The organism is Pseudanabaena sp. CCNP1317 (genome assembly GCF_034931345.1).
Lineage (GTDB): Bacteria > Cyanobacteriota > Cyanobacteriia > Pseudanabaenales > Pseudanabaenaceae > Pseudanabaena > Pseudanabaena galeata.
Genome location: NZ_JAYGIF010000014.1, coordinates 1 through 57,671 on the forward strand (window position 1 = coordinate 1; position 57,671 = coordinate 57,671).

Sequence of the window (57,671 nt, forward strand, 5' to 3'; positions counted from 1 at the left end):
CGTAGCGTTGTATCGGTCACAGGGGAACTACCCAGCCGCCGAACCACTTTATAAACGTTCCCTCGCAATTCTAGAAAAAGCATTAGGAGCCAATCACCCCTCTGTCGCCACTAGCCTCAATAACCTTGCAGCGTTGTATCAGTCACAGGGGAACTACCCAGCCGCCGAACCACTTTATAAACGTTCCCTCGCAATTCTAGAAAAAGCATTAGGAGCCAATCACCCCTCTGTCGCCACTAGCCTCAATAATCTCGCAGCGTTGTATCGGTCACAGGGGAACTACCCAGCCGCCGAACCACTTTATAAACGTTCCCTCGCAATTAGAGAAAAAGCATTAGGAGCCGACCATCCCGATGTTGCCACTAGCCTCAATAATCTTGCAGTGTTGTATCAGTCACAAGGAAATATCGATCGCGCAATTACATTTCAACAAAAAGGACTTGAAGTTCAAGAACATAACTTAAAACTTAATCTAGCATCTGGCACTGAAACCCAAAAACAGGCTTATATGCAAACAGTTTTGAGCGGAACCTTTGGAACTGTCTCCCTCCACGTGCAATCCGCCCCCACCAACCCCGCCGCCACACGCCTAGCCCTAACCGCCATCTTGCAACGCAAAGGTCGTCTCCTCGATATCCTATCGACTAACATGCAAACCCTGCGCCAATACCTCACCTCCGACATCCAACCACAATTTGACCAATGGCTCACCCTCAAAAGCCAACTCGCCAACCTTGACCTCAAAAATACTCCTATCGACAAATATCGCACCATCCAACAACAAGCCGAAGAACTAGAATCAAACCTCAACCGTCGCAGTGCTGAACTGCAAGCAATCAACGAAACCGTCACGATCGCAGCCGTCCAAAAACAAATCCCCACCGATGCAGTCCTAATTGAATTCTTTCGCTACAGCCCATTCAATCCCAAAGCTGCACTAGATAAAGACAAATGGGGCAAACCTCGCTACGTTGCCTATATCCTCCAGAACCAAGGCGAACCCAAATGGGTAGACCTCGGCGAAGCCGCAACCTTAGAGCCATCAATTCAAACCTTTCGCCAAGCCATCAGCCGCCCACCCACAAACCCCGATCGCGAAGTCGATCCGCAATTAACCGTAGCCGAAGTCAAACAAACTGCCCGTGAACTTGACCAAAAGCTGATGCAACCGATCCGCCCATTGCTAGGCAACGCCCGTCATTTGCTGATTTCACCCGATAGCGATCTCAACCTCATCCCCTTCGCCGCCCTCGTGGATCAGCAAAATCGCTTCCTCCTCGAAACCTACGACATCACCTATCTCTCCTCAGGACGTGACTTGCTTCGCTCAAACCGCAAGGGCATCAATCTCACAAATCCCGTTCTTTTCTCCGATCCTGACTATGGCAAACCCTCAGACAATTTAATCGCCAGCAACGGTCGCAATCCTTGCTCAATCCAAATAGCTTCTAGAGGTGAAGAAATAACCTCTCTCGCCAACCAAATATTCTGTCAACTTCCTAACGTCGCCGCCGAAACTAGTGCCATTCAGAACCTCTTACCACAGGCGCAATTATTGAGCCAAGCCCAAGCCACCAAAGCTGCCGCCAAAAAACTCCGCAACCCTAGCATTCTCCACTTTGCCACCCACGGATTCTTCCTACCCGATCCACCCAACACCAATCCCGATACCCCGATCCGCCAAAATCCCCTCTCGCAATCTGCTCTAGTCCTCGCCAACTTCAACCAGCGCCAATCCTGCGGCGATGATCCCAACTGCAACGGCGTACTCACCGCCCAAGATGTAACTACTATTGACCTCAGAGGAACCAAACTCGTATTTCTCTCCGCCTGTGAGACAGGGCTAGGCAAAGTCACCAACGGCGAAGGAGTCTATGGATTGCGTCGCGCCTTTACCCTCGCAGGAGCCGAGAGCCAAGTGATGAGCCTCTGGAAAGTCAACGACCAAGTAACAAGGGAGTTAGTCGAGAGCTATTACCAAAATCTCAAGGCAAATCAAGGGCGCAGTCAGTCCCTCAAAACCATTCAGCTAGATTTGCTTAAGAAATATGGATATCCCTACTATTGGGCTGCCTTTATTCCCTCTGGCAATTGGTCAGCCATGCCTGAAGTTTTTTGAAATCATAAGAATTACGGTAGTTTCCCAATGTAATCGCGGATTACGGGCGTAAAGATTTTAACTACCTGTTGATAAACTTCTCTTTTAAATCTCACAATCGAATCAAGGGTTTTGTCGATCGCCATAAATTGCACCACCCGAAACTCGCGATCGTGGATATCTAATTGGCAATCAGAGGCAGGATGATCCCAATAAAAAGCAAACCAGCGCTGTCTTTGACCACAATAGTTAGCCCATTTGCCTGATAGCTTTAGGGTCGGAGGGAAATCATAATAGAGCCACTCAGGATGCACATAGGCTAAAACAGCATCATTAATGCCAACTTCTTCATACAGTTCTCGCAAAGCTGCTGCTTGAGGATCTTCACCATCATCGATGCCACCCTGTGGAAATTGCCATGAATCAGGCACTCCGATACGTTCACCGACCAGCACCTCACCTTTGCGATTAAAAACAATAATCCCCACATTTGGGCGATAGGATTTTTCTGGTGTCATAGATTTTCACGTAAACAAAGCAAAAGCATAGCACCGTCACTAATTATCATCAAAAAGAGAAAATCCTCGCACTGAGCGCGAGGATTTTCTCTTACAGCGCTTTGCGCTCAAACCCAAGTGTTGCTTTGCAATACTTGCAAAGCAACACTTGGATCATCTGTGAGGCTTAGCCCTAAACTAAGACTCTTTCCAACTGAGGTAAAGGTTCTGATATTTCTGCGCTTAGCGGCGATCGCTTAGGAGTTTGTAAACCGACCATTTCCGCATTACTTGCACCTGGGGGAACCATTGGATAGCAGTTTTCATCACGCTTGACACGGAAATCTGCAAATACAGGTCCATCATAGGCAAGAATCTCCGCAACCGCTGATTGCAAATCACTTGGCTCAATTACCTTAATCCCCTTAATCCCAAAGGCTTCAGCAAGCTTCACAAAGTCAGGCATACCTACTTCCATATTAGAAGAAGAGTAGCGCTCATCATAAAAGCTTTCTTGCCACTGGCGCACCATGCCTTGCCAACCATTGTTCACAATGATTACCTTGACCTTAATACCATACTGGGCAAGTGTACCAAGCTCTTGAATATTCATCTGAATACTGGCATCACCACTAATACAGATCACTTGGTCGTCAGGTAAAGCCACCTTTGCACCCATCGCCGCAGGCATTCCATAGCCCATTGTGCCAAGTCCTGCGCTGGAAATCCACTTACGGGGTCCCGTTTTGATTAACTGAGCCGCCCACATTTGATGTTGTCCGACATCAGTGGTGAAATAAGCATTAGGCGCTTGCTTACCAAATTCATAGATTACTTGCTGGGGTGACAAAATATTGTCATAGGCAGGCACTTCCAGAGGGTAATCCTCTTTCCACTCATCAAGTTGAGCAAACCAATCTTTGGTTTGGATATTTTCTTCGTAGCTAGTTGCTTCAAGTAGAGCCTGTAGGACTTCCTTCACATCGCCAACGATTGGCACATCGGGTTTACGATTTTTACCAACTTCCGCAGGATCGATATCAATATGAATAACTTTGGCTTCAGGTGCAAATTTATCTAGACGACCTGTAACGCGATCGTCAAATCTTGCCCCAACCGCAATCAATAGGTCACAACCCTGTACCGCAAAGTTGGCATAAGCAGTGCCATGCATCCCCAACATACCAAGGGAAAGATAACTGTTTTCGTCGTAAGCACCTTTACCCATTAGGGTTGTGGTCACAGGCAACTGAAAGCGTTTGGCAAACTCGGCAAGCTCAGCATGAGCCTCAGCAAGTACCGTACCACCACCTGCATAGAGCAAAGGTCTTTTGGCTTCACGAATTAAGGCGATCGCCGCCGCAATTTGATGTAGATGTCCTTTGACTCTGGGCTGATAACCAGGCAAATCAATCTGTACATCGGGATTATATTCAAAAGCTTTCTGAGCAATGTCCTTAGGAATATCTACTAATACTGGGCCTGGACGACCAGTGCCAGCAATATGAAAAGCTTCGGCAACTATACGTGCAATATCTTCAGGTCTGCGAATTACATAGGAATGCTTGACAATCGGGAGCGTAATGCCCCAAATGTCAGTTTCTTGAAAGGCATCTGTCCCGATCGCATAGGAAGGAACTTGCCCCGTAATCACCACCATCGGGATCGAGTCCATTTGCGCCGTCGCAATACCAGTCACCAAATTGGTTGCCCCAGGGCCTGAAGTCGCCACACATACCCCCACTTGTCCAGTGGCGCGGGCATATCCATCAGCAGCATGGACGGCTCCCTGCTCATGACGCACGAGATAATGCTTAAGCTCTCCTCTTGCCTCAGACTGATAGATTTCATCGTACACTGGCAGGATTGCTCCACCAGGGTAACCAAAGATATGTTTTACACCCTGCCGTCTCACGCTATCGATGAGAGCAAATGCACCCGTTGTTCGCAAAGTAGCCTCCTCTAGACTCATACTGATCTTGTTCGTGATTTACAGCGCTATGCGTTCAAACTCAAACCAAGTAATTTAGTAAAAGTTTTGTTTCGCAACACTTTTACTAAATTACTTGTGGTTCGCTTGATCGGTCATTGCTGTAAGCAATACTTAGTTTTTGAAACATTTTCAGATACTTTTTTGCTTTTTAGGGCTGTGCCATAAAATTAAGAAACCGATTTTTGATGGTGCGACTTCGACGTGCGATCAAAAATCCGATTCTTTATTAAATTGCATAACCCTTACTACGAACAAGTAGTTTGTAGCAAGTACCTTAAGTTGATAATTTGTAGCAATTGTATCGATAATAACATAGACAAGCTGCCCCAAAGCTGCTAGGAATGATGTCTTGATTTTCCAAAATTTTTGAAAAAAAGTCGATTATTTAACGTCAGTTCGACAAAAGCGAAAAATGGTAAGAATCGCTAAGCGATTCTTACCATTTTTCGCCATTTGCGGCGTGCGAATCACGCCGCAAATGGCTATATCGAACTCACGTCACGTTATTTAGCCAGAGACAAACCCAAAATAGGGGGCGACGCTTTGCGTCGCCCCCTATTTTGGGTTTTGGTTCTAACAAAATGTGCAAAATATTAACAAACATGTAATGTTTGCCCCACGAAAGAGATCTTTAAGCTACAAAATACCGACAAGTCCCATTTGAAAATATAATGACTTCGTGTTCTTCTGTCATATAGCGTCCATATAACTTCTCATGAGTGCAAATTCAGACAAAGATATTCCCGTTAATATCTACCGCCCTGCCAATCCCTTTACAGCAAAATGCATCTCCAACGATGTACTGGTTAGACCAGGCGCGGTTGGGGATACTCGTCACGTAAAAATTGATATTTCTGGAGGCGATCTTCGTTACTTAGAAGGTCAAAGTATCGGTGTCGTCCCCCCCGGTGAAGACAAAAATGGTAAGCCTAATAAACTTCGCCTCTACTCGATCGCCTCAACCCGCCTCGGTGATGATCTTGATGGTAAAACTCTATCTTTGAGCGTCAAGCGTCTAGAGTATCAAAACGAAGCAGGTGAAACTGTTAAGGGTGTATGTTCTAACTTCTTGACCGATCTTAAAGCTGGTGATGAAGTCAAGCTGACTGGCCCAGTTGGTAAAGAAATGTTGTTGCCCGATGATCCTAATGCCACAGTCATCATGATTGCCACAGGCACAGGTATCGCCCCTTTCCGCGCCTTTTTATGGCGGATGTTCAAAGAAAAGCATGAAGACTACAAATTTAATGGTTTAGCTTGGCTATTCTTTGGTGTGCCAACTGACACAACAGTTTTGTATAAGCCAGACCTAGAATGGCTAGCTTACAAACACAAGCGGAACTTCCGCTACGATGTGGCGATTAGCCGTGAGCAGAAAAATGCTAAGGGTGAAAAGATGTACATCCAAAATCGCATGGCTGAATATGCTGATGAGTTGTGGGAAGTCATGCAAAAGCCAACTACTCATACCTATATGTGCGGCTTGCGTGGCATGGAAGACGGGATCTCTGAGTTTATGACTAAGACGGCTGAGAAAAATGGTGCTGTTTGGAAGGATTTTGAAAAGCAAATGAAGCGTGACGGTCGTTGGCACGTTGAAACTTACTAAAAACTAACTCAAAAAATAGAGGCTCGCTGTGCGAGCCTCTATTTTTTGAGCTTTTAAAACACACTTGGTTTCATAATTAAACGTTAGTTCGACAAAAGCGAAAAATGGTAAGAATCGCTAAGCGATTCTTACCATTTTTCGCCATTTGCGGCGTGCGAAGCAAGCCGCAAATGGCTATATCGAACTCACGTTAATTAAAGCTGCTATTGCTTACCCGTAAAAATGGAAATTTTTTAATGGAAATTTTTTGGTTGCTTGTCGGAATTGCCATTGGCGCGATCGCCACTAGTGCTTGCTGGTTTAGTTGGAACTATGCCAAGCAAAGACGCGATCGCCGATTTCGTAAGCGATCGCGTCATGTGTTTAAAGCAAAATCAATCCACAGTCTCAAATCTTGGGCGCAGAAAGTTCAACAAAATATACGCCAAGAAGTTACAGAATCCATAGACGACAGTGGAGAGCGTTTACTGTGGGGAAAAATAGTTGAGCTGTCTCCCATTGGTTATATCCAAGTTGATCAAGATAATCGTTTAGCCGTATGTAATCTAAAAGCCGCAACCATGATGGGGATCGCTAACCATCAACAGGGATTAATCCGCAAGCCATTTTTACTGCAACTAATTCGTTCCTACGAGCTTGATTATTTAGTCGAACAAACGCGATCGCGTAAGCAAGGCTCACAAGTGGATTGGGTTTTTCATCCCGCAATTCCTGATCCTGTCGATCCTGTGCCACAGATCGGTAGACCGATTAGAGCCTATAGTATTTACCTAGGGCGGGGGCGGATTGGCATTTTTTTAGTAGATCGCCAAGAGGCGGTAACGATCACCCAGCAACGCGATCGCTGGACATCAGACATTGCCCATGAGTTGAAAACGCCACTAACCTCGATCCGTCTGGTTGCGGAAACGCTCGAACCCCGCGTTGATCCTGCGGCAAGAATATGGGTAGAACGCCTACTCGGTGAAATAGAACGGATTACCAAACTTGTCCAAGACTTGCTGGAGTTAGGTCAGATGGATGTGGGCATAGAGTCTGTGCTGCACCTAAGTGAAGTAAATGTTGCGTCAATAGTGCGATCGGTTGAGGCAACCCTTGAGCCATTAGCCAATCGTAAACAGGTCAAGCTTAAATATAACGGTGATGAACAATTAATTTGGCTACTCGATGAGTCACGCATTTATCGGCTTTTGCTTAACTTGTTAGACAATAGTATTAAGCACAGTCCATCACTTCAGTCGATTACAATCAAAACCAGCGTGGTAGACTCAAATTTACAAATAGAAACAATTGATGCTGGAGAAGGGTTTCCCGAAGAATCTTTACCGCATATTTTTGATCGCTTTTATCAAATCGATCCGTCTCGGACAAGATCGGGACTTGATCGTGGTGGTAGCGGATTAGGATTAGCGATCGCCCGTCAGATCGTCACACTTCATAAAGGAGCGATCGCAGCCAGAAATCATCCTGAAACTGGCGGAGCATGGATTACGATTACGTTACCATATCCAAATCCTGCAACCGAAAAATTGCAAGGCTCTGAGCAACTTCTTAACTAAATCATGAGCGCAGAAAAACTCCTGAAAGACTATGCTGCTGGTCGGCGTGACTTTGCTAGCTTAAATCTAGCTAATGCCAATTTGTTTAATAGCGATTTGATCGGCGTGAACTTGACCAAAGCTGACCTGCGGCGGACTAACTTTGTCTTTGCTTATCTCAACAAAGTCACCTTTAATCATGCCAATTTATCAGGTGCAAAACTTGGTGGAGCAACCCTGAACCAAGCGATCATGATGAGCGCAAACCTGAGTGAGGCGGACTTGCATGGAGCCATGTTGCAGAGGGTAAATCTGTTTGGCTCAAATCTTTCTCTAGCCAATTTAATGGATGCCAACCTGACGGAGGCAGATTTACGCAGTGTCAATCTCCGTGGCGCAAATTTACGTTGTGCGATTTTGAGTGCTACGCTCATGCGAGAGGAGCGCGGCTATCCACCCACAACCATGAGTGGGGCAAATTTACGTAAAGCTGATTTGCGCGGCTCAAATTTGAGTGGTGCTGATCTTACAGGAGTCGATCTTTCTGGCGCAAATCTAAGTGACGCGACCCTCTCAAGGGTGAACTTACAGGGAGCCAATCTGAGCGGTGCGATCGCGATCGGGGCAATTTTTACTGAGGCAAATCTGAGTAATGTTAATCTCACAGAAGCTAATCTCAAAGGGGCAAACCTAACTAAGGCTGATCTCAAAAATGCCAATTTGCGACTTGCCAACTTATTTGGAGCGAATCTAACTAAAGCGAATATGACTATGACAACTTTAAGTAACGCAGGCTTAATTCAAGCCATACTTAATGGCAGTGATTTATCGCGATCGCTGCTAGATAAAGCAAATCTGAGTCAAGCTAGTCTAGTTGATGCTTATTTAGTCAGAGCCAATCTGGATGGAGCCGATTTTAGTGATGCGGTGTTATCCAGAGCCGAGATGAGTGGAGCCAGCACTATTGGCACAATTTTTAGTGGGGCAACTATGCCTGATGGCAAATATCACTCGTAAACTCAAGAAGCATGTTCAGCCCGTTACGCGGGCTGAACATGCTTCTTGAGTTTACTTACTGCCTTAACGTGAGTTCGATATAGCCATTTGCGTCGAACTCACGTTAACTAAAACCAAAGTAAGGATTTTATAGCGATGCAAGATTTAGCTAGGGCAAATCAAAACCCAAAATACAAGTAGCGGCGCTTTGCGCCGCTACTTGTATTTTGGGTTTTGCGATTAATCTTGACTTAGACTGCCTTCATCAATCAATATGACAACTGAGCATTGCAGCGCCTAACAAAAATATGGAAGATTTAAATCTTCTAGAGGAAGTTATAGATAGCTTGGAGCAAGACAGCAATGTACTTCGCATCAAACGACTGATCCTCTTTACCTGTCATGATTCTTGGTCAAATGATGTCAACGAAGTTAAAACGTTGCAGATACGCCATCTTGTCCGCGACTTAATGATCATGTTTCCCGATCTCAATACACTCAAACACAAGTTAAACAGTCAAGTTAAGCAACTTAGCAAACAGTCTGACTACCTGCTTGCTGCGGATAACATTATTGATAGTCTTGGGTTTCTTTATACTTTGCGCGATGAAGGAAAGCTACCCCATAGCTTTTTAGATGGAGATAATCCAAAGTCTTCTGCGCCTAGCAATGACGGATATGAGAGAAACGAAAGTGATACGATTCCCCATAGACATAATCTTAAATATTTAACTAATCTATTTGATTTACGAGCTGATATTTCTCGAAACATCAGTCCTCTTCATGCCAAAATCCTGTTGTTTTCTAGTCTAAATTATCGTTTTAGTCCCCAAGAACGTGACTGGTCAGCACTTTATACCTATGACATTGATGATTTGATTCAGCTTATCTTTCAAACCTATGAAACTGTTGAATCTCTAGAAGCAAGGTTAACTGAAGTCAGCCTAACGCTAGATCAACCCGAAGATGCTAAACGTGCTTCAGCCGTAATTTTACAGGCTATACGACCTTTCTACTAAAGAGCAAAAGCCTTGCTAAGCAAGGCTTTTGCTCTTTAGCAATGCAAGTTTTTCTTAAGACATAAAACCCAGATATATAGCAATGTAAGTTTTGCTTAGGACATAAAACCAAAAAGATGGGTGGCGGCGCTTCGCGCCGCCACCCATCTTTTTGGTTTTGATTTGTCCTATCTATCTCTTGCGTTGCTATAGCTGTCGCCATTTGTAAACCCAAGACGTGAGTAGCGGCGCAATGCGCCGCTACTCACGTCTTGGGTTTGACAGATATAAATAGCGGCGGCGGCGCAATGCGCCGCCGCCGCTATTTAACGTGAGTTCGAGATAAGCTACAAAATTTTAAAAGCCAAAACAGTAAAAGCCTCGCTTCGCGAAGCTTTTACTGTTTTGGCTCCTAGAGAGGGTTCGCGCTGCAAACCCTCTCTAGGAGCTAGTTTGAAATTAACCCGAACTGAGGTTATTTATCTGGGTTTGGTTTTTAAAAACACAAAAGAGCTACGCTCTTTTGTGTTTTGGTATAGAAGTACAAAATGTCTGAGTCATATGACTTAGACATTTTGTACTTTAGTATGACTGTTAAACTTCGAGGCACAATGACTAGTCCGCAAAATGAAGAAGTAAGTATGGGACTTGTTTATGGGTTTCTTGGAGTAGTAATTTTTAGCGTCACTTTGCCTGCAACCCGTATTGCTTTGACTGCTTTCGATCCCGTATTTGTGGGGCTAGGTCGGGCGGTAATTGCCTCTGGCTTGTCATTGATTTTATTAATTGCCACTAAGCAATCGATTCCATCTTGGCGGTTTCTTCCCAACTTTGCTATGGTCATAATTGGGGCTGTGATTGGCTTCCCGTTATTATCTACGCTAGCAATGCGTGACGCTTCTGCATCCTATGGAGCCGTCATCATTGGTTTATTACCATTAGCAACGGCTCTGTTTGGAGTTTTGCGAGCAGGTGAACGACCATCATTAATATTTTGGATTTGCGCGATCGCGGGTAGTAGTTTAGTAGTTGGCTTTGCACTGATATCGGGAACGGGGAGTATGAGTTTTGCAGATTTGGCTTTACTAGGAGCAGTGGTCGCCGCGAGCTTAAGCTATACAGAGGGGACAATTTTGGCGCGTACTTTTGGTTCGTGGCAGGTGGTTTGTTGGGCTTTAGTACTGTCTTTCCCGATGATATTGCCGATTGTATTGCAACATTTGCCTCCTTCCTTCACAACTATTTCTAGCAATGCTTGGCTCAGCTTTTTGTATATCAGTTGCTTCAGTATGTTTTTAGGGTTTTTTGCTTGGTATCGGGGCTTGTTTTTGGGAGGCATAGCTCGGATTGGACAACTGCAACTTTTTCAGCCATTTCTGACAATTCTTGCCTCAGCGATATTGCTAGGAGAGCCAATGACTTTTACCACCTTGGGTTTTGCTTTCGGCGTATTAGTATGTGTAGCTTTAGGCAGGAGTGCCCAATTTAAAGCTAATTCCTAAAATAAGGGCTTCGCCGTAACATAAGGAACAAATTTATGATGGCGCGGCAAAGCTGCGCCATCATAAATTAAGTGGCGGCGCGAAGCGCCGCCACTTATGGTTTAAATTTTTGAAAGCAAGCCTGCGGCTTGCTTTCAAAAATCTGATTGTGAGCATTGCTATTTGTGATGCTGAAGATTGGCTATTTTTACGTAAATCAAGATAAGCTTCTAAAAACATTAGTTTGCATTTTATAGAAAAGCAATGGCAGCTACTTCTTCTCGACAGCCTAAAATTATTGTGCTTGATGACGATCCAACAGGATCTCAAACTGTACATAGCTGCCTATTGTTGACTAAGTGGGATGTAGACACCCTAAGGATCGGACTTGCCGATGCTTCGCCGATTATGTTTGTGTTGACGAATACCCGATCGCTTACGCCTGAAGATGCAACCAGTGTGACTCGTGAAGTTTGTCGCAATCTCAAACCTGCGATCGCCGCCGAAGGTATCCAAGAATTTATGATCGTTAGTCGGTCTGACTCGACGCTACGTGGACATTATCCCGTTGAGACAGATGCGATCGCTGAGGAGTTAGGTGATTTTGACGCGCATTTCCTTGTGCCAGCATTTTTTGAAGGGGGACGCTTTACTAAGTCGAGTGTGCATTATTTAGTAGTTAATGGCGTGCCAACTCCAGTCCATGAAACCGAATTTGCTAAGGATTCAGTTTTTGGCTATACCCACAGCTATTTGCCTGATTATGTCGAAGAAAAAACGAAAGGGAGAATCCTTGCTGAAAATGTACAGCGTTTTTTATTAGGCGATATTCGGGCGGGAGTGCGTCAGCGCTTAGCAAGAATGCATGACAATCAATGTGGTGTGGTCGATGCGGAAAACCAAGCCGATCTCAATCAGTTTGCCTCTGATATTTTGGCAGTTGCTTCCACGGGCAAAAGATTTTTATTCCGTAGTGCTGCTAGTTTGCTGACTGCCCTTGCTAAGCTCCCACCCCAACCGATCGCCGCAGAGGACATGTCGAAATATATGCGATCGCACAAAGCAGGGGTCGCGATCGTTGGTTCTCATGTCAAAAAAACCACTGAGCAACTAGAACACCTACTCAAAGCACCTAATACTTGCCCCGTAGAAATCGATGTTTCTCGCCTTTTAGGTGAGACCGAAGCTCAATCAGCAATTCTTAAACAGGAAGCTCTAGCACAGGTGTATCAAGCCCACGGGTTAGGTCAAACCGCCGTAGTGTTTACCAGTCGCAAAGAACTGGAATTTGCGGATATCTCCACGCGCCTTGCCTTTGGACAGGCTGTGTCAGCACTATTAATGGCGATCGTGCAGGAATTACCCACAGATATTGGTTTTTTAATTAGTAAAGGTGGTATTACTTCCAACGATGTTTTAAGCACAGGTTTAAAGTTGCCTACAGCTAGACTGCTAGGACAAGTTCTCGCTGGTTGCTCCGTCGTGCGTACCCCCGAAGATCATCCCCGTTTCCCCGATTTACCCGTTGTCCTTTTCCCCGGTAATGTCGGTGAAGCAGATGCTTTGGCAACTGTATATACAAGACTGGCGATCGGTATCGAATAAAGACCGTTTTTTATGAAACGGCTACGCCGTTTCATAAAAAACGGTTTGTACGCCTGAACTGTCGTTAACCTAATAGCTAGAGTTATTTAGAGTTGTGCCATCTAGCAGGGCATATTCAAAGTTACTTTTGAGAAGATTGGCATTGTCTAAATTTGCCTCGGTCAGATTGGTATGTTTGAGATTGGCATAACTCAGATTACAGCCAAAGCAATTTGCCCCCGTCAAGTCTGCGCCTTCAAGATCTGCAAATTCTAGGCGAGCATTACTTAGATTCGCCCCTCGTAAATTGGCGTTTTGGAGAATTGCACCTCTCAGAATTGCCCCACTCAGATCTGCTCCCCCCAGATTTGCTCCTTTTAAATTAGCATTGCTCAAATCGGTATTAGTCAAATTTGTAAAACTAAGGGTCGATCGCTCTAGATTTGCGCCCCGCAGGTCAGACTCACTCAAGTCAGTTAGGTCAAGATCGGCATTTCGTAAATCTGAGCTAGTCAGATTAATGGCTGATAGCTTACAGCAAGACAATTTCAGCCCCGAAAAATTTTCTGAATCAAAATCTTTGCGCCCCAGCTCATACATTTTTTTGAGAGCCATTCCCATTGCAAGGGCATTAGTTGTAGGAGAGTGATGAAGGTTAGGGTTTTGAGTGGACATCATGACGATCGCTCTCTAGCTTAGACACCTAGCTGTTTTTAGCTATTGGCTTAAATATAAGGCGATCGCCATTGATTCCACTTCACCCTAATGGATTGCATAGATGCTCACTACTATTAAGTAGCTTTCTAAAAATAAAGAAGGGATGCAAAGCATCCCTTCTTTATTTTTAGGTTCGATATCTTAACAAGAATAGGAATTTCTGTAAGGATGAAGTTTTTTAAAAAAGAAATTTAATTTAATTTAATTTTTTATAATAAACTCAGGTTGTATTGCTTAAGGGATAAAGATCACAGATTATTTAGAATTAAGGTAGAATAATAGTAATCAGCAGAATTAAATATTGCTGATTCTCGCTTGTTATCGGCACTGGAGCAAATAATGTCTAAAGAACAAAAGGGCAATAAAGAGGCTAAAAAGCCCAAGAAAGATCCTTCTGAGAAAAAAGAGAAGAAAGACCCGAAAAGATACAATTAATTTCAACTTGACCCTGTAAAGAAACTGAAACTTTCTATAGCAAAGTATGAGAATAGCTAGGACAAATCAAAACCCAAGAGAAGAGTGGCGGCGCTTCGCGCCGCCACTCTTCTTTTGGGTTTCATTCCTAACTGTAAAGCTTCACCCCGCAGGGACGCAACTTTATGGCTAGGGATAATTTATTTTGTCCAATTACTTATCCAAAGGTTAATGCTGACTTTGGTTGCTGCTGCTAGCATTAACTTTAAAGTATCAAACAAGATCAATGCTCGGAAAATGCCATGTCAACCGAAACTTTAAGTAAAAGTAACAACAAAGATAATACTGAATACGAACCTCAAATATTGCAGAGAGCCGAAGTAGCGCTGAGATGTGCGCCCTTTACGATTAAGTTGTTTGCAGATATGGCAACACAGGGGGTAAACCTGAGGGCGATCGCAGGTAATGAGGGCATCAAAAATCAATATTTGAATAGTTCCACGAATTTAATCATTACCGAAAATGCTTTACTATGGCTGATCCAAGTAGGTGTTTTGCGCCGCGAAGTCGATGGTCAAGGTATTACTGATAGTTTTCGTCTGACTCCGATGGGACATTTGTTATTAAATAAATGGCGATCGCAACCAAGATTTCCGATCGCAAGTTTAGGCGATCGCCTGCAAAACTTTTGGGCACAGATTCAAATATCACGATTTCTTTGAAATTATAGTCATCCAATTTTTTAGAGAAGGACAGCACGAAGCGATGCTCTTCTCTATTGGCTCAGTCAATAAAAGCGACCATTAGGTAGCTTTTATTGTCGTAATGGAACAAAAAACTAAAAAGATCGTCAGCATTAAAGACTTCTTTGCCTAAAATATCGGGACGCTATTGTGCGCCTAATGTGCCATGCGTTACCAATCATAGGTTGACTCTAGCAAATCATGCAGTAAATCGAGCTAGGAACAAATAATAATGAACATTTTGCGTAAAAGTTTTCAGAAGACATCTTTATGTCTTCTCGCAGCAACTCTGACTACTGCTTCTTTTCTGAATACTATAGAAGCGATCGCGGCTCCATCTGTTCCTCAAATCGTCGCTCAAGTCCCACAAGGCTGGCAAACAGGTGTGCAGTTATTGCGCTTGCTCGACAACTCTGGCAACCTTTCAAGTATTGGCATTTTATTAGACATCGCCAATAAGCCTTCGACAACCTACGCGAATGCGGTATATCAACTTTATGTAAGACGTGCTGGGGAATGGCGCGAAGTTTATACCAACTCAGGCGCAAGACTTCTTTCTAAAAATGCGGGACGACAATCAGCTTTTGTGGAAGTGATTCCTTTACGCCTATTGAGCGAAAAAATTTCGCTTGACGATATTTATAATGGCGATCTTAAGGCAGTGACTAGCGTGCGCTACGATCAGCCCAATGGCTTAAAGGATGCCAAGTTTGAGATCGAAGAAATCCGATCCTTTACTTCAATTATCACAGCTAACGCATCTGAGGTAAGTTCTGGACGTATTTCTTCGATATACATTAATACCTCGAACAATTCCTCCAACAACTCATCGAACAATTCCTCGAACAATTCCTCAAATAACTCATCGAATAACTCAGGACTTTCCGATCGCGATTTGGGAATTACAACTTCTTCTCAATCAACAAGTTCACAGTCTAGCCAAACCGTAGTCGTGCAAACTACCAATGTCCAGACTGGTAGCTCTGTGAAACCCATGAAACCCATCATTGTTTCCAGAAGAGATGACGACGATGATGAAGATGATGACTATGATGACGATCGCAGATCGGATCGGAAGGATCGTAAGCAACGTGATGGCGTTGAACTATCGAGAAAAAATCCTCATCGTGGGCATTTTAGTCTCGCTGTTTTGCAAAATCAGCCCCGTTTGTCTCAGGTGATTACACGTCTTTCGATCAGATCAAAGCGTTCTAATGGATTTCTAACAGAGCGATTTGTCGGTGATTATCGCTTTAATATTAATCAGCGTGCTACCTTTATCCGTGGTCTCAATCCAGGCGATCGCCTAATTGTGCGTTTATTCGATTTGAATAATCGTCCTCTAGGCTATAGCGAAGTGCAATTGCTCAAAGACTTCTCTGCTATCAGCTTGATTTTACCTAGCGATCCATCAGCCTATGGAACGTTAAGAACTGTATGTGGTATTGATTCTAAGCGCGTTGGTAAGATTGATCGTAATGCCAAAGTCTATGACTACTTCACCCAGCTTCAGATCAGCGATCGCATTGTGCGGGGGGGCTATGATCCTGAATTTCCTATGCCGACTTACGTGAACCTAACCCAAACAGTGGCTAGGTTCCTCACCTCATCGCAAGGTATCCCGATTAATTTATTTAATGTTGCAGGACTACCTCAAGCAACTAATCAATTTACCTATACCAACGCTTTTTCCAAGGGTAATTATTCGCTAATTAATCGCACGATTAACGTATTCACTCAGGATATGCCTCCTGTAATGCAAGTGTTGCCAGGTCAGCTAGCTCCTATAATTCCGATTACTAACTCGCAGTCTACATTTGACGTAGTTCGCAAGATTCTAGATTTTAGAGATTTGCGTCCAAACGGTATTTCCACCTTGTTTTAACTAAAAAAGTGGCGCTAAGCGCCACTTTTTTAGTTTTACGCATAAACCCAACATAAAAAAAGCTACGCTTCGCGTAGCTTTTTTTATGTTTTGGTGTTAAGCATTGTAGCGATCGCTACACAAAACCCACATAATTGTCGTGAAAGTGTCAAGATTAAGTATTGCTATACGATCCTACAGCCATGCGCCGCTTTGAGGATAATGAGGTCGTCTTACCGATGACCATTATTGAAGAACTCGATCTCGTTAGCAAAGTGAAGTTTTGGGCATAGCATTCGCAATTTGAGATGGTTTCAGAAATCGTCAATTGTGGCGGGAATGCTATGCCCCTACATGGGATTAATTTTTCAAGTTTATAATTACCTCAAACTCAGCTTTAGTTAATGGCATTACTGAGAGTCTTGGCTGTTTGACTAAGCCAATATTTGCTAATTCGGGAGTTTCTTCAGGCTTAAGGTTATTGGTTTCTCAAAACTTTCTACTGGCTCAAAGGTGACGCTTAACCATTTTGGATCGTCGGTGGTTGGGTCTTGATGGGCAGTAACGATTACAACAAGTCGTAGTCGAACACCAAACGAAAGAGATTGGCGAGTATCTCACAAATTGGCTAGAGTGGATAAAATACGTTCTACTATGAATAAGCGTCAATCAAACCATGTTGCAATGCATAGCGAACTAACTCTGTGCGGCTACTTGTACCAGTTTTACTAAACAGCCGACTGACATATTTCTCCACATTCCGAATGGTTGTACCAAGCCGCTTAGCAATTTCTTTATTCATCAAACCTTCTACCACAAGCTCCAAAACGCTCTGCTCCCGTGGCGTAAATTCAAGCTTGATCGGTGGTGGTGTCACATTGATTGCTGGTTTTTGCTTCAGCAGTGCCTTGATTTCGGCAAGTTGCCCTGCTAGATCAGTGATTTCTGAGGTATTGCTATTTGCTGTCACCGCTTGGATCGCTCGACGGGCAATCAAATTTTCGGCGATCGCCACTAACTCATCAGGATCAAAAGGTTTCGACAAATAAGCATCACAACCCGCGTTATAGCCCTCAATGCGATCCTTGGTCATGCCCTTTGCTGTCAAAAACACCACAGGCAAATTTAAAAAACGTACATCTTCGCGCATTTGCTTCAGAAATTCATACCCACTCACCTGCGGCATCATGATGTCCGAAATCACGAGATCGGGTGTGGTCTGCTCAAGCAATTGCCATGCATCCCTTGCATTGTTGGCAACTTGCACCGCAAAGCCACTATCTTCTAGATAGGCTTGTACCGCCTCTCTCAGTCCTGGTTCATCATCCACAAGCAGGATATGTCCTGACATAGTTTCCCTTTGATTATGCTTTTATTCTGCGATCGCCACATTAACCAATATATAGCAATCCTCAATCATTTATAGCGATCGCCATTCTTGTTAAGCAGCAATTCTCACTATGAAACCGATTTTAGTGTTTCCAGCGCCTTCGTCGCTGGAAACACTAAAATCGGGTTTTTGAAAGCCCGCCAACGGGGGGCTTTCAAAAACCCGATTTTTATAATGAGAATTGCTGCTTGTTAAGACACGTCAGTTCGATGAAAGCGAAAAATGGTAAGAATCGCTAAGCGATTCTTACCATTTTTCGCCATTTGCGGCGTGCGAAGCACGCCGCAAATGGCTATATCGAACTCACGTTAAGACATAAAACCCACAAAGCGAGTGGTAGTGCTTTGCACCGCCACTCGCTTTGTGGGTTTTGATTTGTCTTAATGCAAGTTACTAAAGCTATAGCAATAACTAAAGGCGACGTGAAACGCCGCCTTTAGTTAAAAGTTTTGCTAAGCAATATTTTTAACTAGTTAAGCACTAACGAATACTTCTCCATTCTCAATTTTAGAAGCATAACGTTGTAGTGGTTTATCAGCAGGACCTTGACGAAGAGCGCCATCAGCAGCAAATTTGGCATCATGGCAAGGACAAACAAATTCTTTGTTCGCCTTCTCCCATTTCACAGTGCAGCTTTTGTGTGGGCAGGTCGGATTAACAGCCAATAGCTTAGTTGAGTCTTTGGGATCGCGTACCACGGCAATTTTCTTGTCGGAGGATAGTAAAGTTCCCTCTTTGTCCAGTTGAGCAACTGTACCGATCATTCTAAAAGTGCCACTAGGTGCAGCAGCGACACTTTCAGGTACTGATGCGGGTGTTGATGCTGTAGGAGGAGTAGCTTCACTACATCCCACTAATGACGATGGCAGAAGGCTAGCTAGCCATCCTAACCCAAACCAAGAAAGTAACTTACGGCGATTTAGATTCATATGTGTTCTCTGTGCGTTAGTTAAATTTATTGCAAAGATTAACTCAGTCTAGATAAAGTATATCCGCGTTCCATGTAACATCAGCAATGCAAAACTTGCATTGCTATATACTTATAGCGTTTATCAGTCTAGTGAAGTACGGGTTTGTTTCCCCGTCTTCGGCGAGGAAACAAACCTTTGTACCTCGCTTGGTTGAAGCTCTATATGTCTGCCTAAGTTTGTAAGAGCATGAGCGATCTTGTTACTATTGTCTTCATCGTCCTTGGCGGATTCGTGATGTTTCTGTCGATTAAAGAAACACAAAGAATTTTGTCTTTACTTCAAGGCAATAAATATCGCAAGAACTGGAACATATTGCGATCGCTGATGATTTTCTTTCTCTTCGGCTACTTGGGGATATTGATACTGTTCTCTTTAAAAATCCAATGGCTTATCCTCATTCTCACAGGAGTTATTTTCTTTTTTGGCGCTTTGTTTGTTTATATGGTGGTCAAAGTTGGGTTCCTCAGCATTCAGGATTTGATCAAGACGAATATCTTAAGATTAGAACTGCAAAAACAAAAGGAAATATCGGAAGCGATCGCTCGAACTAAATCCGAATTTCTAGCCACCATGAGTCATGAATTGCGTACCCCTATGAATGGCGTAATTGGCATGACTAATTTGTTGCTAGATACCAAGCTAGAGCCAGAGCAACGCGAATATGTGGAAACAATCAATACTAGTGGTGCGGCTCTATTAATGCTAATTAATGACATTTTGGACTTTTCTAAAATTGAATCGGGAAAAGTCAGTTTGGAAGCAGAACCTTTTGAAATAAGGGCATGTATTGAAACCGTTCTCAGTTTGCTTTCCTTTATGACTAAGGAAAAATCTTTGGAAGTACAATACTTGATCGATCCTCAAGTCTCTCCACTCATTGCGGGAGATATTCACTATTTACAGCAGATTTTAGTCAATTTGGTGGGTAATGCTATTAAATTTACCTCTGTGGGTAAAGTCTCCATAAATGTCAGCAAGTATCAAGACAATCAGCTTCTTTTTGCTATAAAAGACTCTGGGCTTGGCATTCCATCTCATAAATTAGATAAATTATTTAAACCATTTTCGCAAATAGATTCTTCCACAACTCGTAAGTTTGGTGGTACAGGTTTAGGTTTAGCTATTTGTAAAAAGCTGATTAGCTTAATGGGCGGTGATATTTGGGTTGAGAGTTTTGTCGGGCAAGGTACAACCTTTTTATTTACGATTCCCTATTACCCCATGGCTATGCAAAGATATCCTAATATAGAAGGTGTTGATCCGATCTCAGACCTAGCTTTAGAGGCTGTTGAGATTCCTAAAAGCAATACTTTGTTTAATAAGATTCCTAAATTAGCAGAACAAATTCCCCTCAAAATTTTGTTGGCTGAAGATAATCTTGTCAATCAAAAATTAGCAAATCGTCTTTTTGAGAAAATGGGTTATGACATTGATGTTGCTACAAACGGAATTGAAGTATTAGCAGCAATCCAAAAACAATCCTATGACTTGATTTTTATGGATGTGCAGATGCCAGAGATGGATGGATTAGAGGCTACTCGTCAAATTCGCGCTATAGAGCAAAGTGGACAAATTGGGTTATCTAGTCTAGCTAAATCTATTCAAATTATTGCTATTACTGCTAATGCAATGCAGGAAGATCGCGAAAAATGTTTGGCATCGGGAATGAATGATTTCATTGCTAAGCCATTTAAAGTCGAGCAAATTCAAACTGCGATCGAAAAATGGGGACGTAAGCAGCCATAATGCTGTATACAAACGGTCTCAATGCTCGCTATACATACTATATCAAGGTACAAAATAGCGTAATTATTTCGTGCTTTGTAAACTCTTACTGGTTTTTTACTGGGTTTGATTTTTTATTTACAGAAGTGTCATCACACCTTTGTGAATTGGTATTAATGTTTACTAAAGTTGCCATATGTCTATGCAAACACTTTTTGAGAGTGTCGATCATTTACAAGACTCAAAGATAGGCTCAAAGCTAGATCTAGATGGAAATACTTGTCTGAAATTCTTGATCGATCCACAAACTATCGGCTTACTTGAGAGTGAATTCACGCAAGAGGTTTTAACAATTAAGGCTACTCATATTATTCCTGTTCCAAATAAACCGTCTTGTATTTTAGGTATACTAAGCCGTCGTCGTCGTGTTTATTGGGCGATCGACTTAGCGATGCTGTTGGGATTGCAGCCACTAAATCAAAACATTAGACTTTATGAAGTAATTCTGATATCAGCACAGGAACTATCTATTGCTTTGGTTGTGCCTAAAATTTTAGGAGTTGTAGATATTCCTAGCGATCGCCTTGAGCAAAATATTAATTCTGTACCAGCAACACTTAGACCATACTTTAAAGGTTACATTAATGAAAGGGAGGAAATTTCTTACCTATTAAAAGCTGAAAATATCGTGAATTCGACGATTTTACATTCTTAAGTGATTTGTGGTAGAGAGTTCCTTTAGATATCTCCTCTACAAACCCAGAAATGATTTAGAAATGCTACATAGAATGCACTGATATATAGATATTCAGTCAATCCCATGGAATCTTGCCGCAACGTCCTACTTGAATTTGTTTATAGAGAAGCCAATACCCAAATTCAGAGTTTAGGTAGTGGGATTAGGCATAAATATAATATTGATGAAGTCATTGCCTACGCCTTAAATCGGTTGCCACCGATGTTTGCTTCTACCGATATTGGTTTGCAGACAAAGAGACAAGAATGCATGGCTCTGCAAGCTGATATTACGAAGGCAACTCGTCAAGCATTGTTAGGAGTGCGTCGCGATCCTTTGCGAGAGCCTGAACCACTGGAAATTATTGAGTTAGCTAATGCACCCTATGCTTTGATAGATGTCCAAGAATGTCTCAATTGGACGAATCTAATGTGGTGTGATCTGCCTAAGGCTTTAGAAGAAAGTTTAGAGAGTGCGATCGCTAAATATAATTCTGGGAACTTATCATCGCGGGTCAGTAAATATGGAGCTTTGGGAAGAAGAACAGTTAACTCTCAAATGTACCTTAGTAAATCTACCCCAAAATACAGTGTAGCCCATGAATCTAAGCAAAAGGAATATGAAATTTATCTACTCGAATCTAGGCATCTTGTGCATTCTCTGGAACGACTGATCATTAGAATGGCACAAAACCGAGCGCAAAGTTTTCCGCAATCCGATCTGCGGTTCATTCGTCTCGAAGATGTATTGGCAAAAACTTTAAATCGGCTGCCACCACTGTATGCAACCTCCGCAAAGGGGATTGCTCATTTGCGGTATTACGCCCAAATGAATATTGGTTCAGAAGTGGCGATTATGGTGCATGAGGCGATGTTAGAAGTTCGTAATGCGAGTTATCAAAGAATTGAGCCGTTGATGTTTTCTAAAATTCGCTATGAAAGAGAACAGTCTCTAACTAAAGTCAGTAAATTACTGCTTGATCGGCAAGTAAAATGGCAAAATCTTAGCGAGTCTGTATCCAAATCTCTAGAGTTTGCGAAATCTGGAAAAGTCTGTTGGGAGCGATCGCCTCATAATGCACTTAAACAATAAAGGTGGTGTTTTGCACCACCTTTATTGTGTTGAATATTAATTTCTAAAAGTGTAGCCACACTTTTGGAAATTAATATTCAAACCCATTCAGGGCTTATGCCAAAGCATATTGTTTAGGCATCGTAGACAATTTCAACTACTTCTAGTTCTTGTTTTGTGCCAACAAAGGGATTATCTTCGGTCAGAAACAACATACAGTGACATTCTTTGCGCTCGCGCATCGGTACACAAGGGCAGTTCCAGTAGGTATCTTTGACTTCAGCTTCCTTGTCTTCATAATAGCGACAGGGGCAGAGAGGCGAGCCTAACTCCTCTTTGTGTTTAGCTAAGCCTTCAATAACGGCGTTAGTAACGCTAGGATCAACACAAAAAAATGTGCCTGTATTTTTTGCGTATTTTTCGGAAAACTTTCGCATTGCCTCAAAACTTTTAGAGGAAGCTTTATTTTTCCCGCGATCGGACTCTGACTCTGGGTTAAGGGACATAAGCTAACAAGATTGCCAAGAAACTATTAGTTACTACCTATAGCATGAAACCGCTACACAGCCTGAACTAAAACCCAAGAGAGAGTTACGGCGCTTAGCGCCGTAACTCTCCTTGATTAGCTATAGCCATAATTCATTTTGTTGTTTTTAGTCACAATAAACAAGAATTTTTGCTAAGGTAGAAGCAGAAAAATTAAAGCCTTGTCAGTAGTGCCGTATAGGTGAGTGTATGGCGAGAAGAGTTAACTCTTGTGTATGTATTGGTATGGCGATCGCAGTGACAATCTTCAGTGCGATCGCCTATACTCCTGCGGTGCGATCGGATGATTCAGCTAATGCTAATGAAAAGCTAGGCACAGTAAGAACTTTGCCTAGTCTTCAAACGAGAGCGCGTCCACCTTTACAGCCTGATACTTTGCATGTGGGCATGTTAGAGACGCAGTTTCTTAAATATGCTCAGGATAATAATTGGGCGGCGATCGCGACGATTCATCGGGATGACTATACCGTTCATAAGTTGCAACCAGGAGGCGAGGGCTTGTATGCCTTGCCCGATCGCAAACTCGTTTATGTTAGAGGCTTTACGGCAAATATTTACTTTGAACGCGATCGCTTGGTGGGGATTAGATTGACTCCCGATAATCGCGATCGCCCTTTGACGACATCAGAGTTATTAAATCTAGTTAGGGCTTGGTTTCCTGATGATGTTTTGAGTGTCATCTATCAAGTCGCGCCATCTGATCCGCGCAAAAGTATAGTCGAAACGCTAATTGGTACAATACCAAAAGCTTTTGAACAGGATCTGGGGAAAGTCAGCTTGCCTTTTTGTCGAGCGATCGTTTTTCCCTCGCCTGTTCCTGTAAATACATTATCGACATGTAACCTGAATATATAGAAATCTCTCTATATGTAACAGACAAGGGGCTTAAGCCCCTTGTTGCTAAATTTATTGATAAATCACTTTCCATGCAAAAACGAGTTCTATCTGGTGTACAACCGACTGGCAATCTGCACATCGGCAATTATTTGGGGGCAATTCGCAACTGGGTAGAGACTCAGGCTGATTACGAAAATTTCTTTTGTGTTGTCGATCTGCACGCGATTACGGTTCCTCATGATCCGAAAACCTTAGCTAGCAACACCCGCGATATTGCTGCACTGTATATTGCCTGTGGTATCGATCCCAGTATTTCTACGATTTTTGTGCAGTCCCATGTTTCGGCACATGCCGAACTCACATGGCTACTCAATTGCATCACGCCGCTTAACTGGTTGGAGCGGATGATCCAATTTAAAGAGAAGGCAATTAAGCAGGGCGAAAATGTGGGTGTGGGCTTGTTGGACTACCCCGTATTAATGGCAGCAGATATTTTGCTGTATCAAGCCGATTTAGTCCCTGTCGGCGAGGATCAAAAGCAGCATTTAGAACTTACGCGAGATATTGCGGGAAGATTTAACGATCAGTTTGCACCAGTTTTGAAAGTGCCTAATCCCTTAATTCGCAAAGAAGGGGCGCGGGTGATGAGCCTCACTGATGGCACAAAAAAAATGTCGAAGTCCGATCCTTCGGAAATGAGTCGGATTCATATCCTAGATAAGCCTGATGAGATTACCAAGAAAATCAAGAAGTGTAAAACCGATGCAGTGCGCGAGTTAGCTTTTGATGATAGCGATCGCCCTGAAGCAAATAATCTCCTTGGTCTATACGCAATTTTTGCCAATAAAACTAAGGAACAAGTCCAAGCTGAGGCTGCCACATGGCGTGGTTGGGGCGATTTTAAAACTGTGCTGACTGATGCTGCGATCGCGCATCTTGAGCCGATTCAAACTAAGTATGATGAAGTGGTAAAAGAGTCAGGCTATCTAGATCGCGTATTAAAAGAAGGTCGTGAAAAAGCCTCTGAAACCGCTTTTAAAACCCTCAATGCTGTCAAAGATGCAATGGGCTATTTGCCACCTTTGTAATCATTATTAATAGAGTAAAAAACAAGTATATTTTTGTCTAATCATTTAATTGTTCTTTCAAATTCTGATTAGACAAAATATTTTTTATAGTGAAAAACATGGAAATTAATTTCAATGTAGATGATTTTGCTAAATGGATTGGTGAGATATGTGGCTCTAAGCCGACGTTAAATGAGAATGAATATATATACGCATTTCGGGATTATCGATCATACGGAAATGATAGCAAAACCGAACTAACACTAGATAAAAGTAAGCTTAACAGTATTATCGAATCTCTTGGGCAATTCTCTGTAGTTGACGAAACAATTATTTCTAATGGCTATATATTTGAAACACTTGTAAGAGAAGAAGGTTCGCCTAACAAAAACCCCTTTCGATATATATCCGATGGACTAGTAATCAGAGATCCTATTAATAAGATTACTTATCAATTAATGAGACCTTCAGATGAGTTTATTTTGTTCTTAATATCTAAAGCCGCTAGCATAAGCTCAGCGAGAGATTTATCAAACCGACGATTTAATAGTAGTAGTTGGTCAAGCATTTTAGCTGAAAAGCCATGTTTAATAGAATTAACTAAAAAAATGACACGCGGCGGATTATCCCTGCGAATTGAGTCGGAAGAGAGAAAAAGCAGCAAAGAATTTGAAAATTTTAGTTCGGCTTTTTTATTTAATATTACTTACAATACTGATTCAGCTTTAATTCAACAAATAGGATTTGAGGAATTACTCAGGACATCAAGAATTTCTAGGACTAACGAATTTAATTATAAGGAATTAGAGCCTCCTCGCAGATTCTATATACCAGATTTAATACACCATTATCAATTAGCTGTCGCTTCTGAAAATCCGATGTTGGAGTATATTTCTTACTATCATATAGCAGAACATTTTTTTGAATCTATGTTTTATGATGATCTGATTGAAAAAGTTAGAAACAAAATTACTGGTGCTGATTTTTCATATAAACGCAAATCAGATATTTCGTCACTCATTAAAGATATTAGTAAGTCTGTCAAACTAAGAGATGAAAGTTTAACATTTAATGAACAGGAAGGTTTGCAAATTACTCTTAAAAATTTTGTTAAAATAGATGAACTCAAAACTAAAATTGAATCATATCAATCAGATCTTCTTGATTATTACAAATTAAACTTAGTGCCTTTTTCTGGTGGGGCAAAGGTAGACTTAAATTCTAATGATATACAGCTTATATATAAGCATCTTGCCGCAAGAATATATCAGACAAGAAATTCTATTGTTCATAGCAAAGATTCAGACAAATCGAAATATACCCCTTTTAAAGACGATAAATCTTTAGTAAAAGAAGTCCCACTTATTCGATTTATTGCTGAGCAAATAATATTTAGTACATCGAAAGTTATTTAGTTGAAATTTAACCATTACGATAAAATTTATTTATTTACATCAATTAGTACAAAAATTATAAATATTAAGTAAGCTATGATTAGTTCAATGACTTTGAGATGAAAGGATGGCTACCGTATCAATTTTGCCAATTTCTGATCCTAAAGGTGAAAAATCATATCGCGCCCTTGCAGGTGATAAACACTCTGAGGGCAAAACTGCGGGGCAAGCTTTAGACGCATTAACGGCTCAACTAGGTGAAATAGAATTTAGTGCGATCGTTCTTATTCAAAGCTTTCAGCCTGACTCATTGTTTGGGGCGGAACAACAAAAACACCTATCTGAGTTAATGGACTTGTGGAGACTTGCAAGAGATCAAGACCAAGAATTATCAATCAATCAACAACAAGAGCTAGATCAATTAGTTGAAGCTGAGTTAAGAGCCGCAACAGCACGTACATCAATCTTGATCCAGAGTTAATGAATCCTTAATATGTTGCGATCGCTAAGCGTGCCAATCATCGCTGTGAATACTGCCAAGCTCCTGAAATTGTTTTTAATTTTCCTTTTGAAGTTGAACATATTATTCCTTTGTCTCGACAGGGCAAAAACACCCTAGAGAATCTAGCTCTTTCCTGTCGTTCTTGTAACCTTCGCAAAGGAAGCCGTATGAGTGGAAATCTAGCTAACGCTGATAGTGAGATTGCTTTCTTTCATCCAAGAAACGAAAAATGGCATGAACATTTTTATGTCAATACTGAAATCGGTACGATCACGGGAATTATCCCAACAGGAGAAGTTACAGTCAAATATCTAGAAATGAATAGCCCTGCACAGGTAGGAGCAAGGCAAATATGGATTCGTCTCGGCTTATTTCCTTGAACTCAACAAAGCCTATTTACGTTTGAAATAAGCGCGATAAACGGGCAAACCTTGCGAAATTACTGAACTTTCGCGCTCGGTAGGAATATGCTCAGGAAAAATCGAACTATCGGCAAAATTTCCAGCCCCAGCGAGATTAATAAAATTATCATTGGCATCGAAATGTTGACGCATATCTTCAGCTACTTCCAACACATCTGACTGCAAAAATACATTGGCACTGGGTACAAGTAACTTCGCTAAAGTTGCAACCAGCTCAGGTTGAACGGCGCGGCGTTTTTGTTGGCGACGCTTAAACCAAGGATCGGGAAATTGGACTGTGACTTCATGCAATGAGCCTTTAGTTAATAGTCCCGCTAGCGACACATTGGCATTGCAAAAAATGTAATGCAGATTCTTTAAATCTAGTTCGTCGCGCACTTCATTACAGCGATCGACTAGTGGCTCCCGAATTTCTAAACCCAAAAAATTCCAATCGGGCTTAAGTTGCGCCATTTGCAAAATATAACGTCCCCTTGCCGATCCAATATCCAGACTTAACGGCTTTGACCAATCGGCATAAACCTCAGTCCAGACTGGTGGTGCGATCGCCACGCTGTATTTTTTGGCTAATGGATTTACATGTTCACGTACACGCGCCCGCCGTGAAACATTTTCATTGCTAACGTTGACAATGATTTCAGTTGGGGATGGTTTGGGTTGGGGAGTTGAGGAGTTTTGCATAGTATTTAAGGATACCTCAGATCGAAGATATGACGCTTTGGGCAGCCTCTTCGATCTGCAATTCTCATTATAAAAATCGGTTTTTTGAAAGCACTCCGTTGGAGTGCTTTCAAAAAACCGATTTTAGTGTTTCCAACGCCTAAGGCGTTGGAAACACTAAAATCGGTTTCATAATGAAAATTGCTACAAAAAATGGCTTTTGGTTTTTGACAAACACTTTTGATCCCTGCTCTGCGATATATCTGGAATAGTGCTAAAAATTCCCCAACTTATTGATCGCTATGCCTGTCGCGGATTGGTCTCTAAAGCATTTCTCTAGTATGTCTGACCAGCATTTTCCGATTACCTATTCCACCCTTGCACCGCAAGCCTTGGTAGATCGTGTTTTATCTCGCTATGCTGTGGGCGAAATTACTAGTTGTGTATTTTGGATGCGGGGGCTGAGCGATATCTATTTAGTGGAAGCAGGCGATCGCCGTTATGTATTGCGAGTTTCCCATGCCCATTGGCGATCTAAAGCAGAAATCGAATTTGAATTAGAATTATTAGCTTTTTTGCACAAAAATTATATTCCTGTGGCACATCCCCTCACAACTAATGATGGACGACTAGCAATTGAGATTCCAGCCCTTGAAGGTAAACGCTATGCCGCCTTATTTACTTATGCTGAAGGTCAAGTCGCTGTTGGCGATCTGAATAAAGTGCAGGCACAAAAGTTAGGGGAAACCTTGGCACAGCTTCACGGCACTGCCCAAGACTTTAATTGTCATATTGATCGCCCCCATTTGACGATCGAGTATTTACTAGATGACTCATTGCGAGATCTATCACCGTTTTTGAATGGGGCAACGCGAGCATATATGAATGAAGCGATCGCCCAAATCAAAGAACAAATCCATCATTTACCCAAAGAATTCCCCATTTGGAGTGTTTGCTGGGGTGATCCGCATAGCGGTAACGTGCATTTTACGGAAACCAACGAGATCACCCTATTTGATTTTGATCAATGTGGTTATGGCTGGCGATCATTTGACATTGCCAAGTTTTTGCAAGTGACTTTGCGCGCAGGTATTAGTCCCATCGTTCGCAAGGCTTTTTTGCATGGTTATCAGTCAGTCCAGCCTCTCGAAGATATCGAATTGATATGTATGCAACCCTTGATCCAAGTTGCACAGATTTGGCAATGGGCGATCAGTGTCAAGCACGCGATCGTACACAATCACAGCAAACTTGATGCGAGTTACTTCCACCAACGTCTTGAGCATTTTAAGATGTTGCGATCGCCCGACTGGAAGCCTTTTTAATTCATATAGCAACGCAAGAGATAGCTAGGAAAAATCAAACCCAAAAAGATGAGTGGCGGCGCGAAGTGCCGCCACTCATCTTTTTGGGTTTATGTGTCGAATTACAGCGCTTTGCGCTCAAACCCAAAAGGCGACGCAAAGCGTCGCCTTTTGGGTTTTGTGCAGGAACAGTTAACAAGGCTGACTATAATTGAGATTTAATAGTTAGTAATAAAAAATAAACTATCCCAACTTATTCTCAATAAATTATGAAATATTGGCGATTTATCACCAGCTTTATCCTAGCAACTGTCTTATTTTTAAACCCTTTGCCAGTACAAGCTGCTAGCTCCTCTAGTGTTACTGGTTCCATCCTCAATAAAGCTGAAGGTGAGGATTTCTCTGGTAAAAACTTAATTAGAGCCGAATTTACAAGTGTCACTTTAAAAAATGCAAATTTTACCAATGCAGATTTGCGCGGCGCACTTTTTAACGGCGTTTTATTAGATGGTGCGAATTTACATGGGAGTGATTTTAGCTCAGGAATAGCTTACGTCACTAGATTTAAGAATGTCGATCTGAGTGACGCAATCTTAGCTGATACCAATATGCTGCGATCAACCTTTGATGGGGTAAATGTCACAGGTACTGACTTCACCAATGCATTGATCGATGTGCAGCAATTAAAGAAACTTTGTCTTAACGCCTCTGGCACAAACTCGAAAACAGGCGTTGACACCCGCGAATCCCTAGGATGCTAATAATAAAAAGGAGCGCATTGCGCTCCTTTTTATTATTCTAAAGGTTCCACGGATACACCACGAATGATTCGTGAAAGTTCCGATTTTTCATCCACCGATACTCGTGTTGGTGAACCACTCAAAATCCTCTCAAATCCTTGGAATGAATCCTTGATTTGTGCGCCTTCATCAGTAATCACATACTCACGAATACGGCTGTCATGGCGCGATCCCCGCATCTTGAATACATTGACCGCCCGCGACATTTGTCCACGGATTTCCACATATTGCAACAGAATAATTGTATCTGTAATCGTCGAAATATGTGACTCAGTAATTGAATGCGAACCCATGAACTGATCGGTTGTATTCGTAAATAAGCCCGTAATTTCTTCTTGCTTAACATAGCCCGTTAAGCCAATCACGAATTGACGGAAGGTATTGTTGCTGACACCTCTAGCTAGAGCCGAAAGAGAATCGATCGCAATGCGAGATGGCTTAAAGGACTCAATTTCAGACTTAATCACCTGTAGATGATCTTCTAGTCCCGATGACTCAGGGTAAACACAAATAATTTTTAGTAAGCCAGAACTTTCCCATTTATCAAAATCAGTTCCCCAAGATGAAGCATTACGCGTAAGCTGTTGGCGAGATTCCTCATAGGCAAACAAGATCGCCCGTTCGCCATTCTCACAACCATTCTCAATAAACTTACTTACCATCAAAGTCTTACCAGTACCCGTTGCTCCAGTGGTAAGAATGATCGAATCTTTGAAATAGCCACCGCCGCACATTTCATCAAGGGTGGCGATGCCCGACGAAACTCTAGTATTAGAAGATTTTTGAGTAAGACGCATCGCACCCAAGGGAAAGATATTGATCCCTTTGCTGGTCATCGTAAACGGAAATTCTCCCTTCATGTGGGTTGTGCCACGCAGTTTCAGAATTTCGGCAGTACGATGGCGACGTTCTCCATCAAGGACATTTCTTAAAATAATGACGTTATCAGAAACAAATTCCTCTACGCCAAATCTTGCTACGGGACCATACTCTAATTCTCGCTCGGTGGTCATGACTGTAGTTACGCCCAAAGACTTGAGGCGAGCGACAATCCGAAAGATTTCGCGGCGAACTAAGCCTAGGGAGTCGTATTGTTGAAAAATAGCAGTCATCGAATCAATGGAGATCCGTTTTGCTTTGTATTTAATAATTGCGTATTGAATGCGTTCAATTAAAGCCGATAGATCAAAATCGCCAACTACTTCTTGACCTTCAGGATCGGGAGAGGCATCGAGGATAAACAATCTACCTTGATCGATTAATTCTTGGAGATCCCAATTAAAACTATGAGCATTTTTGATAATGTCAGAGGGTGACTCTTCAAAGGTAACAAATACGCCATGCTCGTCCAGCCCTGTAATGCCGTTATAGAGAAACTGCATTGCTAATAAAGTTTTGCCAGTACCCGATGTACCACTGACAAGAGTTGAGCGCCCTTTGGGTAAGCCCCCATGAGTGATATCATCCAACCCTTCAATCATGGTGCGTAACTTTTGGACACCTAGCTCTTGTCTTTTTATATCGTTACTGTCGTTATTTTTTTCAGTTGATGAGCTAGTCATTGCCAATTAATTCCTCATATAGTAAATCTAGTCCGATTAATACCTTTTCGCGATCAGACAGATCGCCAATTATTTTTCTAACAGGTGGTGGTAAAACCTTTGCTAAGGTAGGAGTAGCAAGGATTTTATCTTCTTCAGCTAGTTGTGGGTTTTTAAGCACATCAATGACCTTCAATGTATAAACTCCTTGAAACTCTTTCTCAAGGATATCGTTGAGCATTTTCAGCGCCCGCACAGAGTTTGGCGTGTTGCCTGCGACGTAGAGTTTTAGGACGTAGGTTTTACGAATCATTTCATTAATTTGGGTTGCGTCGGCTATTTATAACGTATCTCTTAAACTTCTAGAAAATAAATCTTTGCATTGGCGATGGAGCGATAGGGGGACATAAACTAAAGTTTAGGCACAATATAGGCAGAGTTTCAAGATTTTAAGTAGACCAAGCGGATTTAATCTAGTGAATATTTCTGTAAAAAAGCTTGATTAGATCTTTAAGATCTTTTTAAGTTCCTGTTAGGAGCGTGGAATAGATCGACGATATAGCTCACATAGATGCGCGATCATATCAATTAGCGTAATTCGATAATCTAGTAAAATTTCATCATTTCTACCTTCTAGTCTTAATTGCTTAGCAAATTCGTCCATTAGTTCCATATGAATTTCTAGAACCTGTGATACAGAAATATCCGCAAAAAAAGAAAGATTAACGAATTCATCAATTTTTTGATTTAAATCATCACTTTTTTCGAGAAAGTATTCGAGGATAATCGACCGATAAATGTTTTTTAAGCGCTCAAGATACTCTTTTCTATCTTCAGGTGATAGGTTACGGAGAAATAATCGTGAATCGCGTTTGTAATACACCCCCAAATACCCCAATCTTTCATTAAGCTTTCTGGCTAATCGCTGTTGTTGGACACTTAAAGACTCAGAAGCCGCACTGTGCGGAATATTGACATAGACTTGATGTCTAACTTGTGGCGAAATCTTGATAAAAGTGTCGATCGCCTGATCGATAATTGTGGGCAGATCTTGGATCTGATCAAAATTGATACTGATACTGGCTCGATAAAAGTCCTTTGATTCGCTTTGTTCATAGTGAGGGTCACTTTGTTCATAAAGATCTTCTAGAACTAATATGGTAGGTATGAAAATGTTCAACATACCAAGGTGATCGATGACAGTCTCGACATCGGGGATCACATTTTCAAATATAACTAGACAGTCTTGGACATTTTGAGTTTTTGTTAATAAACTTACAAGTGCTTCTAATTCGGTAACAACCGTAATAGTGTATCGATCCTCTGGCAAATATTTTGCAAGAGTAGATTTGGTTTGGCTGACATTAGCTTCAGCCACCAAACAGCATACTTGTAGATTGGACAGAACAGGCACGGGCTATTGGTGGTTGATAATGACTTGAATTTTATCTTAAGCTTTATTTTCGCACTTAAATAGCGAAATCATGTGAGATTGGTGATTGTACTATATATAAAAAATTATAGGCTGTTAGTGACAAACACCACTTATTAAACATAATCCAAAAGGGTTTCAGCATATGGACTCCCTCATCTTAAATCAGTCTTTAGAGATATATGGACAGTCGATTGTAGCAATTTGCCGACTACCCACTGATACTGCTGAAGCAATAGCCCTTCTTCAAAAAGGATGGTCTCATGTGGTGGTGGTGGATCAAAATGATCTGCCACAGGGTTTGTTTAATGCACGATGTTTATTAAATTGGCAATCTAAATCAGTAGATGGTTATACATTTTCTGCGCCATCGATCGCTTTAGAAGATATTGATCTTGAGCCATTACCTGCGATTTCGATCGCCATGACGATCGCCGATTTTTTGCAAAGAATCTCTCAATATCGGCATTCAGCAGAAACTTGGGCTTTGGTAGATAGCAATGGTAGATTTGCATCTCTTTTGGATGTCTCAAGCTTACTGCGATCGCTCGTACAAGAAGATAAAAATCAAAGCCCGTCCATCACCTCATTGTTATTGCCCTTGATCTATCAGTTGCCTCTGCCTGTGATGGTTAGCGATCGCGATGGAGCAATTGTGGGTATGAATGCCGCATGGCGCAATAGCTTGTACGAGAGCTTACCTAGCAATACCGTGGCTGATATATTGCCAGTCGATGAGACTAGTAGCAGTATCTCAAATACATCTACATCATCTCCAACAAAGGGACAAGTTAATGAGCGTTCCCACGTACTAGAGCCAAAGCTCCCTGTAACTCACCAGTTTTGTACTACTGATGGTGCATCGTTTACATGGCAAGTGATTAGTGTGGCTTTGCAGGGCAGTTTGCAAGGGCTAGATCTGGCGATCGCCTATGACATTACAGCCCAAAAAAATCTGGCTCAAGAGCTATCGGGGCTAAGTCGGGTCAAAGATGAATTTTTGACCTGCATTAATCATGAGCTGAAAACGCCATTAACCTCAGTAATTGGGATCGCCAGTTTATTGAGCAACAACACCTTTGGCGAACTTAATGAACGTCAGAGTCGCTATGTGAAGATGATTCATCAAAGTGGTCGGCAATTAGTTTCGATTATTGATAATATTTTTGACCTTGCTAAAGCTGAGTCAGGGCAATTAGAACTATATGCAGAGACTGTTTCAGTCAAAGAGATTTGTCAAAAAAGCATCCAGCAAGCGAAGAAGTTAGTTCAACAGGATTCCACGATTTTTCGTAACTATAACTTTGAAGAAGGCTGGGAGTTAGATATTCACCTAGACATTGATCCAACGGTACAGACAATTTATGCCGATGAAACTAGGTTGCAGCAAATGCTGGTAAATCTGCTTTCCAATGCTTTTAAATTTAGTTTTTCGCCATCGGAACTGGTTGATGATTTACCATCTATTTCTCCACAAATAGGGATGACTGTGAAGTGGTGGGAAGGCTGGCTCGCCATCACGGTCTGGGATCAGGGAATTGGAATACCTGAAGAGAAACAAAGTTTAGTATTTCAAAAATTTCAACAGGTGGAAAACGTCCTAACTCGGCGCTTTGAAGGTACTGGATCGAGTTTGCTCTTAACCAGACACTTGGCGCGTTTGCACGGTGGTGATATTACCTTTGTTTCGCAGGTTGATGTGGGCAGTCAGTTTACGATTTTGTTGCCGCCTGAAACTAGATCCAATCATGATCATGTTCACTTTGAGCAGCTTGATCGACGGATGGATATTAGTCAGGGGCGATTAGTATTGGTGGTAGAAACTTCTACGGAGGCTTTAGATTGGTTGAGAAATACTCTGGCGGATTTTAATTATCAAGTAGTAATTGCGCGATCGGGAACTGAAGCTCTAGAAAAAGCAAGGCGGTTGCAACCTTGTCTAATTTTGTTGAGTCCAGATGTGCCGATGTTGTCGGGCTGGGATGTATTAGCTTTACTCAAGGGGGATACGGTAACCCAGCATATTCGCGTGGTGATGATGAAACGAGCCGATGAACCCAAAATTAATTCGCATCAAGCTGACGGAATATTGCTCAAACCGATCAAAGCTGCCGAATTGAGTGTATTTTTGCCTAACTATGCGGCTAGACCAAAATCCCTCAAGTTCTTATACCTAAATCAAAATCTGGAAGAGGGTGTAATTGAATTACTACACGACCTTGGTCATAGCTTACTAGAAGCGGAAGACTTGCCCCAAGCAGATGTGTTGTCCAAAATTTGGCAGCCAGATCTATTTCTGCTGAATGGTGATAATCAAGTTTTGCTAAAGTATCTAGAAGATATTAGTGAATTAGAGACGCTATCAAGTTTACCAATCTTGATCGTTACCAAGTCAGCGATCGCCGAAATTAATTGGCTCCAAAATCGATTTGCAAACCTGAGTTTGCATGATTGTCTGAGTTTAGATTTAGATAATTTAGATACAGCTAGAGCCGAAGTTTTATTGGCTTTGCATCAGTCAATTAATAATGCTGTATGTTACTTTGTGCCAAACTCTTTTGCGAATACTGCAACTATTAACCGTGGTTGATAATCAATTAGAGTAAAGATTTTGGGTTTTCATTTTACTGTATACAAAATGAAACCCACTCTAAATAGTGTATGGGGGTATATCCCTTTTGGGCGCACTCTCATACACTATTTAAGGATGTTATATCTGGATTTTGAGCCATTTCGCCGAACATATTTGGAGAGCAATCAAGCTAGATTTAGGAGGTATTGTTTAGGGATTGGCAATTTGTTTAATAATTGTTTAGAAATAATTGTTTAGAAATAATTGTTTAAATATAAGTGATAGATCTGTCGCTAACTTTTTTAGAGAACATCAAAATTAGTAAGTGAAAAGCGCCATATCTTGCTAAGGATGTCAAGCTTAAGGTAGAGGGAGTATCAACCAATGAATCGAGAGGCTAAGTCCTTAAATATTGCAGGTAGTAGGACTGAAGTCATGCAAGTTGGAGTGATGCAATTTCCGAGCGTTGGTTTAGTCAATAGTGAGGCGCTGGTTAAAGAGGTAACCTTGATGGCGATCTCCGAAATTAATCAATCAGGAGGCATATTAGGAAAAAATATTGATCCCATTGTGATTGATATTGTGGCGAATGATCACAGTATTGCTTCGCAAGCAGGATCGTTATTGCATGAACTGGATATTAAAAATTTATTTGGGTGTGGTTTATCGTCGGTGCGGAAACAGGTAATTCCTATCCTTGAAAAGCATCAAGCCCAACTTTGGTATCCCTATTATTACGAGGGGCTAGAATGCTCAGACAATATCTTTTATACAGGTGCATGTCCCAATCAAGTGATCCAGCCAGCGATTAATTGGTTGCTGCAAAACAAAGGCGATCGCATTTACTTAGTTGGCACAGATGGTATTTATTCACGCACAGTTAATAAGATTATTCGCGCTCAAATTAAGCAGCAAAATGGCTTATTACTGTGTGAAGACTATATTCCCCGTGACATATCTAACTACCATGAAAGTATTGCCAAAATTAAGCATACTGAACCTGCTGCGGTAATTAGCACCCTATCTCCACAGAACTCCATTGCTTTTTTACAACAGTATGTCGAAGCGGGAATTCAGGCTAAAGAAATTCCCATTCTATCATTGCGCTTAACTGATCTAGAACTGAGGTATCTCTGGGAAAGTCTAGAGCATCCTGTGGCGATCGCAGGCCATCTGGCTAGCTCTAACTATTTCCAAAGCCTAGATACGGCGCACAATCAAGATTTTTTACGTAAATACTCAATTTGGTACGGTGTTGAGCGATCGCCAACGCCAACTGTTAACGTCGTCATGCAAGCTGCGTATACTCAAGTTTTTTTGTGGAAACAAGCCGTTGAAGCCGCTCAAACCTTTGACGTGATTCCAGTACGTCAGGCGGCCTATGATCAAAGCTTTGCTTCACCTGCTGGTAAAATCGTCCGCGATCGCAACCATCACATTTGGACAGCTTGTCGAGTTGCGGAAATTACTCCCACAGGTAAGTTTGAAATCTTATATACAGTCGATCCGATCAAACCAAAGCCATGGTTAGGAGTAGAGGAATTAAATCCAGATACATCAACCGTAGTTATTGAAATCCTTGCGGATATTACTCAAGGCATTCAGCAAAGTTGGCAGCTAGAAAAAGATGCTCAGGACTTGGAATTTACGATCGCGGAGCTATTAGGAAGAGGGCAAGGTAAAGGGCGTAACCAACTTGCTCCTGAGATTACCCGTGCGGTAATGTCGAAGATGTTTAAAGCAAATCAGCGCCTTCTCAAAACACAGGCAGATTTGTTAAATGTGGAAGGGGCTTTACGGGATGCCAATGAACTATTAGAGCATCGTATTGAACAGCGCACGATGCAATTACAGAAAACGATCAGACGTTTACAAAATGAAGCGGCGGATCGTCAGCAAGCGGAAATACTATTACGGGAAAGTCAGCAGAGATTTTCGGCGATCGCCGATAATGTCCCTGGGGTGGTCTATCGGGCTGTGCTACATCCTGATGGCGCTGTCTCTATGCCTTACATTAGCCCCCGCACGCAGGAAATCTTTGGCATATCCGTCGAAGAGTTTACGGAGCATTTGGAATGGGTATTTGATATGGCGCATCCTGAAGACCGTGCGGAACTCAATGAGATGGTGCAGATATCTGCCGAAGAATTGATGACCTTTGAGCATGAATATCGGGTCTCTAGTTTGTTTGAGAAAGTTAAGTGGGTACGCATTATCTCTCAGCCCCATCGCAATGACCAAGGCGATACGGTTTGGGATGGGGTGATTATTGATATTAGTCATCAAAAGCAAATTGAAGAATCTTTACGTCAAGCGGAAGAGAAGTATCGCAGCATTTTTGAACATGCGATCGAAGGCATTTTTCAAGCTCAAACCGATGGATGTTATATCAATGCTAATCCTGCACTGGCCAATATTTATGGCTATGAAAATCCCGCAGAACTGCTTACTGCTGTTGCGTTAGATCCATATCGTCTATTTACAGAACCAAAACGTTATCAAGAACTCTTACATCAACTAGCTACCGAAGGCTCAGTGGCTAGTTTTGAAGCTTTGGTCTATAAGAGCGATCGCAGGATCATTTGGATTTTGATTAATGCCAGAGCTAATTATGATCATGAAGGTAACTTTATTTCCTATGAGGGACTGGTTCAAGATATTACGGAACGGAAACTTGCCGAACAAGCCCTCAAAGCGGAGCAAGAAAAGTCAGAAAATTTGTTACTGAATATCTTGCCAAAAGAGATCGTCAAACAACTGAAGATTAACAATAATGTGATCGCCTCAAGGTCTGATAATGTCTCCATTTTGTTTGCGGATATTGTGGACTTTACGACCCTCTCGACCCAAGTTTCACCCAATGACTTAGTGACTATGCTCAATGGAATTTTCTCTTCTTTTGATCTGCTTGCCGATCAGTTGGGATTAGAAAAAATCAAGACCATTGGGGATGCCTATATGGTAGTTGGTGGATTGCCCACGTCTCGTCCTGACCATGCTGAAGCGATCGCCGAGATGGCTCTAGCCATGCAAAAATCTATCTCTAATTTTAAACGTGATGACGGTACTGCTTTTCGTTTACGAATTGGAATTAATACAGGGGCAGTTGTGGCAGGGGTGATCGGTATCCGCAAATTTATTTACGATCTGTGGGGTGATGCTGTGAATGTCGCTAGTCGGATGGAATCCCATGGTTTAGCGGGAGGGATTCAGGTGACGCAAGCAACCTATGAGTTACTCAAAGATAAATATTCTTTTTGGCATCGTGGCAAAATATTTGTCAAAGGAAGAGGTGAAATGGATACATATATGTTGCTTGACCGTAAGTCTGATTCGCCTGCATCAGAGTTAGCGTCAGCAGACCAAGAGGAGATGCAAAGCCTATCCTCTTCTGTATAGGGGATTATCTGCGCTAAGGAACAGTAAAATAAGGAACCAGATTTTTAGTGATGAGGCGAAGCCATACCACTAAAAATCTGGTTCCTTATTCAATGGCGAAACCCCAATCATGACAACGGTTGCTTACCTTGGTCCCGCAGGTACATATTCAGAAATGGCAGCTTTGCAATATTTACAGCTTAGCCATCCAGACTTAGAGCATGATCCTTCGCGGATGTGTCCTTACCCCACGATTCCCCAAGCGATTAATGCTGCCGAGCAGGGTCATGTGGATGTGGCTGTTGTCCCTGTTGAAAACTCAATTCAGGGGGGGGTAACCATGACCCTCGATAGCCTCTGGCAATCGGAGTCATTGCAAATCCAACAGGCGATCGTTATGCCGATCGCCCATGCTTTGATTACTCGCGCCCAAAATTTTGACGATATTAAAGTTGTCTATTCCCATCCTCAAGGTTTAGCGCAATGTCAGCAATGGCTGGATCATCATTTACCCACGGTGCAGCAAATTGCTAGTGACTCTACAACCGATGGCTTGCATATTGTGGCTAAAGATGTGACCGTGGCGGCGATCGCCTCACAACGAGCCGCCGAAATTTACGATTTACCAATTCTGCAATATCCAATTAACGATCAACCTGATAACTGCACTCGTTTTTTAGTACTCGGACGCACTTCACCCACTACTAGAGGCACACATTCTTCCCTTGCCTTTAGCCTGAAACGGAATATGCCAGGAGCCTTAGTCAAACCTTTATCAGTATTCGCTGATCGCCAAATTAACATGAGTCGGATTGAGTCACGCCCGACCAAGCGATCGCTGGGCGAATATATTTTCTTCATCGATATTGAAGCCCCCATTGATGATCCTAACTTCAGTGAAGCTCTACAAGAACTGCAAGCCGTCACTGAAAATCTTAAAATTCTTGGTAGTTATGCAATTACCTAGCTATCAAATCCGAACCAAGAATTTTTGTAAAAGTGTTGCTTCACAACACTTTTACAAAAATTCTTGGTTATAAAAAAGGAGGCGCAAAGCGCCTCCTTTTTTAGATTTTAGATTGGGCAAGACGCTTGTTCCGCATCAGCACATTTTTACCTTCATTAGTTTGCTCGATCACCAATAGAGGTGTTGGTTTCGCCGTTTGATCCCAACTAATTACCGCTAGCCGTCCCTGAATCGTAGGTTGCCAATTCCGATTTGCATCTGAGGCAACTACAAAACTTTCTAGCCCAGTCGCCAAATCCTTGAGAATGCTCTGCGAACCATGGGTGGGGATTTTCGCTAGCTTGACATGGATACGAAAGAGGGTGCGAATTTGTGAATCATCATGATGCTCAGGCTGATAAGACACATCAAAAGTTACATCGATCTTGCGAACCGTGCCACTGTCTTCCTCGGTTGGCATTAGTGCAGGTGCAACTTTTTGGCGGAGGTTAACCTTTATTTGCGCCAAGATAATTTCACAAAAATGGGGTTCCTCCATCCTCATGCTGAGATAATCCAGATTGAACTCACGGGAATGAATCAAATCAGGATTGCGTTCATGCTCATCAATTGTATGCAGAGCTAGTTTGAGCTTTTTGGCAAGTTCATGGGTTTTCAGTCTCTCGATCTTTAGTTGTTGGCGTTTTTTTTGTAATTGCCAATAATGATAGGCAGTTGCGCCGATCGCTCCCCATAGTAAGACTAGAAGTAGGCTCACGCCGACTGTGTTTTGCAGAGGTAGAGTGGACTGCTCAAGCGCCCCAAGAAAACCTTCGCGATCACTAGGTTTCACAGTCGTTACAATCTTTGATGCGTACAACATAACAATGCACCAATTACTTAAGTAGAAATTCTTTAAATTATCATTTGTCTTATGACGCACCTAGCAATACATAAGTAACGATTATCAACATAACTTTACTGCATTCCCCTTCACTGACTATTCCCACAGTAGGTACAAAAGTTAATCATTAACTAAACCCTAAATATCAACACAGCGAGAACATGAAGGTTTTACTTGATAAAACCTTCATGTTCTCGCTGTGTTGATACTATTTTATATGGCTGTCGCCAGTCTTGTTAAGATACAAACCCAAGAAGCGAGTGGCGGCGCGATGCGCCGCCACTCGCTTCTTGGGTTTTAATTTGTCCTAATACAAATGGCGACAGCTATAAATTAATCCGAAAGTTTAGAAATTCGATGTAAATCTGATTAATTTCTAGCAATCATAATAGGTGTAGCCAGTTAGCCAGTTACCACTACGGCACACAACTCTGGGACTAGTGAATAGGGTTTTAACAACCTCATTCGCTAGTTGTCTGTTAGCCTCTGCTTGGCGTTCACGTTGTTCTTGTTGCCGAGCAAGATAGGCTTTCTTCTCCTCTGGAGTAAGACTTTCCAAATATTGTCTTTCCTTTTCTTCCGCCATTCTCCGCTTTTCTGCGGCTTCAGCCTTAGCCAACTCACGTTGTTCTTGCCGTTTTTGGGCTGCTTCTTGGTTTCTCTGCCTTTGAAGTTCACGGGCTTGCTTGCGTTCCTCTGCGGCGCGTGCGCGTTCTGCTTGCTGTTGCTGACGTTCTGCTGCTCTGATGATGGAGTTGAGAGTATTAGCGACTACATCACGTCGAGAATTAAATTCATTGAGAATGGATTTGTCAAAGTTAGTGGAACTGTTAAATTCGGACTCAGAGACAGTAAGAGATCGACTAGAAGTTTGATTAAGAGCAAAACTGGGAGATATGCTTAGAAAAGAGACAAGTGAGAGACTTACAAAACTACTGACTGACTTCATGTAGATGTACTCCGTAATTATGGAATATTTGATTGAATAGATATAGTCAAAGCCAATGAAGCTTATTTAGCTTAATATTGTTTTTATGGTAAGTCAATAATTTTTTTTGGAATATTTAAGGTGTCAGTAGACCACAAAAATAAAAATACTAGATATAGAATAAAAAAATTATTAAATTAACTAGCTAATCTACTTTTGTCAGATTGGCAATTTTCCATTTGCCATTTTCAAAACTTAGGGTGCAAACATAGCGCCCCCTTGATGGTTGCGACTGACTGCGATCAATTTTGCCATTGACATATAGGGTGGGACTTTCAAAAATTTCTACGGTCACATTGGCTTGATTATCCTGAATTCCAAATGCTCCAACCCGACTCACCGTAAATTCACCATAGCGATAAAAAGCATTATTCTGCTCTAACCAGTCGATCGCCCCTTTGCGTTTTTCATAGGCTTCCCCTGTAGTTAGTTCAGCCAGCAACTTACGGTCAAAGGGTGGGGCAAACATTTGATTTTTGCTCGCTACCAAATTATTTACGATATCTACCGCATCAGTCTCAGACAAAGGTGTAATTGGGATTTGGGGAGAAGTAGTTGGTGTCGGACTAGGTGCTCCTGTGGGGGCAGAAGTTGCGATAGCTGTAGGTTCGATAGATGCGGATGGACTAGGACTAGCTACGGGAGTTTTGCTAGGACTTTGGGTAATGGCAGCTTTAGTAGGAGTGGAGTTATTGGCGGTATTTGTGGCGGTATTGGATGAACGTGTCGCCATCAAAGCGCCGATCGCGATCGCGAAGGCAAAGGCTCCGCCCCAGACAACAATCCATAAACCTTTATTACTCCCATTACCACCATTATGATCAGCTTGAATTGGAGCGTGAACCTGTACAGTCTGCTGAGGCAATGGTTCATGAGATGGCTCGCGATTTATGGGTGTAGGTGTTTGAGTAGCTGGTGGTAATGGTTGGATTGGTGGTTGTTGAATCAGTGGCGGCGCGATCGCTGGCGTATATGCTTCTGTCGGTGGGACTGTGGGAGTTACTTGGGGTAAGACTTCCGTATGCAAATTATGATTGTTGTTTTGATTGTTATTGAGACCCACAATCGTTGACTGAAGCCCATTAGCGGAGTTACTTACTGGTTGAGTTGGCAAGTTGCGATCGCTTAAATTTACCAAAACTTTACGAATTTCTAAAGCTGATTCATAGCGATCTTTGTAGTGATAGCGCGTCATCTTGGCTAATACATCGACTAAGCTCGACTTGTTTGGTACAAGATGCTGCCAGATTAACTCTCCCGTTTGATAATCCTCTTGCAATTCACGGGGCGGTAAACCTGTCAGAGCTTGAATGCCGATCATTCCAAGCGCATACAAATCACTGTTATGGCGGGGTTTACCTTGAGCTTGCTCACTAGGCATATATCCCAAAGTCCCGATCGCTACGGTGGCGATCGTGGCTCCCTCTTGATTTAGCTGATTTTGAACCTGTTTGATCGCCCCAAAATCGATTAATACTAATTTGCCATCGGATTTACGGCGAATAATGTTATCTGGCTTAATATCCCGATGAATTACGCCGTGACTATGGGTATATTCCAAAATGCTTAATAAATCATCAAGGATCTGCATAACTAAGGTTTCACTGAGCCGATAGCCGCGTACCAACTCTAGTTCTAGCGATCGCCCCTCGATAAACTCTTCTACCAAATAAAATTCCCCAGCCTGCTCAAAATAAGCCAGCAAACGAGGAATGCGATCGTGACTACCTAACTGAGCAAGGGTTTGCGCTTCACTGGTGAACAAGCGACTCGCCACCTTTAAATATTCGCGATCGCTACTAGCAGGTTTGAGATGTTTGACCACACAAAGCGGCTCATTCGGGATGCGCGTATCATGGGCTAAATAAGTATGGCCAAACCCACCCTCACCCAACTTACTAGCAATGCGGTAGCGTCCATCAAGTAATTGACCAATCATCCGATTACACCATTCTTGTCACAAATATATAGCGATCGCCTTACAAGTAAAACACAAAACCCAAATATGGGAAGTGACACAAAGCGTCACTTCCCATATTTTAGGTTTCACTTACTAAATAAATGAAGGAGGCGCTTCGCGCCTCCTTCATTTATTTGGGTTTTGATAATGTCGATGCTCATGCTTTAGGATTAAACGATTTAACGACACCTTGGTTTATGATGGATAAGCTGTAAGCCCTAATACCTAAAATTAAAGTGCTAATGTCAAAAAATGACATAGTGCAGAATGGACATATAGCTTTTAGAGATAGTTTCGTAGACAAGGACTAGTAAACTGCTAGCCGAACCAGTTGTTTTGATGATTTATGGCTAGATACACTCAACATTTCTTAGTTGAAATCGCTCCCGAAAACCTACATTCAACGATTATCAAAACGTTGGAGTCTTGTAGCTTGGTAATTACCTATGAAACTGATGACTATGTGATTGCCCAAGAAATCGAGACTAATGCGTCATTCGCCAAAATGGTTACGGTAGAGGTCTTGATCCATCGTTCTGAGATTGAGGGCAATCAGGCAAAATTGACTAGCGTTACCAAAAATGCCGAACTGCCACTGCGGATTAATAATTACTGTCATGGAATCTCTGATCGTGTTTCTAAAGCATTCTGTGACAGTCCAGAATGGAAGCTATTAGAAGTTACATCAGGATATTAGACAGTATTAATGGGAATAAATGGCAAATTACTATCGTGTACTCGCCGAAAATCGGCAAGCTAGATTTAATTACGAAATTCTCGAAACCCATGAAACAGGGATCGAGCTACTTGGCACGGAAGTTAAATCAATTAAAGGAGGGAAAGCAAATCTCCGCGATGCCTATGGCATTGTGCGGAAGGGGCAGATCATGCTGCTAAATATGTATATTGCTCCACACCATACGACCAGTGTGTATTTTAACCATGAGCCAACCCGCACTCGTCGCTTGCTGTTACATAAAGATGAAATCCGCAAGTTGATCGTGGCTGTGCAGCAAAAGGGTTTGACGCTAGTACCACTCAAGGTCTATCAAAAAGATGGATGGATTAAGGTTGATTTAGCCTTAGTCCGCCAAAAGAAACTCCACGACAAGCGCGATGACATGAAAAAACGCGATGACAAACGTGAAATTGAACGCACCATGAAAAATCGTTAAAATTTAAAAATATTCGTTTATTTGTGCTGATTTGTAAATTAGCGATTGTTCACAAAACCTGTGGTAGTTTAAAAAATATACTGTAGGCTTGTTCACCCAAATCAAGTTGATATATTGCATCTCTAAAAATTAAAAAGTTATTATGTTTGCGCCATCTCAATTTGCTATCAATCTTAGTGAAGAATTTCCGAACTTAACCAATTCACCTATTCTTGAGGCTGTAATTCATTGGGAAGCTCATGCTAATAAGCCGTTAGAGCAAATATCATTAAAGGATAAGCTAACCAATCGATTGCCTGAATACCCCATTATTCAGCCTCAATATGGCATAGAAGTTAAAATAGAAGGCACACCTGATGATAGATCTCAATTTTCACAGCATACACAATGGAATGGCTTTAGGCTTGAAGATAACCCTAAAAATTATGTAGCTCAATTTACCCATACTGGAATTGCTTTTAGTAGAGTTCAATCCTATGAAAGTTGGGAAAATTTTAAGACCGAAGCCTTGCGGGTTTGGGATGTTTTTGTGGAGTTAGCAGAGCCACCAGCAATCCGCCGATTAGGAGTCCGATTCATTAACCGAATTCTTTTAAAACAAGATGAGTCAATCTCAACCTATCTTATAAGCGAACCATATAGACTTTCTGGGCTAGAGATATCTCCAAAGTCATTTTTTTATCAAGACACTTACCAAGTGAGTGATTATCCTTATCAAATCAACTTAGTTCGTACTATCCAGCCCGATCAATCTGGATCAGGACGTGAGAAAGCGTTAATTGTAGATATTGATGTCTTTACAAATGAAGTTTCTAGTATTCGAGAGAATTTAAACCAACAACTTGCTGAAATGCGTTGGCTTAAGAATAAAATATTTTTCAGTAATATAACTGAAACCGCCTTAAATAATTTTGGGAGTTAAATTATGGTCACAGCTATACGAGGAAATACAGAAACTGCTGATTATATTGATGCAACTACCCATAAGCAAAAAGGGTACTTTGATCAGTCTGTGATTTTGGGTAAGCAATCAGCTTATAACGAGCTATTTGCTTTTTGGCAAGAATGCAAATTCCCAAATTGGGATGGTTATAATGCCTTTGCTGTTCAAGAAGAAACTGTAATTAAGACATACTGGTTTATTGAGGCACTACCACTAGGTTACCCTTTACCCTCAGTTGGGGCTGAACCAGATGGTCATTTAACTCTAGAGTGGTACAGTAATCCGCGCTGGATACTGTCAGTTAGCATTAGCCCTGAAGGTCTGTTGTATTACGCTGCTCTTTTTGGTACTAGAGATGAGCAAGGATCAGATCATTTTTGGGGAGAAATACCTCAGCCTATCTTGGAATTGATCAAGGAAGTTAAAGGAATAACGGTTTAAAAAGCATGATCGATGCTAATCATGTACCTGACGTGAGTGATGATGAAATCTTAGCTCGATATGCAATGCAAAGTAGCCACTTTCGACGTAGCGATCAAACTGCTAAGCCTGAATTGTTTATGCCACACCCTCATCAGGAATTATCGTTAACCCGATACCTTGATGCAACCATTGAAGAAGTATTGGCAGTAGGGGAGGAAATAGCTAAAAATCAAAATCCAAGTCGAACTCTTTATGGCAGGGCTGACATTCAGGTAATTAGATGCAAAGTTGCCTCACTGCGAGTAGTCAAAGACCCAACACCAACAAATCCCAATCATGCCAATATTAAAGGGTTTCCTCTTGAGAAACCAGAGCAGAAGGTGATCGCCCTGAAATTAGCTGCTGATGCCAAATTTTATCTAATCTAATAATGTGCTTTTAATGAGATGCTATCATTTCCAATTCGTAGAGACTTGCATACACACCTTGTTGGGTTATTAGTTGATCGTGAGTGCCAGACTCAATGACTTCGCCTTGCTTGAGAACGAGAATGCGATCGACGTTGCGAATTGTCGATAAGCGGTGAGCAATGATGATCGTGGTGCGATCAATCAACAATCGATCTAAGGCTTGTTGAATCAAAAACTCGGTGCTGACATCAAGACTAGCTGTTGCTTCATCTAAAATTAAAATTCTGGGATCGCGAATTGCGGCTCTGGCAAAGGCTAGTAACTGCTTTTGTCCACCCGAAAGATTTGTACCGCGCTCACGGACTTGAGTTGCGTAGGCTTCAGGTAATTCTTGGATAAAGCGATCGACATTCATCAACTCGGCGGCTTCAACTACTTGCTCGATCGCATAGTCTTCACCGAGCGTAATGTTGTCTTTAATATCCCCCGAAAACAAAAAAGCATCCTGCAAAATTACGCCCACACATCGACGTAACTCTGCTTGGGTAATTTCGCGAATATCGATACCATCAATTAAAATTCTGCCTTTGGTTGGCTCGTATAGACGAGATAACAGTCGGATGATCGAGCTTTTACCCGCTCCCGTGGGGCCAACAAGGGCAATTTTTTCACCTGCTTTCAGGGTGAAGTTCACATCCTTGAGGACATACTCATTGGGTTTGTAGCCGAACCACACATGATCAAAGCAAATTTCGCCAGTGCCATCAAGGGGTAGCCTTTTGGGAGATTCAGGATCGCGAATTTCGATGGGTTCTTGCAGGATGGCATTGATCCGTTCAACCGCCGTAAATCCTGCTTGAATCGTGGTGAATTTTTCCGCGAGTTGACGAATTGGGTCAAACAGGCGCTGTGAAAATAACACGAAAGCTGAAAGTTCACCGAAGGTTAGATTCTTTTGGACAATTTGTCCTCCGCCTAGCCACAGTACGCCAGCGATCGCCACGAGCGCGATCCATTCCAGCGTCGCCGAAACCGCAGAATCATGGAAAACTGTGCGATTTACTTCATCTACATACTGCTTATTGACTTTGAGATGTTGGGCGGAGTTAAACTTTTCGCGGCGAAATAACTGAACGATATTTGCGCCAATAATATTTTCTTGCAGAATTGAGTTTAGTTCTGACAGGCGATCGCGTGCTTTGAAATTTGCTTTGCGATATTCATGCTGGAAATAGACGATTAATGCAGTCACGGGTAGCACCATGATCACTAGCATCAGAGCTAAGTCCCAGCGCAGCAAAAACATGAAAATAGCGATTGTCCCGATCGCTGCAAAGTCGCTCAATACACCTACAGCACCAGTAGCGAATACATCACCTAATGCCTCAACATCACTAGTTAAGCGGGTGATGAGTTTGCCAACGGGCGTGCGATCAAAAAAACTAGTTGATAAAGAGGTGACGTGACGGAATAAATCAGCGCGAATATCTGCGGTGATTTTTTGTCCGACCTCTTGCACCAAGTAGCCCTGCCAAGACTGAAACGCAAGGCGCACTGCGATCGTCAATAGTATGACTAGGCAAATCCACCGCAAACCAAACAAATCGCCGTTTTTAATTGGCCCATCAATGCCTTGCTGTACCAAAATTGGCTGAACAGCACTAGCGATCGAAAGAGGTACAAGTAAAAGCAGCGATATGACAAGCTGTTTAGAATTTTGCTTTGCGTAAGGCAATAAACTCAACATCAATCGCCAGTCATTACTTTTGCGAGTTGAAGATTGAGATTTGGCAGAGCTAGCTTTGGGGGTATTGATCACTATTCGAGATCCCTGTTCCCTGGGTTGCGAGATGGATCGCTATTGAGGAAGCCAAACACAAACAAACTGATAAAGAATATGACAGTGATGTAGACCACTATTTTTAAAGTGAGCATAAATAAATAATCTCCGTATAAATATCTAAGAATTTATCCTATGTTAAATCTTATAGGAAAAGATGGGGATTCCTTATAATTCCTTAAGATTGGGTGTTAGCTTTTAAGTATAAATACTTAAATTAAAAAATTAAAGACAACTGCCGATCAAAGGAGCTACAAGAAAAAAAAAATAGTTAGCTAGTACAAACCAAAACCCATGATGCGCGGCGCTTTGCGCCGCGCATCATGGGTTTTATATCCTAAGCAAAACTTGCTTTGCTATACAATCGAATTTTTAGAAGATGAGAAGAAAATCCTTACTGGGTTTGGTTTTTAATTTAACGTCAGTTCGACAAAAGCAAAAAATGGTAAGAATCGCTAAGCGATTCTTACCATTTTTTGCCATTAGCGTCGTGCTTTGCACGACGCTAATGGCTATATCGAACTCACGTTAATTAACGTCAGTTCGATGAATTTTGATGGCTGTAGTCCTTGCCTAATAAAGATTACAAGGAATCGTGTTGTATAAAAGTGTTCAAACCTGTTGAGAATGGAGTCAATAAATCACAGATTTGCAGTCTATTGACTTTATTTTCAATAATAATTTGGATTTGCTTGTATGCTTAGATCCCAAGACTATTGATTTATAAAGATTATGAGGTCTAAAGTTAGAAAGAGGGCTTGGAGACCAAGCCCCTACATTTACACATATGTAGGGGCTTGGTCTCCAAGCCCCAATCTCAGCTTTTGTCGAACTCACGTTAATTAGCGATGATTACAGTTTATTGAGGCTTTAATTCGTACAGAAATATTTTTAAAAGCGTTGCTTCACGCCGCTTTTAAAAATATTTCTGGATCTTAAGTCAGCGCAAAGCGCTGTACCTTGTAACGACAATTCAGCAATTGCCACTACATTGATTTCTTTAAGGTAACTTTAATTGCTGTGTAGGTGTAAAAAACTGGCGAGTAACGAGATTAGTTAATAACAATGCTGTAATTAAATTAGCTGTGGTAATTGCAAATAAAATTACTAATTGATAGCGTACTGCTAATAGCGGTGATACTCCTCCTAAAATTTGTCCAGTCATCATCCCCGGCAGTGATACCACCCCTGCCACCATCATCACGTTAATTGTGGGAATCATCGCCGCTCTGATTGCATCAGATTGGTAGTTAGAGATCGCCTGTTTTGGTGTTGCGCCCAGACATAAATGGGTTTCGATTTCCCGCGATCGCTTGACTAAATCTTGGGTAAATCGCTCGGCGGCGATCGCTGCACCATTCATTGAGTTTCCCAAAATCATTCCTGCTAGAGGAATTAAGTATTGTGGTGAGTACCAAGTATCAGGCTGTACGACTAAAAATGTGGTGTAACCAAGAATTGCTAACGTGCCAACGATTACCGAGATCCACATGATCGGCAGGACATAGGGAACTTTTTCGCGCACGCGATTTTTGGCTTCGCGGGCTGCCATGATGCTCATCAAGAAAATGATGAATAGGATTACAACTGGCTGTTTGATTTCAAATACAGCATCTAGCAAAAATCCCACTACGATTAGTTGAATAATGCTGCGAAAGGTGGCGATGATTAAATTCTTAGCGATCGCTAATTTTTGCCAAACCGATAAACTAATGGCGATCGCCACCATTCCGAGGGCGATCGCCATTTTGGGGATATTGAGATCGATTACAGCATTCATAGATAAATCACGATCAAAGCCCTAAGCGCTTAGAAAATCAGGAGCTATGCTAAGCATAGCTCCTGATTTTCTAAGATTGCAATGCTGCTAGTGTTTCTGAAGTCAGGACTCCATCAACAGGTAATCCATACAATGCTTGAGCCTGTTTAATTGCGGCAGTAGTCTTTGAGCCTTGAATGCCATCAATCGCGCCATCGTACAGACCTAGCTGGCTTAAAAGGGTTTGACCTTTTTTAATGGAATTGTCGGTGACTTTGCTCGTATTTTCTTGACTAGTAGCCTCCTTATAACTAATGGCGACAGTGTTACCAGATTCCAGCGCAGCCATGGTTAGAGAACCCGCAACACCATCAGCAACTAAGCCATAGGTTTTTTGAGCGAGAATAATTGCTTCTTGAGTCATTGGACCATTAATACCATCGATCGCGCCGCCATAAAAACCGCGATCACTGAGCAATTGTTGCAAGTTTTTGATTGAGTCTGTTTTAGTACTAGCGACGTTGCTCTTCGGGACATAATTACTACCAGATTCCAGAGCAGCAATAGTTAGAGAACCCGCAACACCATCAGCAACTAAGCCATAGGTTTTTTGAGCGAGAATAATTGCTTCTTGAGTCATTGGACCATTAATACCATCGATCGCGCCGCCATAAAAACCGCGATCGCTGAGCAATTGTTGCAAGTTTTTGATTGAGTCTGTTTTGTTGTCGCTATTAACAATAGAAGTGACCTTGACAGGTTTAGCTTCGAGGGAAACATTCGCTTCATATGAGTCTGCTTCCAACGCGGCAATTGTTTGCGCTCCAATCACACCATCAGCATTTAACTTGTAAAAAGTTTGCGCGGCTATAATCGCCTCTGTGGTCGCCGCACCCTTAACACCATCGATCGCCCCAGGATTAAAGCCACGTCTCGCTAATAATTGCTGGATGCTGACAATTTCAGGACTGTAGGCAAAAGCCGCAATGGGCATAGCATTGAAGGCGATCGCTCCAGCCGCTAGACCAACACACAAGACTGATTTAGTATGGTGTGAAGATTTGGCGATCGAGTTTAGTAGCTGGCAATCTAAATTCTGATCAAGTGATTCGCCCTGCTGTAGGCGTTCACTAAGCATTTCACTATGGAGATATGCAACAAGTTCCATATAATTTAGCCTCTATAAAAAATGCCATTAAGCTCATTAATCAGCCCTTTTAAATTCGTCAAACAATCTGATTTCGATGGATTTCTGCAACTTATATTCCGTAATGCAAGATATAAGTAGCTAGGCATAAGTAAACTAAAAATCTAGAAAGCTGTACCACCCGCGTAGCGGGCGGGATAGCTTCTGTTTGTAAGTTTTAATTATGGTGAGCTACTTACAAGATATAAATTGCAGCTTTAAAAGAGCCTATATATTTATTGTATGGAAAAAAACAGTAAATGTCATGAATTGCTTGTTTTTGTCAGTAAGTCTCATTATTACAGCAATTGCTAAGCAAACGAGTCACCAGAGCAAAAATGAAAGCGATGTTTTACAACGCTTTCATTTTTGCTCTGGGTTAGGGTATGAACACAAAGCGCTATAGCGCTCATACATATTTCTGAATCAGTTCTGTTAGGACACTTAGTCTCACAGGTTTACTGAGGTACTCATTAGCTCCAGCTTTTAAGCAACGCTCATGATCATAACTCTCACCTTGAGCCAAGCTTGGTTGCGATCAACGAGATCTAGCACAGCCGTGAGATCTGATTGAGGATGGCTTGGATATTGTGCAAGTGCAGCCAAAGACTGCACAAAATTATGCATGGGAATTGTAAATACCCCCGAAATTGAAAAGGTATGTTGACCGCATTGAGCAGCAAACCCTGTGCTTTGTTCATTTTGCTGAAGTAGTAATCGCCCAATTTTTAAGTGAAACTTTGACTTATCATGCTCAGCAATCAGATTATATGCAGCTTGTTGAACGCGATCATGCAGAAATCGATAATGGAGGATTTCGGTCGGTTCCAGTTATTGTGCTTCTGACTCTCCCAATCCACCTAAATAGAACTTATAAAGAATGCTTTGAGGGAGAATCAATCCATCCTGCAAAGCTTGCCATCTGGAAAGGGCTTCTGGATAGAGGAACGTTTCAAAATGAAGATGGGCAAGATCAAGGATGTGAACCTGATTTAGGGGTTTTTAATGTTTGGTGGAGTTCAAAATGGATACATCTAACTTATGATGGTTGTGGCAATCTTGCACCTAGTTTTCGAGATTGGTTACAGAACTATGTAGAGGAATTGGAGCATAGCTTACTCAAGCCCGATTTGTGATGCTCCTGATAATGCTTCAGGCTTCCTAATTTCGCCTACTACATTAATTCTAGGGAGACGATGCTTAAACCCACAGAGAACTTCCCAAGAAATTGTGCCTAATAAATTAGCCCAATCATCAGCAGTATTCTCTGAAGCTCCACCTAGAAATGTCACTACATCACCAACATGAACATTTGAGACATGCGTAACATCGATCGCACATTGATCCATCGTAATTGTGCCGATCTGAGAAACTTTTTGACCATTCACGGATACACGAATGCGATTGGATAGACCGCGTGGAATGCCATCAGCATAGCCGATCGCCACAGTTGCCATCGTCATATCCTGCGACGCTATAAACGATCGCCCATAGCTCACACTTGTACCTGCTTTGATTTCTTTGACTTGAGTAATCCGCGCTTTGACCGTGAGGGCAGGACGGAGATCGACAATATTTTTGAGATGGGGCGCAGGATAAAGCCCGTAAAGCCCTAATCCTGTTCGCACAATATCGAAATGAATTTGGCGATCGCACAACATCGCGGCTGTGTTACAAATGTGAATACGTGGCGGATAAAGCCCTTCAGCTTTAAGTGCAGCAATTACCTGCTTAAACCTTTGAGTTTGCAATTCCATGAAAGTGCGATCGCAATCATCGGCAGTAGCAAAGTGCGAGTAAACACTGATAATTTCTAAATTCGGCAAATGCTGCACCAGTTGCACAAAGGCGATCGCCTCTTGCCAATTTACGCCCAGTCGCGACATGCCTGTATCAATTTTGAGATGGACAGGAACCTGCTCGCCAATTTGCGAAAGAACATCGTGGTAGATCAATGCTTGCTTAGGATTACAAATTGTTGGTTGTAAGCGATATTCAGCGATCGCCTTGATTTCATCAACCCCATTTGTTGCCCCTAAAACCACAATCGGAACTGTGATTCCCGCACAACGTAACTGAATGCCTTCAGGAATTGTGGCAACCCCTAACCATGTCGCTCCCGCCTCGATCGCCGTTTGACTGACATCGATCGCCCCATGCCCGTAGGCATCAGCTTTGACGATCGCCATTAACTCAGTAGGCGCAGTTAGCAAAGACTTTAATTGATGCACATTATGCTTAATTGCTGAGAGATCGACTTCCACCCATGCTCGATGGTTTTGCTTGAGCATTACAGCGCACTCCTCATAGGGTAATTGGGTTTACAACGCTTATACTCCCTTTCCAGTCTAAAAATTGACATTAAAGCCCAAGAATTAGTGGTGCGGCGCTAAGCGCCGCACCACTAATTCTTGGGTTGGAAGGGCTTAACATTGCAAACCTCATAATTATTTTTGCTTACAAAACGTTATATTAACGTGAGTTCGACGAAAGCGAAAAATGGTAAGAATCGCTAAGCGATTCTTACCATTTTTCGCCATTTGCGTTGTGTTCAGCACGCCGCAAATGGCTATATTGAACTCACGTTATATTAATTTGATTCGGCAAAAATACGCTTGCTTTTCTAGAGAGATCTAGCTCAAACTCAAAATGGCTTTAAAAAGCTGCCTTTATTCTCAGGATCGAAACTAAATCTAGTTTTACCGCGTCTTGCTCAAGACCAGCATCGCCAAAACTAGACTTACAATGAGAATTGCGATCAGTATTTTTACTTAGTTTAATTATCGATACTTATGCGACTCATGAAACTCCTAACAAGATTTAAGCCTCAAAATTGGCAAGAAAATAATTTTAGGCATAATCTTAAACATAGCTTTAGGCAAATGTGGCGATCGCGCAAACGTTTTTTGTCATTTCTTTTTGTCGTAACTTTTGCAACTACGTTATTTCTGCACAGTTTCTTGCCTAGCTTTTGGGGCAGTTATCCTGCGATCGCTCAAGTAAGTACGCTTAATCAGGCTTCAAATAGACCTGTGGCTGCCCCAGCAGCACCTGTCAGACGGCAAGAGGAAATTCGGGGCGTGTGGTTGACTAGCAATGACTTCTCTATGTTTAGCAATCGTCAAAGATTAGGTGAGGGACTACAACAACTTAAGAAACTTAATTTCAATACAATTTACCCCGTAGTTTGGAACTCAGGCTATGTCATGTTTCCTAGCGAAGTCGCCCAACGTGAAGGGATTCAACCATTTATCTATAGAGGCTCTGAGGGACAAGACATCGTTGCTGACATCATCGACCAAGGACATCGGCACAATATGTTAGTGATGCCTTGGTTTGAGTTTGGGTTTATGGCTCCGCAAATGTCTGAGCTAGCAGCCAAGCACCCCAATTGGCTCACCCAACAACGCAATGGTAAGAAAACATCAATTACAGCCGCAGGGGAAGTTGCATGGCTTAATCCTTTTCATCCTGAAGTGCAGCAGTTTTTGACTGACCTTATATTAGAAGCTGTCTCTAAGTATGACTTAGACGGCGTTCAGTTTGACGATCACACCAGTCTTCCCAAAACCTTTGGCTACGATCGCTATACTCTCAATCTTTATCGTCAAGAAACTAAAAAAGAGGCTCCCGCCGATGTCAACAATCCTGATTGGGTACGCTGGCGAGCTAACAAGATTACGGCTTTTATGGCTGGACTAAGTAAAGCCGTGAAGCAAAGAAAGCCCAATGTAATTTTTTCAGTATCTCCCAATTATCATGACTTTGCCTATAGGCAACAGTTACAAGACTGGCTAAGCTGGGTGCGTCAAGGCTTTGTTGATGAATTGTTAGTGCAGGTATACCGCGAAGATCTAGATTCTTTTCTGTCTCAAATTAGTCGTCCTGAAATTGTGGAAGTACAAGGTAAAATTTCCACAGCGATCGCCATTCTATCGGGACTCCGCAATAGTAATGTGCCGATGTCTAGGGTCTATTCTCAAGCTGTAAATGCTAGAAATCGTGGTTTAGGGGTTTCTTTCTTTTATTACAGGAGTTTATGGGGCTATGGACCAGAACCTGTTGCCGATCGCCAAAGGGATTTTCAATATCTATTCCGCAGTCCTGCGCCAAGGGTTGCCCATAGAAATTGATAATTTACCAGCGATCGCTATTAAGCTTGCCAAATACTGAGAATTGCGGCAGCGATTTTCTTGAAGAGAATGAGCGATCGCGTAAATCCTGATTAGAAAAATCTAGCGGCTGGGTCATAAGTTAAAGATATTTGCCCAAAATCAAAGCATCAGCAAACATCTAAAATATTAATGGTAAATCTCAAAAGCAGCAAAGTTATATTTAAAGTTACGATTTAAATGCTTGCCATTACTTGATTCATCGATAGCGAAATACTGGGGAAAATGTCAGAGGCAATGCGATCGGCTTCTCTATACACTTTCTCAATATAACTTCCATTTACCAAAGTTAAAACCGAAAACGTTCCCACCAAAAAATCAACAATCCAATATTCAGGAATCCCAAATTGTGCATATTCCTTCCGCTTCTCGACGGTATCTACTGAGCGACAAGTTGGGCTGACAATCTCAATTACCAACAAACATGGCTCATGCAAAATATCTGGCTGGTTTCCTAAGCTTTTCTTCTGAGCAAGCGTCATCACTAAAACATCAGGACGACGTGTTCTTTTACCATTGAATATTTCAGTGCTATTGACACGCACACAGTATGGATGATTGGAGTGACTTATTTCTGATTGCAAAAAGAAAGCAAAAAACATCATCAAATCATTATGAAATACCGTTGCTGGAGTCATTTCAACCAATTCTCCATCGTTAAATTCATAACGGCGATCGCTGCCATCTTCATAGGTTAGATATTCCTCAAATGTCATTTTTTTCGCAGAGGTGACGGTCATAGCTTTCCATCCTTGCTTTTGGTTTGTGAGTATTAAAGCGATCGCCTTCCTAGACTCTAAATTATATCTGATTTCTGAAAATTCGCACCAACAAGATCTCGTCCCTTAAACGAGCGATTTCGCAAATCTTGCTTAGAAAAATCTAGCGGCTGGGTCATAAGTTAAAGATATTTGCCCAAAATCAAAGCATCGACAAACATCTAAAATATTAATGGTAAATCTCAAAATCAGCAAAGTTATTACATTTTTGCTAGATTTCTCTGAAGATGACTTTAGACGATGATTAATATGTTGAGAAGACTAAAATATAGGCATTAACATACTTGACGCACCAAATCTCTAAAATCCCCTCTAACTCCCCCTTGGGAATCGGGAGAAGTCTAAGTTCTCCCTTCCCAATGGGAGACTGAGGGGGATATCTTGGGATAATTCCCAAAGAAAAGAGTGGCGGCGCTTTGCGCCGCCACTCTTTTCTTTGGGAACTATTTCAAATTTTGGGAAATAGAAGCTAGAGTCGTAGAAAGCGTTGTGAATGCTTGGTTTGTTGATAAGGCATTGAGGGATGCTAAAGCATTTTCTGCGGCAACAGGATCTGACCCATTGGCAATATTGGCTAGTTCATTCACAATCTGGTTAAAAGATTCAATTGCAAGAAATAGCTTCTGAAGATCAACAGTTTGAGCTTGTCCCGATTCTCCATTAAAATTAGCAGGAATCAGTCCAGTAAGAGCCTCAATTAACGCTAATGCAGGTGAACCTGTTCCCACATTAATTCCTAAACTTGCAAAACTAGCACTTAAAGCGTTTTGTGCGACCTGCACATCAGTACTACTGCCATTACCATTGTTCAATAGCAAAACAATGTTGCTAATATCTGCATCAGTGTTCGCAGAATTTAATAATATAGCGATCGCATTGCTGATATCGAGGCTTAACAAATTGCTTTGGGCTTTAGGCGGGATATTTAGCAAAATAGGACTACTGGAGGCTTGGCTTCCTGCTTGGATTGCGAATGACCCTGCAAAAACAGGTAATGTCCCTGTAAAACAGAAGCTAGAAGCGAGAATTGACAAAATTATTTTTTTCATAGAAGTTTGGCAGCTAGGTGGTTTTGGAGCGATCGCAACTTAATACCAAAGCTAAAAATGGCTACGCCATTTTTAGCTTTGAAAACTCTTAAGGGGTTTGGTTTTTAATTCATAAAAGTGTTGTTCTACTTGTGTGAATTGGTATTATCCGATGAGTTAACCTTTCCCAAAGGTTAACTCAAACTTACCTACGTCCAGAGTAGTTAAATCCGTAGCTGATACCAAAGATAACCTGAGTTCCAGCATTACTATTGTTA

51 protein-coding genes and 2 pseudogenes (1 of these 53 running past the window's edge) are annotated in these 57,671 nt (G+C 42.0%); 30 read left to right on the top strand and 23 right to left on the bottom strand.

Annotation, left to right across the window (positions count from 1 at the left end; translation table 11 throughout):
• Positions 1 to 2,119: CHAT domain-containing protein (locus VB775_RS06890; protein ID WP_323216670.1), on the top strand; the 2,119-nt coding region annotated here is incomplete at its 5' end.
• A gap of 11 nt (positions 2,120 to 2,130) precedes the next feature.
• On the opposite strand, the gene VB775_RS06895 is transcribed toward VB775_RS06890, so the two are convergent.
• Complete coding sequence (locus VB775_RS06895) at positions 2,131 to 2,616, bottom strand: RNA pyrophosphohydrolase (RefSeq protein WP_281006353.1); 486 nt, start codon at positions 2,614 to 2,616, stop codon at positions 2,131 to 2,133.
• A 172-nt stretch (positions 2,617 to 2,788) separates the two neighbouring features.
• A complete protein-coding gene (ilvB, locus tag VB775_RS06900; protein WP_281006354.1) occupies positions 2,789 to 4,567 on the bottom strand; it encodes a biosynthetic-type acetolactate synthase large subunit in 1,779 nt (592 codons plus the stop codon).
• Positions 4,568 to 5,324: 757 nt separating this feature from the next.
• On the opposite strand from ilvB, the pseudogene VB775_RS06905 reads away from it, so the two are divergent.
• From VB775_RS06905 to VB775_RS06930, 6 genes and pseudogenes are all read left to right on the top strand, one after another.
• Positions 5,325 to 6,197: pseudogene (locus VB775_RS06905) on the top strand (ferredoxin--NADP(+) reductase); the annotation flags it as partial.
• 236 nt (positions 6,198 to 6,433) lie between these two features.
• On the top strand, positions 6,434 to 7,756 hold the full coding sequence (locus tag VB775_RS06910) for a sensor histidine kinase (RefSeq protein ID WP_281006357.1): 1,323 nt from the start codon (positions 6,434 to 6,436) through the stop codon (positions 7,754 to 7,756).
• A gap of 3 nt (positions 7,757 to 7,759) precedes the next feature.
• Positions 7,760 to 8,752, top strand: coding sequence for a pentapeptide repeat-containing protein (locus VB775_RS06915; protein WP_281006358.1), 993 nt, complete (start codon positions 7,760 to 7,762; stop codon positions 8,750 to 8,752).
• A 287-nt stretch (positions 8,753 to 9,039) separates the two neighbouring features.
• Positions 9,040 to 9,750 carry a hypothetical protein gene (locus VB775_RS06920; protein ID WP_281006359.1) on the top strand — a complete coding sequence of 237 codons (711 nt, stop codon included), beginning with the start codon at positions 9,040 to 9,042 and terminating at the stop codon, positions 9,748 to 9,750.
• A gap of 527 nt (positions 9,751 to 10,277) precedes the next feature.
• Positions 10,278 to 11,231, top strand: coding sequence for a DMT family transporter (locus VB775_RS06925; protein WP_281006360.1), 954 nt, complete (start codon positions 10,278 to 10,280; stop codon positions 11,229 to 11,231).
• A 243-nt stretch (positions 11,232 to 11,474) separates the two neighbouring features.
• Positions 11,475 to 12,815: a four-carbon acid sugar kinase family protein gene (locus VB775_RS06930; protein ID WP_281006361.1), complete on the top strand. Its 1,341-nt coding sequence runs from the start codon at positions 11,475 to 11,477 to the stop codon at positions 12,813 to 12,815.
• A gap of 69 nt (positions 12,816 to 12,884) precedes the next feature.
• On the opposite strand, the gene VB775_RS06935 is transcribed toward VB775_RS06930, so the two are convergent.
• Complete coding sequence (locus VB775_RS06935) at positions 12,885 to 13,472, bottom strand: pentapeptide repeat-containing protein (protein ID WP_281006362.1); 588 nt, start codon at positions 13,470 to 13,472, stop codon at positions 12,885 to 12,887.
• A 755-nt stretch (positions 13,473 to 14,227) separates the two neighbouring features.
• On the opposite strand from VB775_RS06935, the gene VB775_RS06940 reads away from it, so the two are divergent.
• The 3 genes and pseudogenes from VB775_RS06940 to VB775_RS06950 all read left to right on the top strand — a co-directional run.
• Positions 14,228 to 14,647, top strand: coding sequence for an Npun_F0494 family protein (locus tag VB775_RS06940; protein ID WP_281006363.1), 420 nt, complete (start codon positions 14,228 to 14,230; stop codon positions 14,645 to 14,647).
• Between the two features lie 253 nt (positions 14,648 to 14,900).
• Positions 14,901 to 16,553, top strand: a complete 1,653-nt coding sequence (locus VB775_RS06945) for a hypothetical protein (RefSeq protein WP_281006364.1) — start codon at positions 14,901 to 14,903, stop codon at positions 16,551 to 16,553.
• Positions 16,554 to 16,714: 161 nt separating this feature from the next.
• Positions 16,715 to 16,807, top strand: a pseudogene (locus VB775_RS06950) (PIN domain-containing protein); the annotation flags it as partial.
• A gap of 85 nt (positions 16,808 to 16,892) precedes the next feature.
• On the opposite strand, the gene VB775_RS26390 reads toward VB775_RS06950, so the two are convergent.
• From VB775_RS26390 to VB775_RS06960, 3 genes are all read right to left on the bottom strand, one after another.
• Positions 16,893 to 16,976, bottom strand: coding sequence for a hypothetical protein (locus tag VB775_RS26390; protein WP_407072997.1), 84 nt, complete (start codon positions 16,974 to 16,976; stop codon positions 16,893 to 16,895).
• A 208-nt stretch (positions 16,977 to 17,184) separates the two neighbouring features.
• The gene (locus VB775_RS06955; RefSeq protein WP_094534589.1) at positions 17,185 to 17,883 is read right to left on the bottom strand and encodes a response regulator transcription factor; all 699 of its coding nucleotides are present in this window, start codon (positions 17,881 to 17,883) and stop codon (positions 17,185 to 17,187) included.
• Between the two features lie 512 nt (positions 17,884 to 18,395).
• Positions 18,396 to 18,851 (bottom strand): ubiquinol-cytochrome c reductase iron-sulfur subunit, encoded by a 456-nt coding sequence (locus tag VB775_RS06960; protein ID WP_281006366.1) that lies wholly within the window; start codon positions 18,849 to 18,851, stop codon positions 18,396 to 18,398.
• A gap of 228 nt (positions 18,852 to 19,079) precedes the next feature.
• Between VB775_RS06960 and VB775_RS06965 the strand changes: the two genes are divergently transcribed.
• The 3 genes from VB775_RS06965 to VB775_RS06975 all read left to right on the top strand — a co-directional run bounded on the left by VB775_RS06965 (position 19,080) and on the right by VB775_RS06975 (position 22,446).
• Entirely contained in the window at positions 19,080 to 20,639 is a 1,560-nt protein-coding gene (locus VB775_RS06965) for an ATP-binding protein (RefSeq protein ID WP_281006367.1), read from the top strand.
• Between the two features lie 181 nt (positions 20,640 to 20,820).
• A complete protein-coding gene (locus tag VB775_RS06970) occupies positions 20,821 to 21,333 on the top strand; it encodes a chemotaxis protein CheW (RefSeq protein WP_281006368.1) in 513 nt (170 codons plus the stop codon).
• 105 nt (positions 21,334 to 21,438) lie between these two features.
• Positions 21,439 to 22,446 (top strand): late competence development ComFB family protein, encoded by a 1,008-nt coding sequence (locus tag VB775_RS06975; protein ID WP_281006369.1) that lies wholly within the window; start codon positions 21,439 to 21,441, stop codon positions 22,444 to 22,446.
• Positions 22,447 to 22,559: 113 nt separating this feature from the next.
• On the opposite strand, the gene VB775_RS06980 is transcribed toward VB775_RS06975, so the two are convergent.
• A complete protein-coding gene (locus tag VB775_RS06980) occupies positions 22,560 to 22,931 on the bottom strand; it encodes a ferredoxin-thioredoxin reductase catalytic domain-containing protein (protein WP_094534602.1) in 372 nt (123 codons plus the stop codon).
• A gap of 229 nt (positions 22,932 to 23,160) precedes the next feature.
• Here VB775_RS06980 and VB775_RS06985 point away from each other — a divergent pair, with 229 nt between their 5' ends.
• From VB775_RS06985 to VB775_RS07005, 5 genes are all read left to right on the top strand, one after another.
• Positions 23,161 to 23,826 (top strand): hypothetical protein, encoded by a 666-nt coding sequence (locus VB775_RS06985; RefSeq protein WP_281006370.1) that lies wholly within the window; start codon positions 23,161 to 23,163, stop codon positions 23,824 to 23,826.
• Positions 23,827 to 23,897: 71 nt separating this feature from the next.
• A complete protein-coding gene (gene trpS / locus VB775_RS06990; RefSeq protein WP_281006371.1) occupies positions 23,898 to 24,896 on the top strand; it encodes a tryptophan--tRNA ligase in 999 nt (332 codons plus the stop codon).
• 98 nt (positions 24,897 to 24,994) lie between these two features.
• A complete protein-coding gene (locus VB775_RS06995) occupies positions 24,995 to 26,290 on the top strand; it encodes a hypothetical protein (RefSeq protein WP_281006372.1) in 1,296 nt (431 codons plus the stop codon).
• A gap of 106 nt (positions 26,291 to 26,396) precedes the next feature.
• Positions 26,397 to 26,750 carry a hypothetical protein gene (locus tag VB775_RS07000; protein ID WP_281006373.1) on the top strand — a complete coding sequence of 118 codons (354 nt, stop codon included), beginning with the start codon at positions 26,397 to 26,399 and terminating at the stop codon, positions 26,748 to 26,750.
• 20 nt (positions 26,751 to 26,770) lie between these two features.
• Entirely contained in the window at positions 26,771 to 27,151 is a 381-nt protein-coding gene (locus tag VB775_RS07005) for an HNH endonuclease (RefSeq protein WP_281009430.1), read from the top strand.
• A 12-nt stretch (positions 27,152 to 27,163) separates the two neighbouring features.
• Here the strand turns inward: VB775_RS07005 and trmB are convergent, their stop codons facing one another.
• Entirely contained in the window at positions 27,164 to 27,874 is a 711-nt protein-coding gene (gene trmB / locus VB775_RS07010) for a tRNA (guanosine(46)-N7)-methyltransferase TrmB (protein WP_281006374.1), read from the bottom strand.
• 320 nt (positions 27,875 to 28,194) lie between these two features.
• On the opposite strand from trmB, the gene VB775_RS07015 reads away from it, so the two are divergent.
• Together VB775_RS07015 and VB775_RS07020 are read left to right on the top strand one after the other, a co-directional pair.
• On the top strand, positions 28,195 to 29,178 hold the full coding sequence (locus VB775_RS07015) for a homoserine kinase (protein ID WP_281006375.1): 984 nt from the start codon (positions 28,195 to 28,197) through the stop codon (positions 29,176 to 29,178).
• A 248-nt stretch (positions 29,179 to 29,426) separates the two neighbouring features.
• Positions 29,427 to 29,918 carry a pentapeptide repeat-containing protein gene (locus VB775_RS07020; RefSeq protein ID WP_281006376.1) on the top strand — a complete coding sequence of 164 codons (492 nt, stop codon included), beginning with the start codon at positions 29,427 to 29,429 and terminating at the stop codon, positions 29,916 to 29,918.
• Positions 29,919 to 29,950: 32 nt separating this feature from the next.
• On the opposite strand, the gene kaiC is transcribed toward VB775_RS07020, so the two are convergent.
• The 3 genes from kaiC to VB775_RS07035 all read right to left on the bottom strand — a co-directional run bounded on the left by kaiC (position 29,951) and on the right by VB775_RS07035 (position 32,912).
• A complete protein-coding gene (gene kaiC, locus VB775_RS07025) occupies positions 29,951 to 31,519 on the bottom strand; it encodes a circadian clock protein KaiC (RefSeq protein WP_281006377.1) in 1,569 nt (522 codons plus the stop codon).
• A complete protein-coding gene (gene kaiB, locus VB775_RS07030; RefSeq protein ID WP_009626105.1) occupies positions 31,512 to 31,811 on the bottom strand; it encodes a circadian clock protein KaiB in 300 nt (99 codons plus the stop codon). The genes kaiC and kaiB overlap by 8 nt, the downstream gene beginning before the upstream one ends.
• A gap of 219 nt (positions 31,812 to 32,030) precedes the next feature.
• Positions 32,031 to 32,912, bottom strand: a complete 882-nt coding sequence (locus VB775_RS07035; RefSeq protein ID WP_281006378.1) for a circadian clock protein KaiA — start codon at positions 32,910 to 32,912, stop codon at positions 32,031 to 32,033.
• Positions 32,913 to 33,075: 163 nt separating this feature from the next.
• On the opposite strand from VB775_RS07035, the gene VB775_RS07040 reads away from it, so the two are divergent.
• The 3 genes from VB775_RS07040 (at position 33,076) to pheA (ending at position 39,847) form a co-directional block, all read left to right on the top strand.
• Positions 33,076 to 35,520, top strand: coding sequence for an ATP-binding protein (locus VB775_RS07040; protein WP_281006379.1), 2,445 nt, complete (start codon positions 33,076 to 33,078; stop codon positions 35,518 to 35,520).
• A 366-nt stretch (positions 35,521 to 35,886) separates the two neighbouring features.
• Positions 35,887 to 38,901: a transporter substrate-binding protein gene (locus VB775_RS07045; protein WP_281006380.1), complete on the top strand. Its 3,015-nt coding sequence runs from the start codon at positions 35,887 to 35,889 to the stop codon at positions 38,899 to 38,901.
• A 109-nt stretch (positions 38,902 to 39,010) separates the two neighbouring features.
• Positions 39,011 to 39,847, top strand: coding sequence for a prephenate dehydratase (gene pheA / locus VB775_RS07050; protein ID WP_281006381.1), 837 nt, complete (start codon positions 39,011 to 39,013; stop codon positions 39,845 to 39,847).
• 100 nt (positions 39,848 to 39,947) lie between these two features.
• Here pheA and VB775_RS07055 read toward each other — a convergent pair whose 3' ends face one another.
• The 3 genes from VB775_RS07055 to VB775_RS07065 form a co-directional block, all read right to left on the bottom strand.
• Positions 39,948 to 40,709, bottom strand: a complete 762-nt coding sequence (locus tag VB775_RS07055; protein WP_281006382.1) for a hypothetical protein — start codon at positions 40,707 to 40,709, stop codon at positions 39,948 to 39,950.
• A gap of 397 nt (positions 40,710 to 41,106) precedes the next feature.
• A complete protein-coding gene (locus VB775_RS07060) occupies positions 41,107 to 41,679 on the bottom strand; it encodes a hypothetical protein (protein WP_281006383.1) in 573 nt (190 codons plus the stop codon).
• Positions 41,680 to 41,863: 184 nt separating this feature from the next.
• Positions 41,864 to 43,657, bottom strand: coding sequence for a protein kinase domain-containing protein (locus tag VB775_RS07065; protein WP_281006384.1), 1,794 nt, complete (start codon positions 43,655 to 43,657; stop codon positions 41,864 to 41,866).
• 367 nt (positions 43,658 to 44,024) lie between these two features.
• On the opposite strand from VB775_RS07065, the gene VB775_RS07070 reads away from it, so the two are divergent.
• From VB775_RS07070 to VB775_RS07090, 5 genes are all read left to right on the top strand, one after another.
• On the top strand, positions 44,025 to 44,375 hold the full coding sequence (locus tag VB775_RS07070; RefSeq protein WP_094534637.1) for a hypothetical protein: 351 nt from the start codon (positions 44,025 to 44,027) through the stop codon (positions 44,373 to 44,375).
• Between the two features lie 19 nt (positions 44,376 to 44,394).
• Entirely contained in the window at positions 44,395 to 44,853 is a 459-nt protein-coding gene (smpB, locus tag VB775_RS07075) for an SsrA-binding protein SmpB (protein ID WP_281006385.1), read from the top strand.
• Between the two features lie 142 nt (positions 44,854 to 44,995).
• Entirely contained in the window at positions 44,996 to 45,775 is a 780-nt protein-coding gene (locus tag VB775_RS07080; RefSeq protein WP_281006386.1) for a TIGR04255 family protein, read from the top strand.
• A gap of 3 nt (positions 45,776 to 45,778) precedes the next feature.
• Positions 45,779 to 46,237: a hypothetical protein gene (locus VB775_RS07085; protein ID WP_281006387.1), complete on the top strand. Its 459-nt coding sequence runs from the start codon at positions 45,779 to 45,781 to the stop codon at positions 46,235 to 46,237.
• A gap of 5 nt (positions 46,238 to 46,242) precedes the next feature.
• Positions 46,243 to 46,647 (top strand): hypothetical protein, encoded by a 405-nt coding sequence (locus VB775_RS07090; RefSeq protein WP_281006388.1) that lies wholly within the window; start codon positions 46,243 to 46,245, stop codon positions 46,645 to 46,647.
• A 10-nt stretch (positions 46,648 to 46,657) separates the two neighbouring features.
• On the opposite strand, the gene VB775_RS07095 is transcribed toward VB775_RS07090, so the two are convergent.
• From VB775_RS07095 to VB775_RS07115, 5 genes are all read right to left on the bottom strand, one after another.
• The gene (locus tag VB775_RS07095) at positions 46,658 to 48,376 is read right to left on the bottom strand and encodes an ABC transporter ATP-binding protein (RefSeq protein WP_281009431.1); all 1,719 of its coding nucleotides are present in this window, start codon (positions 48,374 to 48,376) and stop codon (positions 46,658 to 46,660) included.
• A 71-nt stretch (positions 48,377 to 48,447) separates the two neighbouring features.
• Positions 48,448 to 48,564 carry a photosystem II reaction center protein I gene (locus VB775_RS07100; protein ID WP_071590106.1) on the bottom strand — a complete coding sequence of 39 codons (117 nt, stop codon included), beginning with the start codon at positions 48,562 to 48,564 and terminating at the stop codon, positions 48,448 to 48,450.
• Positions 48,565 to 49,469: 905 nt separating this feature from the next.
• Positions 49,470 to 50,249 (bottom strand): ABC transporter permease, encoded by a 780-nt coding sequence (locus tag VB775_RS07105; RefSeq protein WP_281006389.1) that lies wholly within the window; start codon positions 50,247 to 50,249, stop codon positions 49,470 to 49,472.
• Positions 50,250 to 50,319: 70 nt separating this feature from the next.
• Positions 50,320 to 51,396, bottom strand: a complete 1,077-nt coding sequence (locus VB775_RS07110) for a peptidoglycan-binding protein (protein ID WP_281006390.1) — start codon at positions 51,394 to 51,396, stop codon at positions 50,320 to 50,322.
• Between the two features lie 504 nt (positions 51,397 to 51,900).
• Positions 51,901 to 52,029 (bottom strand): hypothetical protein, encoded by a 129-nt coding sequence (locus VB775_RS07115; protein ID WP_323216672.1) that lies wholly within the window; start codon positions 52,027 to 52,029, stop codon positions 51,901 to 51,903.
• A 35-nt stretch (positions 52,030 to 52,064) separates the two neighbouring features.
• Between VB775_RS07115 and VB775_RS07120 the strand changes: the two genes are divergently transcribed.
• Positions 52,065 to 52,550 carry a hypothetical protein gene (locus VB775_RS07120; RefSeq protein ID WP_281006391.1) on the top strand — a complete coding sequence of 162 codons (486 nt, stop codon included), beginning with the start codon at positions 52,065 to 52,067 and terminating at the stop codon, positions 52,548 to 52,550.
• Here the strand turns inward: VB775_RS07120 and alr are convergent.
• The gene (gene alr / locus VB775_RS07125; RefSeq protein ID WP_281006392.1) at positions 52,530 to 53,705 is read right to left on the bottom strand and encodes an alanine racemase; all 1,176 of its coding nucleotides are present in this window, start codon (positions 53,703 to 53,705) and stop codon (positions 52,530 to 52,532) included. The genes VB775_RS07120 and alr overlap by 21 nt on opposite strands.
• Before the next feature lie 501 nt (positions 53,706 to 54,206).
• Between alr and VB775_RS07130 the strand changes: the two genes are divergently transcribed.
• Positions 54,207 to 55,547: a family 10 glycosylhydrolase gene (locus VB775_RS07130; RefSeq protein ID WP_407072936.1), complete on the top strand. Its 1,341-nt coding sequence runs from the start codon at positions 54,207 to 54,209 to the stop codon at positions 55,545 to 55,547.
• A 215-nt stretch (positions 55,548 to 55,762) separates the two neighbouring features.
• Here the strand turns inward: VB775_RS07130 and VB775_RS07135 are convergent, their stop codons facing one another.
• The 3 genes from VB775_RS07135 to VB775_RS07145 all read right to left on the bottom strand — a co-directional run.
• Positions 55,763 to 56,326, bottom strand: a complete 564-nt coding sequence (locus VB775_RS07135; protein ID WP_281006394.1) for a Uma2 family endonuclease — start codon at positions 56,324 to 56,326, stop codon at positions 55,763 to 55,765.
• 482 nt (positions 56,327 to 56,808) lie between these two features.
• The gene (locus VB775_RS07140; protein ID WP_281006395.1) at positions 56,809 to 57,414 is read right to left on the bottom strand and encodes a hypothetical protein; all 606 of its coding nucleotides are present in this window, start codon (positions 57,412 to 57,414) and stop codon (positions 56,809 to 56,811) included.
• A 184-nt stretch (positions 57,415 to 57,598) separates the two neighbouring features.
• Positions 57,599 to 57,671: the final stretch of a hypothetical protein gene (locus tag VB775_RS07145; RefSeq protein WP_281006396.1), read on the bottom strand. It continues 1,100 nt past the right edge of the window; 73 of the gene's 1,173 nt are visible here — the last part of the coding sequence; its start codon lies off the right edge, out of view; it ends in the stop codon at positions 57,599 to 57,601.

Coding starts and splice junctions, on each gene's coding strand:
- kaiB (WP_009626105.1), bottom strand. CDS start 31,811: ATGATTCGTAAAACCTACGTCCTAAAACTCTACGTCGCAGGCAACACG.
- VB775_RS06945 (WP_281006364.1), top strand. CDS start 14,901: ATGAACATTTTGCGTAAAAGTTTTCAGAAGACATCTTTATGTCTTCTC.
- VB775_RS07130 (WP_407072936.1), top strand. CDS start 54,207: ATGCGACTCATGAAACTCCTAACAAGATTTAAGCCTCAAAATTGGCAA.
- VB775_RS07070 (WP_094534637.1), top strand. CDS start 44,025: ATGGCTAGATACACTCAACATTTCTTAGTTGAAATCGCTCCCGAAAAC.
- VB775_RS06965 (WP_281006367.1), top strand. CDS start 19,080: ATGAGCGATCTTGTTACTATTGTCTTCATCGTCCTTGGCGGATTCGTG.
- VB775_RS07020 (WP_281006376.1), top strand. CDS start 29,427: ATGAAATATTGGCGATTTATCACCAGCTTTATCCTAGCAACTGTCTTA.
- VB775_RS07140 (WP_281006395.1), bottom strand. CDS start 57,414: ATGAAAAAAATAATTTTGTCAATTCTCGCTTCTAGCTTCTGTTTTACA.
- VB775_RS07080 (WP_281006386.1), top strand. CDS start 44,996: ATGTTTGCGCCATCTCAATTTGCTATCAATCTTAGTGAAGAATTTCCG.
- VB775_RS07090 (WP_281006388.1), top strand. CDS start 46,243: ATGATCGATGCTAATCATGTACCTGACGTGAGTGATGATGAAATCTTA.
- VB775_RS07135 (WP_281006394.1), bottom strand. CDS start 56,326: ATGACCGTCACCTCTGCGAAAAAAATGACATTTGAGGAATATCTAACC.
- alr (WP_281006392.1), bottom strand. CDS start 53,705: ATGCTCAAGCAAAACCATCGAGCATGGGTGGAAGTCGATCTCTCAGCA.
- kaiC (WP_281006377.1), bottom strand. CDS start 31,519: ATGACTAGCTCATCAACTGAAAAAAATAACGACAGTAACGATATAAAA.
- trmB (WP_281006374.1), bottom strand. CDS start 27,874: ATGCAAAACTCCTCAACTCCCCAACCCAAACCATCCCCAACTGAAATC.
- VB775_RS07095 (WP_281009431.1), bottom strand. CDS start 48,376: ATGTTGAGTTTATTGCCTTACGCAAAGCAAAATTCTAAACAGCTTGTC.
- VB775_RS07015 (WP_281006375.1), top strand. CDS start 28,195: ATGTCTGACCAGCATTTTCCGATTACCTATTCCACCCTTGCACCGCAA.
- VB775_RS07110 (WP_281006390.1), bottom strand. CDS start 51,396: ATGGAACTTGTTGCATATCTCCATAGTGAAATGCTTAGTGAACGCCTA.
- VB775_RS07100 (WP_071590106.1), bottom strand. CDS start 48,564: ATGCTCACTTTAAAAATAGTGGTCTACATCACTGTCATATTCTTTATC.
- VB775_RS06935 (WP_281006362.1), bottom strand. CDS start 13,472: ATGATGTCCACTCAAAACCCTAACCTTCATCACTCTCCTACAACTAAT.
- VB775_RS06895 (WP_281006353.1), bottom strand. CDS start 2,616: ATGACACCAGAAAAATCCTATCGCCCAAATGTGGGGATTATTGTTTTT.
- VB775_RS07055 (WP_281006382.1), bottom strand. CDS start 40,709: ATGTTGTACGCATCAAAGATTGTAACGACTGTGAAACCTAGTGATCGC.
- VB775_RS06910 (WP_281006357.1), top strand. CDS start 6,434: ATGGAAATTTTTTGGTTGCTTGTCGGAATTGCCATTGGCGCGATCGCC.
- VB775_RS06955 (WP_094534589.1), bottom strand. CDS start 17,883: ATGTCAGGACATATCCTGCTTGTGGATGATGAACCAGGACTGAGAGAG.
- VB775_RS06975 (WP_281006369.1), top strand. CDS start 21,439: ATGGAATCTTGCCGCAACGTCCTACTTGAATTTGTTTATAGAGAAGCC.
- VB775_RS06940 (WP_281006363.1), top strand. CDS start 14,228: ATGTCAACCGAAACTTTAAGTAAAAGTAACAACAAAGATAATACTGAA.
- VB775_RS07000 (WP_281006373.1), top strand. CDS start 26,397: ATGGCTACCGTATCAATTTTGCCAATTTCTGATCCTAAAGGTGAAAAA.
- pheA (WP_281006381.1), top strand. CDS start 39,011: ATGACAACGGTTGCTTACCTTGGTCCCGCAGGTACATATTCAGAAATG.
- VB775_RS07040 (WP_281006379.1), top strand. CDS start 33,076: ATGGACTCCCTCATCTTAAATCAGTCTTTAGAGATATATGGACAGTCG.
- VB775_RS06970 (WP_281006368.1), top strand. CDS start 20,821: ATGCAAACACTTTTTGAGAGTGTCGATCATTTACAAGACTCAAAGATA.
- VB775_RS07045 (WP_281006380.1), top strand. CDS start 35,887: ATGAATCGAGAGGCTAAGTCCTTAAATATTGCAGGTAGTAGGACTGAA.
- trpS (WP_281006371.1), top strand. CDS start 23,898: ATGCAAAAACGAGTTCTATCTGGTGTACAACCGACTGGCAATCTGCAC.
- ilvB (WP_281006354.1), bottom strand. CDS start 4,567: ATGAGTCTAGAGGAGGCTACTTTGCGAACAACGGGTGCATTTGCTCTC.
- VB775_RS07065 (WP_281006384.1), bottom strand. CDS start 43,657: ATGATTGGTCAATTACTTGATGGACGCTACCGCATTGCTAGTAAGTTG.
- VB775_RS06925 (WP_281006360.1), top strand. CDS start 10,278: ATGTCTGAGTCATATGACTTAGACATTTTGTACTTTAGTATGACTGTT.
- VB775_RS07060 (WP_281006383.1), bottom strand. CDS start 41,679: ATGAAGTCAGTCAGTAGTTTTGTAAGTCTCTCACTTGTCTCTTTTCTA.
- VB775_RS06920 (WP_281006359.1), top strand. CDS start 9,040: ATGGAAGATTTAAATCTTCTAGAGGAAGTTATAGATAGCTTGGAGCAA.
- smpB (WP_281006385.1), top strand. CDS start 44,395: ATGGCAAATTACTATCGTGTACTCGCCGAAAATCGGCAAGCTAGATTT.
- VB775_RS06960 (WP_281006366.1), bottom strand. CDS start 18,851: ATGAATCTAAATCGCCGTAAGTTACTTTCTTGGTTTGGGTTAGGATGG.
- VB775_RS06915 (WP_281006358.1), top strand. CDS start 7,760: ATGAGCGCAGAAAAACTCCTGAAAGACTATGCTGCTGGTCGGCGTGAC.
- VB775_RS06930 (WP_281006361.1), top strand. CDS start 11,475: ATGGCAGCTACTTCTTCTCGACAGCCTAAAATTATTGTGCTTGATGAC.
- VB775_RS07105 (WP_281006389.1), bottom strand. CDS start 50,249: ATGAATGCTGTAATCGATCTCAATATCCCCAAAATGGCGATCGCCCTC.
- VB775_RS06985 (WP_281006370.1), top strand. CDS start 23,161: ATGGCGAGAAGAGTTAACTCTTGTGTATGTATTGGTATGGCGATCGCA.
- VB775_RS07085 (WP_281006387.1), top strand. CDS start 45,779: ATGGTCACAGCTATACGAGGAAATACAGAAACTGCTGATTATATTGAT.
- VB775_RS06980 (WP_094534602.1), bottom strand. CDS start 22,931: ATGTCCCTTAACCCAGAGTCAGAGTCCGATCGCGGGAAAAATAAAGCT.
- VB775_RS06995 (WP_281006372.1), top strand. CDS start 24,995: ATGGAAATTAATTTCAATGTAGATGATTTTGCTAAATGGATTGGTGAG.